This is a genomic window from Streptomyces sp. NPDC050738 (assembly GCF_040654175.1).
In the GTDB taxonomy this organism is placed as follows: domain Bacteria; phylum Actinomycetota; class Actinomycetes; order Streptomycetales; family Streptomycetaceae; genus Streptomyces.
The window spans coordinates 796,041-853,277 of the sequence record NZ_JBFAHN010000002.1; the positions used below are offsets into that span (position 1 = coordinate 796,041).

Annotated in this window: 48 protein-coding genes and 3 pseudogenes (2 of these 51 running past the window's edge); 25 read left to right on the forward strand and 26 right to left on the reverse strand. The window is 70.9% G+C overall.

Annotated features, from left to right (window positions below):
• Positions 1-396, forward strand: partial view of a GAF domain-containing protein gene (locus AB0H78_RS07750; protein WP_363233360.1) — the 3' end only. It extends 876 nt beyond the left edge of the window; 396 of the gene's 1,272 nt are visible here — the last part of the coding sequence; its start codon lies beyond the left edge, outside the window; its stop codon occupies positions 394-396.
• A gap of 30 nt (positions 397-426) precedes the next feature.
• Here the strand turns inward: AB0H78_RS07750 and AB0H78_RS07755 are convergent, their stop codons facing one another.
• The 9 genes from AB0H78_RS07755 to AB0H78_RS07795 form a co-directional block, all read right to left on the reverse strand.
• Positions 427-2,136 carry an Hsp70 family protein gene (locus tag AB0H78_RS07755; RefSeq protein WP_363233361.1) on the reverse strand — a complete coding sequence of 570 codons (1,710 nt, stop codon included), beginning with the start codon at positions 2,134-2,136 and terminating at the stop codon, positions 427-429.
• Positions 2,137-2,194: 58 nt separating this feature from the next.
• Positions 2,195-4,321 (reverse strand): Hsp70 family protein, encoded by a 2,127-nt coding sequence (locus tag AB0H78_RS07760; RefSeq protein WP_363233362.1) that lies wholly within the window; start codon positions 4,319-4,321, stop codon positions 2,195-2,197.
• Entirely contained in the window at positions 4,318-4,716 is a 399-nt protein-coding gene (grpE, locus tag AB0H78_RS07765; protein ID WP_363233363.1) for a nucleotide exchange factor GrpE, read from the reverse strand. The genes AB0H78_RS07760 and grpE overlap by 4 nt, the downstream gene beginning before the upstream one ends.
• Positions 4,717-4,748: 32 nt before the next feature.
• Entirely contained in the window at positions 4,749-5,204 is a 456-nt protein-coding gene (locus AB0H78_RS07770; RefSeq protein ID WP_363233364.1) for a hypothetical protein, read from the reverse strand.
• Entirely contained in the window at positions 5,201-10,822 is a 5,622-nt protein-coding gene (locus tag AB0H78_RS07775; protein ID WP_363233365.1) for a CHAT domain-containing protein, read from the reverse strand. Before AB0H78_RS07775 ends, AB0H78_RS07770 begins: the two co-directional genes overlap by 4 nt.
• 5 nt (positions 10,823-10,827) lie before the next feature.
• Positions 10,828-13,908: a tetratricopeptide repeat protein gene (locus tag AB0H78_RS07780; protein ID WP_363233366.1), complete on the reverse strand. Its 3,081-nt coding sequence runs from the start codon at positions 13,906-13,908 to the stop codon at positions 10,828-10,830.
• Between the two features lie 29 nt (positions 13,909-13,937).
• Positions 13,938-14,420: a hypothetical protein gene (locus AB0H78_RS07785; RefSeq protein WP_363233367.1), complete on the reverse strand. Its 483-nt coding sequence runs from the start codon at positions 14,418-14,420 to the stop codon at positions 13,938-13,940.
• 139 nt (positions 14,421-14,559) lie between these two features.
• Complete coding sequence (locus AB0H78_RS07790) at positions 14,560-15,522, reverse strand: MBL fold metallo-hydrolase (RefSeq protein ID WP_363233368.1); 963 nt, start codon at positions 15,520-15,522, stop codon at positions 14,560-14,562.
• A gap of 9 nt (positions 15,523-15,531) precedes the next feature.
• The gene (locus AB0H78_RS07795) at positions 15,532-15,888 is read right to left on the reverse strand and encodes a helix-turn-helix domain-containing protein (protein ID WP_363233444.1); all 357 of its coding nucleotides are present in this window, start codon (positions 15,886-15,888) and stop codon (positions 15,532-15,534) included.
• Between the two features lie 135 nt (positions 15,889-16,023).
• Here AB0H78_RS07795 and AB0H78_RS07800 point away from each other — a divergent pair, with 135 nt between their 5' ends.
• The 14 genes from AB0H78_RS07800 (at position 16,024) to AB0H78_RS07865 (ending at position 27,615) form a co-directional block, all read left to right on the forward strand.
• The gene (locus AB0H78_RS07800) at positions 16,024-16,932 is read left to right on the forward strand and encodes an NAD(P)-binding domain-containing protein (RefSeq protein WP_363233369.1); all 909 of its coding nucleotides are present in this window, start codon (positions 16,024-16,026) and stop codon (positions 16,930-16,932) included.
• Positions 16,933-16,944: 12 nt separating this feature from the next.
• On the forward strand, positions 16,945-17,346 hold the full coding sequence (locus AB0H78_RS07805) for a hypothetical protein (protein WP_363233370.1): 402 nt from the start codon (positions 16,945-16,947) through the stop codon (positions 17,344-17,346).
• 43 nt (positions 17,347-17,389) lie between these two features.
• A complete protein-coding gene (locus tag AB0H78_RS07810) occupies positions 17,390-17,971 on the forward strand; it encodes a GNAT family N-acetyltransferase (protein WP_363233371.1) in 582 nt (193 codons plus the stop codon).
• A 106-nt stretch (positions 17,972-18,077) separates the two neighbouring features.
• Positions 18,078-18,161: a putative leader peptide gene (locus AB0H78_RS07815; RefSeq protein WP_329128092.1), complete on the forward strand. Its 84-nt coding sequence runs from the start codon at positions 18,078-18,080 to the stop codon at positions 18,159-18,161.
• Positions 18,162-18,332: 171 nt separating this feature from the next.
• Positions 18,333-20,030, forward strand: coding sequence for a nitrite/sulfite reductase (locus tag AB0H78_RS07820; protein ID WP_363233372.1), 1,698 nt, complete (start codon positions 18,333-18,335; stop codon positions 20,028-20,030).
• Entirely contained in the window at positions 20,027-20,215 is a 189-nt protein-coding gene (locus AB0H78_RS07825; RefSeq protein WP_363233373.1) for a hypothetical protein, read from the forward strand. Before AB0H78_RS07820 ends, AB0H78_RS07825 begins: the two co-directional genes overlap by 4 nt.
• Positions 20,212-20,910, forward strand: coding sequence for a phosphoadenylyl-sulfate reductase (locus AB0H78_RS07830; RefSeq protein WP_363233374.1), 699 nt, complete (start codon positions 20,212-20,214; stop codon positions 20,908-20,910). The genes AB0H78_RS07825 and AB0H78_RS07830 overlap by 4 nt, the downstream gene beginning before the upstream one ends.
• 59 nt (positions 20,911-20,969) lie before the next feature.
• Positions 20,970-21,512: an adenylyl-sulfate kinase gene (gene cysC / locus AB0H78_RS07835; RefSeq protein WP_363233375.1), complete on the forward strand. Its 543-nt coding sequence runs from the start codon at positions 20,970-20,972 to the stop codon at positions 21,510-21,512.
• A complete protein-coding gene (gene cysD / locus AB0H78_RS07840; protein WP_363233376.1) occupies positions 21,512-22,447 on the forward strand; it encodes a sulfate adenylyltransferase subunit CysD in 936 nt (311 codons plus the stop codon). The genes cysC and cysD overlap by 1 nt, the downstream gene beginning before the upstream one ends.
• 2 nt (positions 22,448-22,449) lie before the next feature.
• Entirely contained in the window at positions 22,450-23,796 is a 1,347-nt protein-coding gene (locus AB0H78_RS07845; protein WP_363233377.1) for a GTP-binding protein, read from the forward strand.
• Between the two features lie 232 nt (positions 23,797-24,028).
• Positions 24,029-25,141, forward strand: coding sequence for an aliphatic sulfonate ABC transporter substrate-binding protein (locus AB0H78_RS07850; RefSeq protein ID WP_363233378.1), 1,113 nt, complete (start codon positions 24,029-24,031; stop codon positions 25,139-25,141).
• A gap of 46 nt (positions 25,142-25,187) precedes the next feature.
• Positions 25,188-25,976: an ABC transporter ATP-binding protein gene (locus AB0H78_RS07855; RefSeq protein ID WP_363233379.1), complete on the forward strand. Its 789-nt coding sequence runs from the start codon at positions 25,188-25,190 to the stop codon at positions 25,974-25,976.
• Positions 25,963-26,853, forward strand: a complete 891-nt coding sequence (locus tag AB0H78_RS07860; RefSeq protein WP_363233380.1) for an ABC transporter permease — start codon at positions 25,963-25,965, stop codon at positions 26,851-26,853. The genes AB0H78_RS07855 and AB0H78_RS07860 overlap by 14 nt, the downstream gene beginning before the upstream one ends.
• 9 nt (positions 26,854-26,862) lie before the next feature.
• On the forward strand, positions 26,863-27,615 hold the full coding sequence (locus AB0H78_RS07865) for a sirohydrochlorin chelatase (RefSeq protein ID WP_363233381.1): 753 nt from the start codon (positions 26,863-26,865) through the stop codon (positions 27,613-27,615).
• Position 27,616: 1 nt separating this feature from the next.
• Here the strand turns inward: AB0H78_RS07865 and AB0H78_RS07870 are convergent, their stop codons facing one another.
• From AB0H78_RS07870 to AB0H78_RS07885, 4 genes and pseudogenes are all read right to left on the reverse strand, one after another.
• Positions 27,617-30,226: a fibronectin type III domain-containing protein gene (locus AB0H78_RS07870; protein WP_363233382.1), complete on the reverse strand. Its 2,610-nt coding sequence runs from the start codon at positions 30,224-30,226 to the stop codon at positions 27,617-27,619.
• A 124-nt stretch (positions 30,227-30,350) separates the two neighbouring features.
• Entirely contained in the window at positions 30,351-30,932 is a 582-nt protein-coding gene (locus AB0H78_RS07875; RefSeq protein ID WP_363233383.1) for a TIGR03086 family metal-binding protein, read from the reverse strand.
• A 75-nt stretch (positions 30,933-31,007) separates the two neighbouring features.
• Positions 31,008-31,169: pseudogene (locus tag AB0H78_RS07880) on the reverse strand (ketopantoate reductase family protein); the annotation flags it as partial.
• A 139-nt stretch (positions 31,170-31,308) separates the two neighbouring features.
• Positions 31,309-32,343, reverse strand: a pseudogene (locus AB0H78_RS07885) (RNA-guided endonuclease TnpB family protein); the annotation flags it as partial.
• Positions 32,344-33,156: 813 nt separating this feature from the next.
• Between AB0H78_RS07885 and AB0H78_RS07890 the strand changes: the two are divergent.
• From AB0H78_RS07890 to AB0H78_RS07905, 4 genes are all read left to right on the forward strand, one after another.
• Positions 33,157-34,002 (forward strand): aldo/keto reductase, encoded by an 846-nt coding sequence (locus AB0H78_RS07890; protein WP_363233384.1) that lies wholly within the window; start codon positions 33,157-33,159, stop codon positions 34,000-34,002.
• Positions 34,003-34,027: 25 nt separating this feature from the next.
• On the forward strand, positions 34,028-34,165 hold the full coding sequence (locus tag AB0H78_RS07895) for a hypothetical protein (RefSeq protein ID WP_363233385.1): 138 nt from the start codon (positions 34,028-34,030) through the stop codon (positions 34,163-34,165).
• 278 nt (positions 34,166-34,443) lie between these two features.
• On the forward strand, positions 34,444-34,887 hold the full coding sequence (locus tag AB0H78_RS07900) for a hypothetical protein (protein ID WP_363233386.1): 444 nt from the start codon (positions 34,444-34,446) through the stop codon (positions 34,885-34,887).
• Positions 34,880-35,536: a hypothetical protein gene (locus tag AB0H78_RS07905; RefSeq protein ID WP_363233387.1), complete on the forward strand. Its 657-nt coding sequence runs from the start codon at positions 34,880-34,882 to the stop codon at positions 35,534-35,536. Before AB0H78_RS07900 ends, AB0H78_RS07905 begins: the two co-directional genes overlap by 8 nt.
• Positions 35,537-35,587: 51 nt before the next feature.
• On the opposite strand, the pseudogene AB0H78_RS07910 reads toward AB0H78_RS07905, so the two are convergent.
• Positions 35,588-35,936, reverse strand: a pseudogene (locus AB0H78_RS07910) (glycosyltransferase family 2 protein); the annotation flags it as partial.
• Positions 35,937-35,977: 41 nt separating this feature from the next.
• Here AB0H78_RS07910 and AB0H78_RS07915 point away from each other — a divergent pair.
• Positions 35,978-36,847, forward strand: coding sequence for a transglutaminase-like domain-containing protein (locus AB0H78_RS07915; protein ID WP_363233388.1), 870 nt, complete (start codon positions 35,978-35,980; stop codon positions 36,845-36,847).
• Here AB0H78_RS07915 and AB0H78_RS07920 read toward each other — a convergent pair.
• Positions 36,831-37,382, reverse strand: a complete 552-nt coding sequence (locus tag AB0H78_RS07920) for a DUF1697 domain-containing protein (RefSeq protein WP_363233389.1) — start codon at positions 37,380-37,382, stop codon at positions 36,831-36,833. The genes AB0H78_RS07915 and AB0H78_RS07920 overlap by 17 nt on opposite strands.
• 202 nt (positions 37,383-37,584) lie before the next feature.
• On the opposite strand from AB0H78_RS07920, the gene AB0H78_RS07925 reads away from it, so the two are divergent.
• Entirely contained in the window at positions 37,585-39,861 is a 2,277-nt protein-coding gene (locus AB0H78_RS07925; protein WP_363233390.1) for an MMPL family transporter, read from the forward strand.
• A 4-nt stretch (positions 39,862-39,865) separates the two neighbouring features.
• Here AB0H78_RS07925 and mgt read toward each other — a convergent pair whose 3' ends face one another.
• Genes mgt through AB0H78_RS07945 form a run of 4 tightly spaced genes read right to left on the reverse strand, consistent with a single transcriptional unit; the run spans position 39,866 to position 44,198 of the window.
• Positions 39,866-41,095 (reverse strand): macrolide-inactivating glycosyltransferase, encoded by a 1,230-nt coding sequence (gene mgt, locus AB0H78_RS07930; RefSeq protein ID WP_363233391.1) that lies wholly within the window; start codon positions 41,093-41,095, stop codon positions 39,866-39,868.
• Positions 41,096-41,140: 45 nt separating this feature from the next.
• Positions 41,141-42,451: a sugar ABC transporter substrate-binding protein gene (locus AB0H78_RS07935; RefSeq protein WP_363233392.1), complete on the reverse strand. Its 1,311-nt coding sequence runs from the start codon at positions 42,449-42,451 to the stop codon at positions 41,141-41,143.
• A complete protein-coding gene (locus tag AB0H78_RS07940) occupies positions 42,451-43,284 on the reverse strand; it encodes a carbohydrate ABC transporter permease (protein ID WP_363233445.1) in 834 nt (277 codons plus the stop codon). Before AB0H78_RS07940 ends, AB0H78_RS07935 begins: the two co-directional genes overlap by 1 nt.
• 2 nt (positions 43,285-43,286) lie before the next feature.
• Entirely contained in the window at positions 43,287-44,198 is a 912-nt protein-coding gene (locus tag AB0H78_RS07945; protein WP_363233446.1) for a sugar ABC transporter permease, read from the reverse strand.
• A 148-nt stretch (positions 44,199-44,346) separates the two neighbouring features.
• Here AB0H78_RS07945 and AB0H78_RS07950 point away from each other — a divergent pair, with 148 nt between their 5' ends.
• On the forward strand, positions 44,347-45,201 hold the full coding sequence (locus AB0H78_RS07950; protein WP_363233393.1) for an aminoglycoside phosphotransferase family protein: 855 nt from the start codon (positions 44,347-44,349) through the stop codon (positions 45,199-45,201).
• Positions 45,202-45,217: 16 nt separating this feature from the next.
• Here AB0H78_RS07950 and AB0H78_RS07955 read toward each other — a convergent pair whose 3' ends face one another.
• From AB0H78_RS07955 to AB0H78_RS07965, 3 genes are all read right to left on the reverse strand, one after another.
• Positions 45,218-45,922, reverse strand: coding sequence for a 3'-5' exonuclease (locus tag AB0H78_RS07955; protein WP_363233394.1), 705 nt, complete (start codon positions 45,920-45,922; stop codon positions 45,218-45,220).
• A gap of 88 nt (positions 45,923-46,010) precedes the next feature.
• Positions 46,011-46,667, reverse strand: coding sequence for an SAM-dependent methyltransferase (locus AB0H78_RS07960; protein ID WP_363233395.1), 657 nt, complete (start codon positions 46,665-46,667; stop codon positions 46,011-46,013).
• A gap of 43 nt (positions 46,668-46,710) precedes the next feature.
• Positions 46,711-47,949 (reverse strand): SAV2148 family HEPN domain-containing protein, encoded by a 1,239-nt coding sequence (locus AB0H78_RS07965; RefSeq protein WP_363233447.1) that lies wholly within the window; start codon positions 47,947-47,949, stop codon positions 46,711-46,713.
• A 196-nt stretch (positions 47,950-48,145) separates the two neighbouring features.
• On the opposite strand from AB0H78_RS07965, the gene glgX reads away from it, so the two are divergent.
• On the forward strand, positions 48,146-50,269 hold the full coding sequence (gene glgX, locus AB0H78_RS07970; RefSeq protein WP_363233396.1) for a glycogen debranching protein GlgX: 2,124 nt from the start codon (positions 48,146-48,148) through the stop codon (positions 50,267-50,269).
• Here the strand turns inward: glgX and AB0H78_RS07975 are convergent.
• Positions 50,223-51,446, reverse strand: a complete 1,224-nt coding sequence (locus tag AB0H78_RS07975) for an MFS transporter (protein WP_363233397.1) — start codon at positions 51,444-51,446, stop codon at positions 50,223-50,225. The genes glgX and AB0H78_RS07975 overlap by 47 nt on opposite strands.
• An 81-nt stretch (positions 51,447-51,527) precedes the next feature.
• Here AB0H78_RS07975 and treY point away from each other — a divergent pair, with 81 nt between their 5' ends.
• Positions 51,528-53,876 (forward strand): malto-oligosyltrehalose synthase, encoded by a 2,349-nt coding sequence (gene treY, locus AB0H78_RS07980; protein WP_363233398.1) that lies wholly within the window; start codon positions 51,528-51,530, stop codon positions 53,874-53,876.
• Here the strand turns inward: treY and AB0H78_RS07985 are convergent.
• Together AB0H78_RS07985 and AB0H78_RS07990 are read right to left on the reverse strand one after the other, a co-directional pair.
• On the reverse strand, positions 53,836-54,696 hold the full coding sequence (locus AB0H78_RS07985) for a cytochrome P450 (protein WP_363233399.1): 861 nt from the start codon (positions 54,694-54,696) through the stop codon (positions 53,836-53,838). The two genes, treY and AB0H78_RS07985, sit on opposite strands and share 41 nt — an antisense overlap.
• Positions 54,697-54,744: 48 nt before the next feature.
• Positions 54,745-55,659: a LysR family transcriptional regulator gene (locus AB0H78_RS07990; RefSeq protein WP_363233448.1), complete on the reverse strand. Its 915-nt coding sequence runs from the start codon at positions 55,657-55,659 to the stop codon at positions 54,745-54,747.
• A gap of 115 nt (positions 55,660-55,774) precedes the next feature.
• On the opposite strand from AB0H78_RS07990, the gene lpdA reads away from it, so the two are divergent.
• Entirely contained in the window at positions 55,775-57,208 is a 1,434-nt protein-coding gene (lpdA, locus tag AB0H78_RS07995; RefSeq protein WP_363233400.1) for a dihydrolipoyl dehydrogenase, read from the forward strand.
• Here lpdA and AB0H78_RS08000 read toward each other — a convergent pair.
• On the reverse strand, positions 57,174-57,237 hold the 3' portion of the coding sequence (locus AB0H78_RS08000) for a M14 family zinc carboxypeptidase (protein WP_363233401.1). 1,247 nt of this gene lie beyond the right edge of the window; only the last 64 of its 1,311 coding nucleotides appear in the window; the start codon falls outside the window, past its right edge; it ends in the stop codon at positions 57,174-57,176. The two genes, lpdA and AB0H78_RS08000, sit on opposite strands and share 35 nt — an antisense overlap.

The following is a 57,237-nucleotide window of genomic DNA, read 5'->3' on the forward strand; positions in this document are numbered from 1 at the left end:
GGCTGGCTGATCCGGATCGACGAGGACACGCGGGGGGTGACGGACCGGGTCGTCCTCGACCTGACGGCGCCGCGCCGCTCCACGGTGACCGTCTCGGGCGCCGCGGGCAGCTGGACCCATGAGCTCTCGCCGCGCCACGCCGAGCTGTTGTACGTACTGACCCTGCACCCGGGGGGCCGGACCGCCGCCGAACTCGCCGGTGACCTCTTCGGCGACACGACGCGCACCGTGACCGTACGGGCGGAGATGTCGCGGGTGCGCCGCCACTTCGCGGAGGTGCTCGCCCACCGCCCGTACCGCTTCGTCGAAGGTGTGGAGGTGGAGGTGGTGCTGCCCGAGCACCCGGTGGACCTGCTGCCGCACTCCACGGCTCCTGCGGTACGGGGGCGGGTCTAGGGGGGGGCGCCCCCTGGCGGCGGGGGTTCCTCACCTTCTGCGCCGTACGGGCGTGGAACCCGGCCGTCTGGTCAGCTGGTTGAGCAGTTCCTGGACCTGGGGGTGCTCGGGCTCCCACTGCAGGCACTGGCGCAGGACCGCGGCCGCCTCGGGCGCGTGGCCCTGCGCGGCGAGCTCCCTGGCGTGGGCGTAGCTGTGCCCCACCATGGTGTCGCGCAGGGCGTCGTTGCTGGGGTCGTGGGCGTGCGCGCAAAGCAGCCAGCGGCGGGCGTCCGCGAACTGCTCGGCACCGGGGGCGGCCATCGCGGCGTCGCAGTGGACCCTGATCATGGCTTCGAAGACGTCGGGTTCGTCGGGCTGCGTCTGCCAGGCCCGGTGCGCGGCCTGCACCGCCTGCTCGAACTGCTGCTTCCCCAGGAACTCCTGGGCGAGCGCGAACCAGTCGGCGGCCGTTCCGGTGGATTGCGGGGGCGCCACCACTGCGTCCGGTGCCGGTGCCGGTGCCGGTGCCGGTGCCGGTTCCGGGTCCGGCCCGGGGATCTCGGCGAGCAGGCGCTGAGCGTCGTCGATGATGCGCCGCAGCAGCAGCCTGGCCTCCTGGGGCCTGCCCTCGTCGAGGAGCCGGCGCGCCTGGCGGATGCCGGGCACGCGTACGGGCACGTCCAGCACCTGGGCGTCGGGCAGCGGGAGTTCGGCGAGGCCGGCCGTCGCCCCGGTGTCGCCCGACGACACGGTGGCCGCGGCGTCGTCCTGGTCGCCGCTGGGCCGCTGTGCGTACCGCAGCGCGCCGTGCGCGAGCAGCTCGGGGGGCGCCACGGCGAGCTCGCCGCCCAGGCGAGCCGCCGCCTCGGCGAAGCCCCCGATCCTGGTGGATCCGCCGACCAGGAGCACGGTGTCCACGTCGGACGGGGAAAGGCCCGACTGGTCGATGAGCGCGGCGGCGTGGTCCACCGCGATCCTGGCCTGTCCGAGCAGCGCCCCGGCGAGCTCGGCCGGGTCGAAGCCGATCTGGCCCGACACGCCGTCCCCGAGCCGTAGTTCGGCCCGGTCCGCGTTGCCCTCCTTGAGGCGTTCCATCGACTCGCGCAGGTGCAGCCAGTCCTCCTCGCGGAGGTCGGCGGTGTCCTCGTGCTCCCAACCGCCGTCCTGCTGGAGGGTTTTGAGTACGCCCGTCACCAGGCAGGTGTCGAAGAAGGCGCCGCCCGGTGCGATCGCCCCCTCGTAACCCAGCGCCCTGAAGTGGCCTCGTACGGCGCGGACCAGGCCCGCCTCGTACCCTCCGTACCCCATGGAGAGCACGAGAACGGTGCCGCTGCCGTTCCCCGCCGTATGCCCGATCACCGCCGCCACCGAGTCGCTGACCAGTCTGACCTGGGTCAGCCCCGCCTCCCTGGCCGCGTCGCGCAGTTCGGTGCGGGCGGCCGATCCGTACCGTGCGGGCACGGCGACGGCGGTCGGCCCCACCGTGCACGACGTCTCCTTCTCGACGGCCTCGCGCAGCGCCCGCAGCCCGGACACCACCCGCGCACGCACCTCGGCCTGCGGGGCCCGCGCGTCGCCCAGGAGGTCCTTGACGCTGGGGAATCCCACTGGGATCTGTCCGCCCCTGTTGATCTCGCAGGCCGGCCACGGCCAGAGCTCGCGCGGCAGCACGACGGCCCTGGCCTGCTCGTTCGGCGGAGCGTAGGCAGCCCGCAGGGCGGTACCGCCGAAGTCCACTCCGAGACTCACCTCAGGCACAGGGCCCCTCCCTCTCGTTCTTCGTTCTGCGCTCGTCGCTGATCGCTGATCGCTGGTCTTATTCGTCGATACGGAGCAGGCCGTCGAAGTCGACCGCGTCGTCGACCTCGGCCACATCGCGCTCGGTGAACGCCTGGGCGATCAGGGTCCGCAGCAACCGCGTCTGCTCGCCCACGAGTTCACTGTTGCCCGCCTGGTACGAGCGCCTGACGTCGGCGACCGCGTTGTTGAGCTGGCGTGCCGTCTCGGGCGGTGCGCCCGCGGTGGCCCGCTCGGCGAGCAGGAACTGCGAGGCGACCCCCGAGCCGTACAGGTCCTTGCGCAGGACGTTCGCCATCCGCTGGCACTCCGCGTCGTCGGAGAAGTGCAGGGCGCGCTCGGCCTGTTCGAGGTGGCGGCGGACGGTGAGGGTCTGCGCGGGGTCGATGAACTCGCCGTGCGTCTCCAGGAACCTGTGCGTCTCGGCGGCGGTCGCGGTGAGCTGCTGGCGCCACTCGATGGACTCCTCGGCGTACGCCTGGGCGGCCGGGGACGGGGTGCGCGGGGTGTCGGTGCGCAGCGTCATCTCCTTGACCATGTGGGTGCCGGGGACGCTGATGCGCACGGTGACGATGCGGTCGGCGTCGTAGTTGAAGGAGACGTCGACGCGGGTGTTGACGTCGATCTGCTGCGGCAACTCGTACTCGATGACGCCCTGTTCGGCGTTCTTGCTCGCCACGGTGGAGTCGCCCTCGTAGACGGGTACGCGGATGCGCCGCCCGTCCGTGGTGTTGAAGGCCCGCTTCATGGGCTCGGGCAGCGGATAGGGCGTGCCGCGCGGGATGATCTCGGCGAAGGCGTCCTGCTGGGCGCCCCTGACCGCCCCGATGCCCAGCGCCATGCCGGTCACCTCATAGATCTTCGGTGCGTCGAGGGTACGGGCGCCGGTGAGCGACTGGTGGCAGCCTTCGCAGACGTCGGCGTCCTCCTCGTTGGCGCGGGCGCAGCCCGGGCACTCCACCCCGTGCATGGTGCCCGCCAGGATGCCGGCGCCGAGCGCCACGCACTCCATGGGGTTGACGTCGCGGCGGACCTTGGCGGCGCCGAAGTAGGACTCGACGGTTTCGTACACCTTGGGCGTGAGCGTGGAGCCGCCGACGAGCAGCACGTCGGAGATGTCCTCGGGGCTGAGGTTCTGGTCGGCGAGCGCCTGCTGGACCAGGCGCATGGTGCGGTCCACCAGGGGCTGGATCATGCCCTCGTACTCGTCACGGGTGATCACCATGTCGACGTCGCCGAGGCCGCCGCCCTCGGGCATCCGGTACGCGGCGGGGATCACGATGTCCGCGTCGTCGAGCTGGCTGAGCTGGCGTTTGGCCTCCTCGGCCTTGGCGCGGGCGACGAAGAGGAACTTCTTGTCGCCGGTCGGGTCGACGCCCGAGTCGGCCTTCACCCAGTCGATGATGCGGTCGACGATGACATGGTCGAAGTCGTCGCCGCCCAGCCAGCTGTCCCCGGTGAAGGAGAGCACCTGGAAGTGGCCGCGGCCGTCCTTGTCCTTGGCCATGTGCAGGATGGAGATGTCGAAGGTGCCGCCGCCCAGGTCGTAGACGAGGACCCGGCGGCGCTCCTGGTCGTTGAGTTCGAGGCCGAAGGCGACAGCGGCCGCGGTCGGCTCGTCGATGATCTTCTTGACGGTGAGCCCGGCCTGAGTGCCCGCCTCACGCGTCGCGGCACGCTGGGCGTCGAGGAAGTAGGCGGGCACGGTGATCACCGCGTGGGTGACGTCCTCGCCGAGCGCGCGGGCGGCGTCGCGGCGCAGCTTGTCCAGGATGATGCTGGAGACCTCGGCGGGCGTGTAGTGCTTGCCGGCGATGACGACATGGGCGCGCGGGTCGTCATCGGCGCCGGGCACGATCTCGTACGTGAGACGGTCGCGGGCCTGCGCCACGGTCTCGTGCGCGTAGTCGCGGCCCATCAGCCGTTTCACGGAGACGACGGTGTCCGTGGGGTTGCGGGCGGCGAAGTTGACGGCGTTGCGGCCGACGAGGAGCTTCTGGCTGCCGTCGCGCTCGCGCATGCCGACGACCGAGGGAGTCAGGGTCTCGCTCTCCGCGTTGGCGAGGACCGAGGCGGTGCCGCGGACCTCGTTGTAGCGGGTGACGACGCTGTTGGTGGTGCCGAGGTCGATTCCGATGGCCTTCAACGTGCTTCCTCCTGGGTCGCGACGATCACGGTGGCGGGGCGCAGCACCCGGCCCCTGAACCGGTAGCCCTGCTGCAGTACTTCGACGACTTCCTCGTCCGGGCGGCCCGTTCCCGTCCGTACCTCCGTGACGAGGTGGGTGCCGGGTTCGGCGCTCTCTCCGGGTATGCCGATCAGCTCGACGCCCTGTTCCAGGACGGCCTTCTTGAGCTGCTGGTCGATGAGCCGGATGTTCTCGCCCTGGCCTTCGGCGAGCAGCCTGCCGAACGCGTCGACGACGTCGACGATCGCCTTGAGGAGCCCTTGGGTCTGCTCGTCCTGTTCGGCCAGCTGGTCCTGGAACTGCAGGGCCAGCAGGTCCTCCAGGCCACCACCGGGCGGGCGGTTCTGGTTCATCTCGATGCTCCTGGGTGGGTCGGCTGGGCGGGTCAGCGGTCGAAGCGGATGAGCTCGTGCGGGAGCTCCGGTGGCAGCGGGTCGGCGCAGGCGGGCAGGTCGGGTGGGTCCGGGACGGCCAGGGCGACTCCGTCCAACTCCTCGACCAGCCCGGACAGTTCACGCAGGGGCGGCAGCGCCAGGCACTGTGCGGCCTCCTCGGGCACACCCGGGTCCTCCAGCGCCGCCTCGGTCTCCGCGAGCTCCGCCGCGATCGAGGCCGCCGGGTCCACGTCGTACATCAGCACGTCCATCAGGAGGCGGCTGTCGGGTGTGCGCAGTTCGTGCCATGCCGTCTGCGCCTCGGGGGTCATCAGTCCCTGGAGCATCAGCTCGAAGGAGATGTCCTTCTGCAGATCGCGCTGGGTCGTCTCGGGTGTCACGCCGACCGCGGCCAGTACGTCGTAGGGGAACGGTCCGTTCCAGGCGGTCCCCGGGTCCTTGATCACAGTGCGCTCTCCCCCTCTTCCGTGCCGTACGAGGTCAGCAGTGCGTCGATGACGCCCATCAGGTCGTGTCTGACGGTCGCGTTGGTTCGGTCGATACGGGTGGCGCGCACCAGGCAGTGCAGTGCGCCCGGGAGGTCACCGGCCACCTGCCTGCTGGCCGCCTCGGCGGCCAACTCCCCCGCCCTGGAGCGTGGGTTGCCCCGCGCGCGCTCGGTCTCCTCGCGCGCCCTGGCGATCTGTTCCCCCAGCTCCCTGGGGCTGAGCCGCGACAGCAGGGGGGCCTCCAGGTCTTCGAGGATCTCGCCGAGGGTGTCCCAGTAGCGTGCGTACGTCGGTACGCGCTCGAGCCCCTCGTCGAGCAGCCCGAGCGCTTCCCTGAGCACCGAGAGCCGCTCGGCCCGGTGCTCGCGGGGAATGCGGGTGGCCCGCCCGAAGATCAGGCCCCGTACGAGATTGTTGCGGGCGCGTACGGACTCGGGGTTGAGCACCAGCGAGCGCCTCAGGTCGTCCTCGGAGCCGTGGTGGTCACGGGGCAGGCCGTAGTCCGCCCGGGTGTAGCCGCGCCAGACACCCCGGAAGGAGAGCAGGTCGGAGAGTTTGGCCTCCAGCCTGCCCCGGTCGTTGTTGCCGAGGGGCCGCAGCAGCGGAATGGCGCTTTCCACCAGGATGACGGCCTCGTCCAGGCAGTCGCCCATCCGCTCGCCGCTCTCCTCGGCCAGCACCTCGGCGCGGCCCAGGACCATGCGCAGGATCGCCTTCTTGGTGCGGGCGGCGACCGCGGCGCGGACCGAGACGCGGATGGCGGCCGCCCACTCCTCCTTGGCGCGCGGCAGACCTTGTTCGCCGTGGGCCAGCGCGGTGCGGGCGAGGACGAGGTGGGCGCGGACCGCGAGGTCGACGGTGTCCTGGACGAGGCGGGTGCGGCGTCCGGTGAGGGCCGCGTAGGCGGGGTTGTTCTTCAGGAACGCCGCGCAGCCCGGGCAGCCTTCCGCCTCAGCGGCGGATGCGGTGTGTCCGCCGGGGCACTCCGGCGGGAGGTCCCGGAGCGAGGCCCCTTCGGGCAGCAGGGTGTTCGCCTGCTCGAAGCGCTCGCGTCCGAAGGCGGTGAAGGCGGGGGCGAGTTCGGAGAAGGCGCAGCGCAGATCGCGCAGGGCCTGCTCGCCGACGCCCGTCCCCTGCTGTCCGCCCTGCTGGCCCGCGGCGTCCAAGTCGGCGACGAAGTGGGCCAGTTCACCTTCGAGGCCCATCATGCGGAGATATCCGGGCCCCGCGGCGAGCGTGTCGCCGCCGCCCGCCCCGTCGTGGAGGGGCAGCCCGCCGACCTCTCTCAGTGCGCCCGCGCTGTCGAGTTCGATCTCCAGGGTGGCGGTCAGGCCCTGGTACGCGCGCACCAGCGGGGTGCGGCCGGCCGCCGCGTGAGCGGCACAGTACGCGGCCATGCGCCCGGCGAAGTGGCGTCCGAGCTCCCAGCGGAGCGCGCCCGCGTCCTCGGGGGCCACGGCCTGGCGGTAGCAGGCGGCGCGCGCCTTGAGCCAGCGCACCCAGTACCCGTCGGCGCTGATCAGGGCGGCCGCGTAGGCGAGTGCGAACTCCCAGGAGACGGCGGCGTGTTCCCATGCCCCGCTCTCCTCCAGCTCCTGTGCCTCCCAGTAGCGGGCCACGGTCAGGGCGTGCAGGGTGTCCATGTCGTCGGGCGCGGTCCGCAGCCGCTCCTCCCACAGCCCGACGGCCTCCTCGCGGTCCCTGGCCAGGCAGACCAGGAGCGGGGCGTCGTCGGGGAGCTTGTGGCACAGGTCGTCCAGGAGCTCGGCCGGGTCGCCGGGCTGGATACGGCTCAACTCGTCGCGCAGGGCGCGTGGTTGGCGTACCCGATAGAGCAGGGCGTCCAGCTGCATGCGCTGCGCGGGGATGCGCAGCCGGTCCCAGGCCACGCGCGCCTGCCAGGACATGGCGCCCTGTTCCATGAGCGTGTACGTGGCGTCCTTGACCTTCTCGGACGGCGATCCCGGGGTGATCCCCGCGCTGCGCAGCGCCTGATAGGGGAAGGTCTCGTCGCGCAGCGTGCACCGGTCGGCCACCAGGACCTCGCCGGCCAGGCCGTCCGCCCACGGCAGTACGTCCATGAGGCGGCGCAGCCGCAGCCAGCGCGCTTCGGCGTGCTCGACGACGCCCAGTGCGGGACCGTACGCCTCGATCGCGGCGCTCCACTGGCCTGCGGCGTCCAGGGCGCGGCCGCGCGCGTAGGCCCGGCGGCCGTTGGCGTCGCGGCGGCCCGCGCAGCGGCCGTAGGCGTCGACCGCCTCCTGCCAGTCGCCCGCGGCCTCGGCGAGCCGTGCGATGGCGTAGTCGCCGAGGGCGCCGGCGTCGCGGTAAGCCCCCAACTCGCCCGCGATCAGGGCGACGCAGTGCCAGTCGCCCTCCGCGTCGGCGAGGCGGATGCGGGCGTAGGCGGCGCGCTGGGCGACGTCCTCGAACTCGGCGGGGAGCAGCCCGTAGGCCTCGTTCGCGCTGCGCCAGCCTTCGGGGTCGGAGCTGTCGGGCTCGGCGAGCCTGGCGCGTACGTAGTCGCTCCTGACCTCCACGTCCTCGTAGGCGTCGGGCAGTCCGGCGTAGGCGGCGAGCGCCTCGGTCCAGCCGCCGCGGCCCTCGTGGGCGCGGCCTCGGGCGTACTCGCGCAGGCGTGCGAGCTCCTCGTCGGTCTCCTCGGCCGCCGAGTACAGGCCCAGCGCGGCGGCCCAGTCGCCCGCCTGCTCGGCCAGCCGCCCGCCGGCCTTGCGCCGCAGCAGCCCGATCAGTCCGTCGCGGGCGTCGTCGGCCGTCCCGGCGAGATGGCTGAGAACGGCCCCCCACTCCCCCTGCCGCTCGGCGAGCCGGGCGCGGGCGAAGTGCCGCCGCGCCCCGACGTCGCCGCCCCGGTGGGTGTCGGGCAGCCGCCCGAAGCCGTCGATGACACCGTCCCAGTCGTCGGCGGTGTCGGCGGCGCGGCCGCGGGTGTAGAGGAGCCGGTCGGAGCAGTCGAAGGTATGGGTGGGCACGAGCGCGAAGTGCGAGGCGGCGTCCGCCCATTGCTCCCGGGTCTCGCAGGCGCGCCCGAGGACGTAGTGCAGTCGCGCGACGGAGTCCCGGTAGACGGGCACCCCGGACTCGCCGTCCGCACCGTCCGCACCCGCACCCTCCGCACTGGACCGCTCCTGCGCGCGCGTCCCTGGTTGCACGATGGCGCCGTAGAACTCGGCGGCCTGCTCCCACTCCTCCGCGTCCTGCGCGATGCGGCCCTTCGCGTACCGGCAGCGCGCCCTCGCGTCCGGCCACGGACCGGCGCCCTCCCCGCCGGGCAGCGCCGCGTACAGCTCCGCCGCCTCCTGCCAGGCGCCCCTCTCCTCCGCCGCTTCCGCCTGCGCGAACACCGCTGCCTGTACGTCGGCGAGCCGTGCCCCCACGTCCTCGCCCAGGGCCCGCAACTCCTCCAGCGCCCCCAGCGCCTTCAGCCATGCCTCCGCCCCGACCGCGGCCTGGGCACGCGCCGACAGCGCGCGTGCGGCGCTGTCCCTGAACTCCGGGTCCTCGCCGAAGACGTCCACCGCCGCCGCCCACCGCCCCTCGTCCTCCGCCACGCGCCCCTCGCAGTAACGGCGCCAGCGCCGGGCCTCCGCGTCGTCCGGTGCCTGTACGAACTCGCCCTGGGCCAGCGCCCATTGGCCCGTCTCCACCGCGGCCCGGCCCCGTGCACAGGCGGCGCGGGCCGCCGTGTCGAGGTGGCCCGTACAGGCGTCGTACGACTGCACCGCCTCGGCCCAGCGCCCTTCCTCCTCGGCGCTGCGGCCCGTGCAGTACGCGGCCAGAGCCGCGGCGTCGCGGTATCCGGCGGGGCGGCGGGCCAGGAGCAGGGCGTACCCGTCGGCGGCCATGGACCAGCGGCCTTCCGTGCGGGCCAGGTCGGCGGCCGCCCAGCAGCCGGCCAGGTCGACTTCCTCCGCCGCGGCGTCCCTGGACCCGGCGGCGTCGCGGAATCCGGCGGGACGCGCGGCGAGCACCTCGGTGCAGCAGCGGAGCGCCTCTTCCCAGTCGCCGGACTCCTCCGCCTGCCGCGCCTCGCCGAGGAGGCCGGCGAGCCGGACGGCCGCCGCCACTTCCGCCGACAGGCACTCGGCGAGACCGGCATGCGCCCTGCCCCTCAAGGCGGCACTCACCAGGGCCAGTTGACCGCTCGCATCCTGTTCGGTGGCGAGCGTCGCGCAGAGCGCCTCGATGTCGGGCCAGGCCAGCTCGACCGCCGCCTCGTCCCCCAGCGCGCCCCGTTCCGTGGCGAATTTCCGGAACTGGTGCTGCGTCATCCGCCGCACCCGGTCCCAGTCGCCGGCGTCCCGCAGGAATCGTGCGGCGGCCATGATGTCCTCCGGGCTCACATTGCCCGGTTTCTCCTTGTACGCGCGCAGCGCCGCCGCGCCCTCGCTCAACGGGTCGGGCCCCGACTCCGGGTCGTCCCTGATCTCGCGCGCCTTGAAGAGCCAGCCGTGCCGGTACGCCTCGTGCACGAACAGCACGGGAGTCGTCCACTCGATGGCCGTGTGCCCGGGCAGTTCGGCGATGGACCGGCGTGCGGTGCCGACGGCCTCGTCGATCGTACGGTTGGTGCACACCGCCTGCAGCAGGGCCGGGCTGAACGCGGCGGATGCCCCGTCGGAGACCGCGCCGTGCATCGCCACCACCGCGGGCATCCCGCTTCCGACGAGGGCCTGGGCGAGCCCGGAGTACGGCTCGGTCGGTGAACTACCCGCTCCTGAGCAGAGGTTGAGGACGACCAGGCGCAGATGGGGCGCCCGTACGAGCATCCCGCTGAGCAGGTGCCCGGGGATGCGGTCGGCGGTGCCGTCCTCGGACTCCAGATAGACGCAGCCCTCGCTGCGCACGGTGTCGTACGTGCCGTGCGCGATCAGCAGGAGGATCGTCGGCCGGTCGGGCTGCTCGGCGAGTGCCTCCTCCAGGCCGCGGCGCGTGGTCTTCTTCAACACATCGAGCTGGACGGCGACTTCGGGCAGCCGCTGCCCGAGCGCCTCCAGTTCGGGCCCGTACTGAACGGGGCCGAGCCCCTCGCCCGACGGCGAGGCGACGGCCGCGAGGAGCCTGATGTGCGCGGGCTCCTCCAGCGGGTCGGGCAGCCGCTGCCCGGGCTGCGGTCCGTGCAGCGTACGGGCGAGGGAGAAGAGGAAGTTGAGGCCCATGGACTGGTAGGGCAGTGCGGCGGGAGCCGTCAGCGTCTCGATGGGCAGCTGCCGCAGCTCCGGGGGCAGGTCGAAGCGCAGCCGCAGTCCGCTCGGCGGCCTTTCCTGCTGGACCTGTTCGTACGAGCCGGCGAGTGCCCCGGTGAGGGCGGGCCCGAAGAGCAGCCCGAAGACGTCGCGGCCGAGGTCGCGAAGCCGGGAGGTCACCGGCTCGTTCCCGTACGGCGCTTCGCCCATCTCCGCTGAGATCAGCTGCTCGAACCTGGCCCGGTACGCGGCCGGCTCGTCCCCGATCTCGACGATGTCGGCGGCCGAGACGGGTCCGTTGGCGAGCACCAGATAGCGGCCCGGCCCCACTCCACGGACCCGGATGCGCAGTTCCTCGTAACGCTGCATGCCCGTCACCGCCTTCCATAGGTGCTGCGGGCGCTGGCTATCGCGGCCAGAACCGCGGTCAGATCCTCGGACGCGACCCGGTTCATCGTCTCGATCTCCGGATTGCCGGGGTGCAGGCGCTGCGCGGCGGTCATGCGGTCGACGCGCTCCTGAAGGATCTTCAGCGATTCGACGATGCCGACCTCCTTGATGAGCAGGGACGCGAGCAGGTTCAGCACATGGCCGAGGTTGAGATGGGAGACGGCGGCGTGCGGATTGAGCTCGACGGATGTGCACAGATCGGCGGCCGGGGAGCGCAGCCGCTCGATCATCGTGGTGTCGGCGATCGTGTCGCGTGCTTCGTGGAGTGCGTTGACCGTCTGCACACCGCGGGCATTGAGCGCACCGGCCAACTGGCCGTTCACACGGTCGAGTTGGGTGCCGGCGGTGTTGCGCTGAGCGCATTCGAGGACCTCGACGGCCTCGTCGCGCCGCTTGGCCCGCAGCAGTGATTCGGCGCGCCCGATGGCCATGTCGGCGATCTCGGTGTGCACCTGGCTCGCACCCCCGCCCGCCCCGCTCCGTACGACGGCCTCACGCCAGCCCTCCGACACCTGCGCCAGGTCCGGTTCACCGGCGGAGAGGTCCGCGCGCGTGCGTTTGAGGAGGATCTGCGAGGCGAGTGCGTCGGCGTCCTCGACGAGCAGCCGCTCCTTCCCTTCGCGTCCCGCATAGCCGGGGTGCACGGTGTCGAAGGTGGGGCAGCCGCTGCGGCACTGGTCCGCTCCGCGGTTGCGGCCCCGGCGGGCATCGACACCCTGGCGCCGTACGTACTGCTGGGTGCGGCAGTCCACGCAGCGCAGATCGTCGAGCGTCCGCAGGGCGTCCGCGAACTGCCCCGCCTCCGCCTGGGCCTCGGCGATTCCGAGCACGGAGAAGGAGCGCCGCAGCTGCCCGGCGTCGTACGCGGCCCCGGCCTGCCTGCGCCGGCCGTGGACCGCCTCGCCCGTCTCGGCGAAGACACGGAACTCGGCCACGAGCCCGGACTCGGCGAGAAACAGCGGCCCGCAGGCCAGGGTGCGGGCCGAGGCGGCGGAGGGCGGGAGGCCGCCGGACTCCGAAAGGAGCCGGGCCGCGGTCAGTTCGCGCTCCAGCAGGACGCGGGAGGATGCGCCGCCGCCCGCTGCGGTCAGCCGCGCCTCGACGTACTCCTTGAGCTTCCCCTTCACGGTTTCGATACGGGAAGGGGGTACCGGCTCGCCGTACCGTCCACCGGCCTTGATGCGGAAGTCCTCCCAGAAGGCGGGGTTGTGCAGCAGGGCGGCCCAGGAGGCGATGCACTGCTCCCGCAGGCCGGCGCCGTCGCTGTCGCCGAGGCCGTGCAGCAGGGCGAGGGCCAGGGTGTGCAGCGTGCGGTGGTCGGTGGGGTCGCGCCGCACGGCCGCGCGCAGGGTGGTCACGGCGGTCGCGCGGCGTCCGGCCGCAATGCGCAGGACGGCGTGCGGTGCGGCGAACCGGGCGCCGGACTCCCCGAGATGACGGTCACTCAGTTCGAGCCCGGCGACGCGCGAGTCCGACCCGCCCCCTTCCTCCAGGGCGTTCTTCCGTACGAGCAGGGCGACTTCACGCCCCGCCCGCCCGGCGGTGGAGGGATCGGCGCGCTCCAGGACGCGCCGCGCGGACGTGACGTCGCCGCCCCTGGCATCGGCGGCGGCCCGCCAGAGCGGCCCCATGGCGCGCTCGCGGTCGCGGCCGCTGCGGTAGAGGGCCTCGATGAGCAGGACGTCGCGGGGATCCTCGTCCGGCAGCTCCCCGAGCAGATCGGCGGCCCGCGCCCACGCACCGTCGGCGACGCTCAGCGCGGCGAGCGCGAGGCGGGCGCGTTCACGCAGGACGCCCATCGGCCCCCGCGCGACATAGCCGAGCTCGCGCAGCGCGTCCTCCCGCCGCCCCAACTTCTCGTAGCAGAGGGCGAGTTCGAGACGGGCCCGGGTGTCGTCGGGACGCAGCTCCAGGGCCCGGGTCCAGAGCGAGGCGGCCCGCTCGCGCTCTCCCGCCCAGAACTCGACCAGCGCGATCGAGCGCACGGCCCGTACGTCATCGGGCCGACGCAGCAGCGCCTCTTCCAGGTGCCCGCGCACGGCGCGCGGCCCGCTGCGCCCGGCGTCCTTCCAGGCGGCGTAGAGCCGCAGATCGGCGAGCGAGTCGTCGAGTGCGCCGGCGGGCCAGAGGGCGGCACTGCGCCCCAACTGCTCGGCGGCAGCGGCGAAATCCTTCTTCCGTACGAGGGGCACGGCGGCGGCGTAGGTGGCCCGCGCGACAGCATCCGCACACGCGGGGTCATCGGGCCGCCGCTCCCGCAGCGCGCTCCAGGCGCGCACGCTCACGTCGTATCGCCCCAGCCGATAGGCGACGAGCCCCTGCCGGTACAGCACGCTGTCGCTCTCGACCCCCTCGACGAGGGCCTGTTCGTACAAGGGGAGCGCCGCGGCATGCCGCCCTGACCGCTCCATCGCATACGCGAGGAGGGCGAGCCCGACAGGGGTGCGCGAGGTGTCCTCGTGGGTCAGCCCGCGCAAGGACTTCTCGGCCCCGGACCAGTCGGCTCCGCGTAACTGCAGAACGGCCAGCAGCCACCGGTCGTCGGCGAGGGTCGGCCCGCCCTCGCCCATGGCCTCGAGATCGGCCCGCGCCTGCGCCTGCCGCCCCTGTACGAAGTACACCCGGGCCCGCTGCGCATGCGCGCGCGGATCCCCGGGCGCGCGCTCCAGGGCGGCGTCGAAATACCGCTCCGAGTCGGCGAGACGCTGCAGATGGGCGGCGGCGCACCCGGCCCAGTAGTAGGCCTCCGCCCCACTCGGCAGGAGTCGCTGGGCCTCCTGGAACTGCCCCAGGGCCTGATCGAAATCGGCTCCCGCAAGACACACCCGCCCGAGCCCGACCCGTGCCCCGGCGGCGACGCCGGCCGACTCGGCCTCCCCGTCGGCCACATGTTTCCCGACGCGCCCCAGCGCCTCGTCGAACTTGAGCCCCGCTCCCCGCGCGTCACCGCCCGCGAGCAGCTCCTGGGCCTCCTCCAGCACGCGCCCGGCCCGGCGCAGCGCCATCCCCCGTAACATCCCGCCACCCTTCCCCGTCAGCCCTGCGCGACCTCGTCCGGCAAAGCCTCGTCCGCCACGGACCGCCACCGGGCCTGGGCGATGTCGTAGTGCAAGGGCCCCAACCGATAGTCGCTCAGATCAAGTTGAAGAAGCTTCTCGAAGGCCTCAGGAGGCAGCCCGGCCTCCAGCACCACCTTGATCCCGCTGCCGGAGTCCTGCAGCACCATCGGACCGGGCAGCGCAGGGGCCCCGTCCGCGGACCCATCGCCCCGCACGAGCCGCCTGATCCCCCGGAGAGCGCCGCCGACGGCCACCTCGCCCAGCCCGCCGAGGAACGCCTGAAGCGGCAGCACGACGAGTGCGATCCAGGTCACGGTCGCGGGCTCGCGATGGGACAAGGGGCGCCGCACAGTGGCCGGATAACCGGCACCCTCCAACAGCTCCGACAGCAACTGCCGCTGTTCCGCGGTGACTTCGTCACGCAGAATCACCTCAGCAGTAGCCACGCGCTCAGCCATGAGGCCACCTCTCCGGACGCCGACGTCCACCTCGACCATGATTCCATCCCCGTGTGACAGAGGAGCGGGAATGGGCAGACGGGATGGATCTCTGCTCATTACTACGCACAATCTCCGCGTGCGGTTCTTGATTGCGCGGTCAGAATCGGCAGGGAGTCAGATAGTCCGGTGTCAGGATCCTGGTATGCGGAGCCGCCGCCCCGACCTGGGCCATGAAGCCGTCCCAGTCGACCGAGGGATCCCGCTGCGGACCCTTCTCCCACGGCAGCTCGAAGTTGTCCCAGTGCACCGGTACGACCGTGCCGGGAAAGCCGAGCGTCTCCAGGAGCCGGGGCACATAGCGGTGGGTGGAGGTGCTGGTCGGCACCGCGACCATGGCCACATCGGGGCGCAGGCCGGCGGCGTCGCGGGCACTGAAGTCGCTTGCGCCCATGAGGAAGGCGGCGGGCCCGCCGTCGACGCTCACCTGGAAGGCGAGCGTGTCCCCTTCGGGCAGGTCGGAGATCGTACGGGGCCGGCCTCCCTGCGGTCGGCCGCCGAGGGTGCCGGGGGCGAAGTAGCCGAAGCCCGCGTTACGGCTGTGGCGGCTGGAGACCACCTCCACCACGTATCCCCCGAAGTCGAGCACCTCGCCGCCCTTGACCACGACGATCCGGGTCGCGTCGACCCCCAGCGCCTTGAGCAGGTGGTACGTGGTCTCGGTGCCGACGATCCGCGCCTGTGTGGAGGCCGCGATGAAGGGGACGTCGTTGAGGTGGTCCCAGTGGCTGTGACTGACCAGGACCAGCTCGGGGTCACCGGCGTTCCGGGCGACGAGCCCCTCGTCGACCGTCAGCGGCGTATGCGGGTCGAATTTCCCCGGCCCCCGGAAGAGCCCTGTGTCGAAGCGGGTGATGTACGGATCGAAGAGCACGGTCCGCCCTGCGATGTCGATACGCCACCCGCTGGTCCCCAGCCACCGGAAGACCGCGTCCGAGGCGGGCACAGCCGGGTTCGCGGCAGCCGCGCCGGCCAGATCGGGCACCAGGGGCAGGGCAGCACCCGCAGCCGAACTCCTCAGCAGTAAGCGGCGGTTGAACAGTGGTGATCCGTTGTCTCCCATGCCCCACAGCTAACCAGGTACCACCACAGCCTCAGCTCCGACGACGTGGTCCTTGCCCCACGCTCCGAGCGGAGCGAGCGCCGCATTGAGGCGGATGCCCGCGTCGGTGAGCGAGTACTCGACGCGCGGCGGCACTTCGTCGTACGCCACGCGTCGCACGATGCCGTCCTCCTCCAGCTCCCGCAGGTGGGAGGCGAGGACCTTCACGGTGATGCCGGGAACCTGGCGTTGCAGCTCGCCGAACCGGATGTCCGGGTACTCGGCGAGCGCCCAGATCAGCAGCACCTTCCACTTGCCGCCGATCACTCCGAGCGCGGCGTCGACCCCACAGTGGTAGCGCCCCGGTCGCATCCGCTCGCTCGCCATCGTCTCCATGCCTTCCCCGTACGGAACATGCCGCCCGTGCAAACACCGTCCCTGCCTCGATGCTTCCCTGGCGGTAACCAGTGACTTCACAGTGCGTACTTGTGGGTCCGCACCCGCCCGACGAGGGTTCTCGGCATGACACAGAATCTCCCCAACACCGCCCCGACCAGCAACAACTCGACCCGGAAGGTCACGCTCCTCGGACTCGGCGCGATGGGCAGCGCCTTCGCCCGTGCGTGGCTCGCGGCCGGTTACGAGGTGACGGTATGGAACCGCACCCCGCCCCGTGCGACCGCGCTCGGCGAAGAGGGCGCGAAGGTCGCGGCGAGCGTCGCGGACGCCGTCGCGGCCGGCCCGCTGATCGTCACGGTCCTCCTCGACGACGCCTCGGTCACCTCCGTACTCGACGGCGTCGACCTGACGGGCAAGGACCTGGTCGACCTGACCACCGGCACCCCCGAGTCGGCGCGGGCCCGCGCACGGTGGGCGGCCGAGCGGGGCGCGCGCTTCGCGGACGGCGGGATCATGGCCGTCCCCCCGATGGTCGGAATCCCGGAGGCGGGCGGATACGTCTTCTACAGCGGATCCCAGGAACTGTTCGACGAGCACCACGCCACCCTCGCGGTCCCCCTCGGCACCCGCTTCGTCGGTACGGACGCCGGTTTCGCGAGCCTGCACGACATCGCCCTGCTGAGCGGCATGTACGGCATGTTCGCCGGCATCACCCACGCGTTCGCCCTCATCCGCGGCGAACAGGACATCAAGCCCTCCGAGTTCGCACCCCTGCTCGCCGGCTGGCTGGGCGCGATGAGCGGCATGGTCCACGACACCGCGGCCCGTCTGGAGAGCGGCGACTACGCGACCGGGGTGGCTTCGAACCTCGCGATGCAGACGGCGGGCGTCCCGACCTTCGTGGCCACAGCCGAGCAGTACGGCGTGAGCACCGAACTGCTCTCCCCGCTCTTCGCACTCATGGAGCGCCAGGTCGCGGCGGGCGGCGGCGCGATGGACACGGCGGCACTCGTAGACCCCCTGCGTACATGAGACGGTCGCCGTGTGCCGGATTCGATGAACGCCCTGCAGGCCGCCTTGCGGAAGTCCGTGTCTTCTTCATGGGCGCAACGTGCCCGCGCCGGACGTGACCTGGCCGCCTTCGCCGAGGTTCCCCTGGCCGAGGAGGCGTTGGCGCGCCTGCTTCTGGACGCCTCGGATACGGCAGTGACCCGGCAGACAGCAGAGGCTCTTGCCCGGGTGGGGACGGTGGCCGCCATAAGACTGATCGCCCTCGCGGTGGCCCAGGCCGACGACAACCAGGGCGACTGGCTGCAGACCGGGGTGCAGGACGCGGTCCTGGCGCCGGACAGCGCGCCGGATGTCGCCGCAGTCTGCGCACAGCTCGCTCAGGACCCGGACGCAAACGTCCGCCGAGGTGCCGCGCGGATCTCGTCATGGAGATGACCCGCGTTCGTCACGCCCCGCCCCGCATGATCCGATGGCTCCCATGAGCAGCGAGAACACGGTCACCGTCACCACCTGGTCCCTTGAGCAGACCTCCCCTTCGGATCTGCGGCCCGCCGCCGCCCCCGAGGGCGGTGACCTCCGGATTGTCCGGGCCGAGGTGCCTTCGCCTGAGTTCAGCCGGTTTCTGTATGCCTCCGTCGGGGGTGACATCCAGTGGATCGACCGGCTCGCGCTGACCTACTCCCAGTGGGAGGAGATCCTCGACCGGCCGGGCGTCGAGACCTGGGTCGCATACGACCGGGGCACGCCCGCCGGGTACGTCGAGCTCGATCCGCAGGACGACGGCACCGTCGAGGTCATGTACTTCGGGCTCATCCCCGCCTTCCGGGGGCGGCGCATCGGCGGGCACCTTCTCTCGTACGGGGTGCAGCGCGCCTGGGACCTCGCCGAGCGGTGGCCCGAGCGGACCCCGACCAAGCGCGTCTGGCTGCACACCTGCAGCCTCGACGGGCCGCACGCCATGGACAACTACCTCCGCCGCGGGTTCCGGCTCTTCGAGACGAAGACCGAGGAGCAGGCGGATCTGCCCACTCCTGGACCCTGGGCCGGCGCGCAGGGATGATCCGCCGCGCGTGACCAGCGCCACACCGTCTCGCCATGCGGGACAGTCTGGTCCGCATAGTGGATAGTGGTGGACTGGCGCGAGACCGCCGTGACACGCTTCCGTCATGTCTGGAACTGGAATTGCCTTGGTGAGTCGACGCCACGTCGACCTCGGCCGCGTATCCAGCGCCATCTGTCCGGCGCGCTGATCTGAACCAGCCACGCCGTCATTCGTTGTGACCCCGCCGTCCCCGTCGTAGCGGACGAGCCGAAGCACCCCTTGTCCCACCGCCACCGCGTCCTGCCGTAAACGGGCAGGTCACAGGGGTACCTTCAGCCTGACCGCCGCCCCTTGAGCCGCCACAGAAGGACGAACCACCATGGCCGCCACCCCGGAACAGCCCGCTCCAGCCACGCCCCGCCGCAAAGCGGGCCGTCACCGTGGCGAAGGCCAGTGGGCCGCCGGCCACTTCACGCCCCTCAACGGCAATGAGCAGTTCAAGAAGGACGACGACGGTCTCAATGTGCGGACACGCATTGAGACGATCTACTCCAAGCGCGGTTTCGACTCGATCGACCCCAACGACCTGCGCGGGCGCATGCGTTGGTGGGGCCTGTACACCCAGCGCAAGCCCGGGATCGACGGCGGAAAGACCGCGATCCTGGAGCCGGAGGAGCTGGACGACGAGTACTTCATGCTCCGGGTCCGGATCGACGGCGGCCGGCTGACCACCGAGCAGCTCCGTGTCATCGGTGAGATCTCGGTGGAGTTCGCGCGCGGGACCGCCGACATCACCGACCGGCAGAACGTCCAGTACCACTGGATCCGCATCGAGGACGTCCCGGAGATCTGGCGGCGCCTTGAAGCCGTCGGGCTCTCCACCACCGAGGCCTGCGGTGACACGCCCCGCACCATCCTCGGCTCGCCCGTCGCCGGTGTCGCAGCGGACGAGATCATCGACGGCACGCCCGCCGTCGACGAGATCCACCGGCGCTTCATCGGCAACCCCGACTACTCGAACCTGCCGAGGAAGTTCAAGACCGCCATCTCCGGGTCGCCGCAGCTGGACGTGGCGCACGAGATCAACGACATCGCCTTCGTCGGGGTCGACCACCCCGAGCACGGCCCCGGCTTCGACCTGTGGGTCGGCGGCGGCCTCTCCACCAACCCCAAGCTGGGCCAGCGGCTCGGCGCCTGGGTGCCGTTGGACGAGGTTCCCGATGTGTACGGCGGGGTCATCGGCATCTTCCGCGACTACGGCTACCGGCGGCTGCGCACCCGCGCCCGTCTGAAGTTCCTCCTCGCCGACTGGGGTACGGAGAAGTTCCGGCAGATCCTCGAAGACGAGTACCTGGAGCGCAAGCTCCTCGACGGGCCCGCCCCCGAGCAGCCCGCCGGCACCTGGCGCGACCACCTCGGGGTGCACCAGCAGAAGGACGGGCGTTTCTACGTCGGCTTCGCGCCCCGCGTCGGCCGCGTCGACGGACCGACCCTGGTGCGTATCGCCGAGGCCGCCGACGCACACGGCTCGGCCCGGCTGCGTACGACCACCGAGCAGAAGATGATCGTGCTGGACGTCGAGGAGGACCAGGTCCCGTCCCTCGTCGCCGCGCTCGAAGCGCTCGACCTGAAGGTCAACGCCTCTCCGTTCCGGCGCGGCACCATGGCCTGCACCGGCATCGAGTTCTGCAAGCTCGCCATCGTCGAGACGAAGGCGCGCGGCGCCTCCCTCATCGACGAACTGGAGCGCCGTATCCCGGACTTCGACGAGCCGCTCACCATCAACATCAACGGCTGCCCGAACGCCTGCGCCCGCATCCAGGTCGCCGACATCGGTCTCAAGGGCCAGCTGATGCTCGACAAGGACGGCAACCAGGTCGAGGGCTTCCAGGTGCACCTCGGCGGCGCACTCGGACTCGAGGCCGGATTCGGCCGCAAGGTCCGCGGTCTGAAGGTCACCTCCGACGACCTGCCCGACTACGTCGAGCGCGTCCTGGGCCGCTTCCAGCAGGAGCGCAAGGACGGCGAGCGCTTCGCCGCCTGGACCGCGCGCGCCTCCGAGGAGGACCTCTCATGAGCGAGCGAGCCGCCCCGTTCTACTGCCCGTACTGCGGCGACGAGGACCTGCGCCCCAACGAAACGGGGCACGGCGCCTGGGAATGCGCGGCATGCAACCGCGCATTCCAGTTGAAGTTCCTCGGGCTGCTGACCCGTGGACTCCAACAGAACAACGCCAACAGCGTTGAAGGGGACCGGATATGACGAGCACTCTGGAGACCGAAGATCCGAAGACCCTCGCCGAGCGCGCGGGCCGCGAGCTGGAGGACGCCTCTCCGCTCGAGATCCTCAAGTGGGCCGCCGACACGTTCGGCGAGCGTTTCTGCGTGACCTCCTCCATGGAGGACGCGGTCGTCGCCCACCTCGCTTCCCGCGCCATGCCCGGTGTCGACGTCGTCTTCCTCGACACCGGCTACCACTTCCCCGAGACCATCGGGACGCGTGACGCCGTGGAGGCGGTGATGGACGTCAACGTCATCACCCTCCTCCCGTGGCAGACCGTCGAGGAGCAGGACGCCGAGTACGGACCGAAGCTGCACGACCGGGACCCCGACCTCTGCTGCTCCCTGCGCAAGGTCAAGCCCCTTGAGGACGGCCTGAAGAACTACGGCGCCTGGGCGACGGGCCTGCGCCGCGACGAGTCCCCGACCCGGGCGAACACCCCGGTCGTCGGCTGGGACGAGAAGCGCCAGAAGGTCAAGGTCTCGCCGATCGCACGGTGGACGCAGGAGGACGTGGAGGCGTACGCCGCAGAGCACGGGGTCCTGATGAACCCGCTGCTGATGGACGGCTACCCGTCGATCGGCTGCGCGCCGTGCACCCGCCGCGTCGCCGAGGGCGAGGACGCCCGCGCCGGACGCTGGGCGGGGAGCAACAAGACCGAGTGCGGGCTGCACTGATGACGGGTCATCAGGATCTTCAGTCGCCCCAGGAACAACCACTAGCTCAGGAGAACCACATGACGACGGACCAGGGAGCCACCATCTGGCTCACCGGTCTGCCGAGCGCGGGCAAGACCACCATCGCCTACGAGCTGGCCGACCGGCTCCGCGGCGAGGGGCACCGGGTGGAGGTGCTCGACGGCGACGAGATCCGCGAGTTCCTCTCCAAGGGCCTCGGTTTCACCCGCGAGGACCGGCTCACCAACGTCCAGCGCATCGGCTTCGTCGCGGAGCTCCTCGCGTCGAACGGTGTGAAGGCGCTGGTCCCGGTCATCGCCCCGTACGCGGACAGCCGCGAGGCGGTGCGCAAGCGCCACCAGAGCGAGGGCACCGCGTATCTGGAGGTGCACGTCGCCACCCCGGTGGAGGTCTGCTCCGTACGCGATGTGAAGGGTCTGTACGCCAAGCAGGCGGCCGGCGAGATCAGCGGGCTCACCGGGGTCGACGACCCCTATGAGGCGCCCGAGTCGCCCGATCTGCGGATCGAGTCGCACGAGCAGACCGTGCAGGAGTCCGCGGCGGCGCTGCATGCGCTGCTCACCGAGAGGGGCCTGGCCTGATGACGACATTCGCCGCTGCCACCGAAGGCACCGAAAGTCCCTACGCGCTCAGCCACTTGGACTCCCTGGAGTCGGAGGCGGTCCATATCTTCCGTGAGGTGGCGGGGGAGTTCGAGCGGCCGGTGATCCTCTTCTCCGGCGGCAAGGACTCCATCGTCATGCTGCACCTGGCGCTGAAGGCCTTCGCCCCGGCGGCCGTGCCCTTTTCGCTGCTGCACGTGGACACCGGGCACAACTTCCAGGAGGTCCTCGACTACCGCGACCGTGCGGTGGCCGAGCACGGGCTGCGGCTGCATGTCGCCTCCGTACAGGACTACATCGACCGCGGGGTGCTGCGTGAGCGCCCGGACGGGGTCCGCAATCCGCTGCAGACCCTGCCGCTGACGGAGAAGATCCAGGCCGAGCGGTTCGACGCGGTCTTCGGCGGTGGGCGCCGCGACGAGGAGAAGGCCCGCGCCAAGGAGCGGGTGTTCTCGCTGCGCGACGAGTTCTCCGCGTGGGACCCGCGCCGCCAGCGCCCCGAGCTGTGGCAGCTCTACAACGGCCGCCACGCACCGGGCGAGCACGTGCGCGTCTTCCCGCTCTCCAACTGGACCGAGCTGGACGTCTGGCAGTACATCGAGCGCGAAGGCATCGAGCTCCCGGAGATCTACTTCGCCCATGAGCGCGAGGTGTTCAAGCGCTCCGGGATGTGGCTGACGGCAGGCGAGTGGGGCGGCCCGAAGGAGGGCGAGAGCGTCGAGACGCGGCTCGTGCGCTACCGCACCGTCGGCGACATGTCGTGCACCGGCGCCGTCGACTCCGACGCCACCACGCTCGATGCCGTGATCACCGAGATCGCCGCCTCCCGGCTCACCGAGCGGGGCGCGACCCGCGCCGACGACAAGATGTCCGAGGCCGCGATGGAAGACCGCAAGCGCGAAGGGTACTTCTAGACATGACGCTCACCACCGCCGAGCAGCTCTCGGCCACCACCCTGCTGCGCTTCGCGACCGCGGGCTCCGTCGACGACGGCAAGTCCACCCTCGTGGGCCGTCTGCTCCACGACTCCAAGTCGATCCTCACCGACCAGCTGGAGGCCGTCGAGAGCGCCTCGCGCAACCGCGGCCAGGAGACCCCCGACCTGGCGCTGCTCACCGACGGCCTGCGCGCCGAGCGCGAGCAGGGCATCACCATCGACGTGGCCTACCGCTACTTCGCCACCGCCCGCCGCCGCTTCATCCTCGCCGACACCCCCGGCCATGTGCAGTACACCCGCAACATGGTCACCGGGGCGTCGACGGCCGAGCTGGCCGTGGTCCTGGTCGACGCCCGCAACGGTGTCGTCGAGCAGACCCGCCGCCATGCCGCCGTCGCCGCGCTCCTGCGCGTCCCGCACGTGGTGCTGGCCGTGAACAAGATGGACCTCGTGGAGTACGCGGAGCCCGTGTTCGCCGAGATCGCCAAGGAGTTCACCGCGTACGCCGCATCCCTCGGCGTCCCGGAGATCACCGCGATCCCGATCTCCGCGCTCGCCGGCGACAACGTCGTGGAGCCCTCCGCGCACATGGACTGGTACGGCGGCCCCACCGTCCTGGAGCACCTGGAGACGGTCCCGGCCAGCCACGACCTCACCGCCTGCCACGCGCGCTTCCCCGTGCAGTACGTGATCCGCCCGCAGACCGCGGAGAACCCCGACTACCGGGGTTACGCGGGCCAGATCGCCGCCGGAGCCTTCCGCGTCGGCGAGCAGATCACCGTGCTGCCCTCGGGCCGCACCAGCACCATCGCCGGGATCGACGCGCTCGGCGAGAGCGTCGACATCGCCTGGGCCCCGCAGTCGGTGACGCTCCGTCTCGCCGACGACATCGACGTCTCGCGCGGCGACCTGATCGCCCCGACGAGCGACGCCCCCGCGCCCACCCAGGACGTCGAGGCGACCGTCTGCCACGTGGCCGACACACCGCTCAGCGTCGGCCAGCGGGTGCTGATCAAGCACACCACCCGCACCGTGAAGGCGATCGTCAAGGACATCCCCTCCCGGCTGACCCTGGACGACCTCTCCCAGCACCCGAACCCGGGGCAGCTGGTCGCCAACGACATCGGCCGGGTCGTCGTACGGACCGCCGAGCCGCTCGCGCTCGACGCGTACGCGGACTCGCGCCGCACCGGATCCTTCCTGCTCATCGACCCGGCGGACGGCACGACGCTCTCCGCCGGCATGGCGGGCGACGCCTTCGCCGCGCAGGCCGAGCACGTCCACGAGGCCGCCGCGCACCAGGACGACGAAGGCTGGGACTTCTGATGTCCGCCGGATACCGGGATTTCTACGCGGAGTTCGCGAAGGAGGGCGGCCGCGTGGGCAGCGGCGCCCTCGGCAGCGGGCAGGGCGGGGTGGGCCGATGTGCGTGAAGACGTACGCGCACTGCCTGCGCGCCCAGAGCCACTCCCCGCACCCGCACCGCCGAAGACCTGCCGACCGCCCGGCCGCATCCTGAAAAGTTGCCCGAGCCGGGCCAACGAGAGGAAGACCTCCCGTGCCTGCCAGCCGCATCACTCTGCGCCGTAGCCTCGCCGCTGCCGCCGCCCTCCCGATCCTCGCCGTGGCGCTCACCGCCTGCGGCTACGGATCCGACTCCAAGAAGGACGACACGAAGGCCGCGGCCAACGTGGGCGGCAAGAAGCTCTCCGCCGACACCGTGAAGATCGGCTACTTCCCGAACCTCACGCACGCCACCGCGCTGGTCGGCGTCCAGGAGGGCCTGTTCCAGAAGGAGTTGGGCGGCACCACGGTGAAGGCCTCGACCTTCAACGCCGGCCCCTCCGAGATCGAGGCGCTCAACGCCGGTTCGATCGACATCGGCTGGATCGGCCCCTCCCCCTCCATCAACGGCTACACCAAGTCCAAGGGCAAGAGCCTGCGCATCATCGGCGGCTCCGCCTCGGGCGGTGTGAAGCTGGTCGTGAACCCGAAGAAGATCAAGTCCCTGGACGACGTCAAGGGCAAGAAGATCGCCACCCCGCAGCTCGGCAACACCCAGGACGTGGCGTTCCTCAACTGGATCGCGGGCAAGGGCTGGAAGGTCGACGCCAACAGCGGCAAGGGCGACGTCTCCGTCGTCCGTACGGACAACAAGGTGACCCCCGACGCCTTCAAGTCCGGCTCCATCGACGGCGCCTGGGTGCCGGAGCCGACCGCGTCCAAGCTGGTCGCACAGGGCGGCAAGGTGCTTCTCGACGAGTCGGACCTGTGGCCCGACAAGAAGTTCGTGATCACCAACATCATCGTGTCGCAGAAGTTCCTCAAGGAGCACCCGGACGTCGTCGAGGCGGTCCTGCGCGGCTCGGTGAACACCAACGCCTGGATCAAGGCCAACCCGGACAAGGCGAAGGCCTCCGCCAACGAGGCCCTCAAGACGCTTTCCGGCAAGGCCCTGCCCGCCGAGGTCCTCGACCCGGCGTGGTCCTCCATCGCCACGACCGACGACCCGCTCGCGGCCACGCTCAACTCCGAGGCGGACCACGCGGTCAAGGCCGGACTGCTCAAGCAGCCCGATCTGGCCGGGATCTACGACCTGACGCTGCTCAACAAGGTCCTCAAGGCGGCCGGGCAGCCGGCGGTCGCCGACGCCGGTCTCGGCGTCAAGTAACCACCGCACCCCACCCCCGCTCACACGCTCCCAGGAGGTGACGACCATGGCCACAACCCTCGCCAAGGCCGACGACCGCACCGCGGTGACGCATGCGGCCCGGATCGAGCACGTCTCGAAGTCCTTCGGCGGCCCCGCCGGGCCCCAGCTCGTACTGGACGACATCACCCTCGATGTCGCACCGGGCGAGTTCGTCACCCTCCTGGGAGCCTCCGGGTGCGGCAAGTCCACCCTGCTCAACCTGGTCGCGGGGCTCGACCGGCCGTCCGCGGGGTCCATCGAGACCCCGGGCGGCCGGCCGGCCCTGATGTTCCAGGAGCACGCACTGTTCCCGTGGCTGACCGCGGGCAAGAACATCGAACTGGCGCTGCGGCTGCGCGGTGTGCCCAAGGACGAGCGGCGCACCGAGGCGGAGCGGCTGCTCGGTCTCGTACGGCTCGACGGGGCGTACGGCAAGCGGGTGCACGAGCTGTCGGGCGGTATGCGCCAGCGTGTGGCGCTCGCCCGCGCACTGGCCCAGGACAGCCAACTCCTGCTGATGGACGAGCCGTTCGCGGCGCTGGACGCCATCACCCGGGACGTGCTGCACGGCGAACTGACCCGGATCTGGAGCGAGACGAACGTCTCGGTCCTCTTCGTGACGCACAACGTGCGCGAGGCGGTACGGCTCGCCGAGCGCGTCGTGCTGCTGTCGTCGCGGCCCGGGCGCATCGCGCACGAGTGGACGGTCGACATCCCGCAGCCGCGCCGTATCGAGGACTCCGCCGTCGCGGAGCTCTCGGTCGAGATCACCGAACAACTGCGTGGGGAGATCCGCCGCCATGGCCAGCACTGAGGCAAAATCCGGCTCCAGGGCCGACGATCTGGCCGGGCTCGAAGCGGGTCTCGACGCGCTGGACGCGGTGCAGTCGCACCGGGTGCCGGTGCGCCAGGTGCTCGTACAGAAGGTGCTGCCGCCGGCGGTGGCGGTGCTTCTGGTCCTTCTCGTCTGGCAGATCCTGATCTGGGCGAAGGTCACCGACGACTACAAGCTGCCTTCGCCGTCCCAGGTCTGGGACGAGGTGTCCAATGCCTGGGCGCAGGGCACACTGCTCGACTATGTCTGGACGTCCGTCTCGCGCGGTCTGCTCGGCTTCCTGTTCGCCCTGGTCATCGGCACCCCGCTGGGCCTGCTGGTGGCGCGGGTGAAGTTCGTACGGGCGGCGATCGGCCCGGTCCTGTCGGGGCTGCAGTCGCTGCCCTCGGTGGCCTGGGTGCCGCCGGCGGTCATCTGGCTGGGTCTCAACGACTCGATGATGTACGCGGTGATCCTGCTCGGCGCCGTCCCCTCGATCGCCAACGGCCTGGTCTCGGGCATCGACCAGATCCCGCCGCTGTACCTGCGTGCGGGACAGACGCTCGGTGCGACGGGTGCGCGCGGCGCCTGGCACATCGTGCTGCCCGCCTCGCTGCCCGGCTATCTGGCGGGGCTCAAGCAGGGCTGGGCGTTCTCGTGGCGCTCGCTGATGGCCGCCGAGATCATCGCTTCGTCGCCCGATCTGGGCGTGGGGCTCGGGCAGTTGCTGGAGCAGGGCCGTGAGACGAGCAGCATGTCGATGGTCTTCCTGGCCATCTTCCTGATCCTGATCGTCGGTATCGCCATCGATCTGCTGATCTTCAGCCCGCTGGAGCGCAGGGTGCTGCGCAGCCGCGGTCTGCAGGTCAAGAGCTGAGGTTCCCTCATGTCGTCCCGGCCCGTCCTTCTCGTCGTCGCCCACGGCAGCCGCGATCCGCGGCACGCGGCGACCGTCCACGCGCTGGTGCGCCGTGTGCGGTCGCTGCGGCCCGGGCTGCGCGTGGAGACGGGGTTCCTGGACTTCAATGTGCCGTCCGTATCAGGGGTGTTGGAGTCCCTGGCGGCGGAAGGCGCACAGGATGTGGTGGCCCTGCCGCTGCTGCTGACCCGCGCCTTCCACGCCAAGTCCGACATCCCGGCGGTCCTGCACGCGGCGCCGCCGCGGCTGCGGATCCGCCAGGCGGAGGTGCTCGGCCCGTCCCCGCTGCTGAACTCGGCACTGGAGCGGCGGCTGTACGAGGCGGGGCTCACCCCCGCCGACAAACGCTCGACGGGGCTGGTTCTGGCCTCGGCGGGCTCCACGGACCCGGAGGCGATCGCAGTGATCGCTGAAATTGCGCGGGAGCTGCGGCACACCGGTTGGTGCGCCGTGCGGCCTGCGTTCGCCTCCGCTGCTCTTCCCCGTACCGAGGACGCGGTACGGGGGATGCGCGTACGGGACGGCGTCGAGAGGATCGCCGTCGCCCCGTACGTCATCGCGCCCGGCCGCCTCCCGGACCGTATCGCTACGGGAGCCCGGGAGGCGGGCGCGGACATTCTGGCCGAAGTGCTCGGCCCCGCACCGGAGTTGGCGCGGCTGCTGCTGAGCCGTTACGACGAGGCGCTCGCCCCGGCGCTGCTTTCCGCGCTCAGCGCCTGACTCACCCCGCCGGGGTCGTCCCGGAAGCGGTCGCTGCCGGTCCCACCCCTGCCGCCGTCACCGCGGCGATCTTGACGGTGTACGCGGTCCCGGGTGTCAGTCCGCCGACGACCCGGAACATCCCCTTGGCCGTGGGCTGGGTGACCAGGGCGTCGCGGCCCTGGACCTCGATGGTCCGCCCGTCGGAGACCGTGAGGCGGTAGCCGGTGATCTTTGCGTCGCCCATGGTCGCGGGCGGCGTCCAGACCACGGTGACCGCCTTGGCCGACGTCCGCAGCTTCGCCCCGGTCGGCGCGGCGGACAGGGCCGTCACCGCGCTGGGCGCGAGCGGGACCGAGGCGAGCGACGGTGCGCTGGTGCCGTGGGCGTTGGTGGCGGTGACCGTCACCGTGAAGGGGCCGCCGGTGAGCCCGTCGATCCGTACGTAGGCGAGGCGCTTGAAGTCCGCAGCGCTGATCGCCGCCGTGCCGGCCTCGGTGCCGTCCGCGCGCAGGGCGTGCGCCGTGTAGCCGGTGACGGGTGAACCGCCGTCCACATAGGTCGGGTTGAAGGTGACGAGCAGGGCGTCCGCGCCCGCCGTGCTGGTGCCGATGCGCGAGGGCGCCTCGGGAGCGGAGTCGGCGCCGGTCCGCGCGGAGAGGATTCCCCGGTAGGCGGGTTCGAGGCCTGCGTTGGCGATGATCTCGGCGGGGGCGTCGGACGGGCTGGTGATGATGTGGTTCCCGGTGGTCACCAGGCCCTTGTTGTCGCCGTCTCCGGTGCCTTCCTCCCACCAGTTGTCCTTGACGAGGGTCGGGTCGTTGTTGCCGAGCTGGTCGCGGTAGTCGGTGTGGCGGCTGGCGACGTTGGCATAGGAGGCGCCGTAGAGGACGTTGCCCTCGACGGTCTCGTAGGTGCAGCCGTTGTCGGTGTAGACGCTCTTGCCGAGGCCCCACTGGTCGTGGATGACGTTCCCTGTGACCTTCTCGCCGTCGGTCAGCGAGGTGCCGGTCAGGCCCTGGGTGTAGATGCCTCCGCCGTCGTCGAGCATCTGCATGTAGTCGAAGATGAGGTTGTCGCGAACGGCGTTGTCATGGCTGGAGTTGGGTGTCGCGGGCGAGCCGATCTTGTCCGGCCAGCCGCCCCAGCCCATGGAGATCGCACTGTAGGCGAGGTGGTCGAGCTGGTTGTGCGCGATGGTGTTGTGCTGGGTGTAGCCGTTGAGGATGCCGACCGCTCCGTGGTATTCGCGGGGCAGGTCGTAGAGGTGATTGTTCGTCACCTCCACGCCACTGGCCGGGGTTTGGCCGTCCACGCCGCCGATCTCGATGCCGTTGCCCGAGATGTCGGTGAAGACGCTGCCGCGTACCCGGGAGTCCGTGGTTCCGGTGCCGAGTTCGAGTCCGGCCGCTCCCAGGTGGGTGAACCGGCTGTCGTCGAAGGTGATGCGCTGCCCGTACGTGAAGGACACGTTGCCCGGCATCTTCGTCCAGTTGGCGAAGGGGCAGGTGCCGCCCTCGACGAATCCGCACAGGCCCTGGGTGGCCCAGCCGTTCGCACCGGTGATGGTGTATCCGGCCTGGATCTCGGAGAAGCCCTCGGGCTGCGAGGGGGTCAGCCAGGTCGCGTAGCTGAACTGCAGTCCCTGGAAGGCGACATCGTGGACGGGGGCGGCCGCGGTGCCGCGCCCGTCGATGAGCTTCTCGGCGGCCGCGGCCTCGACGTCGGCGCGGCGCAGGTCCTCGCCCTTGCGGGGCAGGTAGTAGACCCGGTGTGCCGAGCGGTCCAGGTACCACTCGCCGGGCTGGTCGAGGAGTTCGTAGGCGTTCTCGATGTAGGACGCCTTGCCGTTGTTGGTGAGCTTGCCCGGGCCGACCATGGAGACGGTCCGGCCGGGGATGTCGGGGAACTCCACGCGCTTGTTGGAGTTGTCCCAGCACGGCTGGACCATGGTGAGGGCGGTGCCCTGGGCGGAGGCGATGCGGCAGCGCGGCTCGGTCCACTGGCCGAGGCCGTTGCGCTCGATGTTCCAGAGGGATTCGCCGCTGGTGTAGACGAGTTCGGCGTCGGAGGGGTGCCGCCACTGGGCGATGGCGTCGGAGGAGGCGGTGTATCCGGTCGGGGTGACCGTCAGGTCGACGGGGACTTCGCCCCTGGCGCGCTGGGCGCGCACTCCGTCGACGTACAACTGCCGTGTGTCGGTGAGGCCTTGGGGTGCGGGCGCCGAGTAGAGCCCGGGGCGCCCGCCGACCGGGCGCCAGCCCGACACCTGTTTTCCGCCGCTGATGACGGTGGATCCGGTGCCCTGCCAGACGATCCGGTGGCCGTCGCGGCCCGAGTCCCGTGCGTCCAGGACGAGGGGCTTGGCCATGCGGTACGTACCGGATGCGAGGCGGACGGTGAGGTCGCCGTCGGAGTGCGCGGATCGGGCGCGCGCGAGGTCGCGGGCGCGTTCGAGCGTGCGGACAGGGTGGTGGGCGGTGCCCTGGCCATGGTCGTCGCCCTGGGGCGAGACATAGACGTCGGCCGTGTGCGCGGAGGCGGCTCCCGCTGCGGTCAGACCCTGCGGAACACCGAGCGTGAGTACTGCGGTGAGAGCTGCGGCGAGCGCAGCTCTGCGTGGTGCGGGCATCGTCCCTCCCGTGGGATCAAGCCTCGAAGTTACGGGAAAGGTAGGATGGTTGACGCACCACGGTCAATGATTCTGTCAGTAACTCCGCAGTAAACCCTCGAGAGCCGCCTCACTCATCGGAGCATTAGGGCTTCCACTGAGGGTCGCGACCGGAGTGGGCGAGAGCGCGCTCGAAGGCGGTCGCGTCGTCGGGGACCTGGACGGGCTCGGCGAAGCCGTCGTACTGGCGGTAGATCTCGGCGTACTCGTCGACGACGCCCAGGATCATCTCCCCCGCGGCGTCGGAGAGCCTCACCTCCTGGCCGGTGGCCCGGGCGACGTCCCAGCCGTGGACGGCCATCTCCTTGGTGACCATCGCGGCGATCGAGGCGGCCAGCATCCCGGAACCGCCGAGGTCGACGTCGCCCTCCCAGACGGCCGGGTCCGCCCAGGCGGCGACGGCGCGGTCCAGCTGGGCCGCGTACTGCTCGGCCCAGTCGGAGTCCGCGGTGAAGTCGCGGGCGGTGAGCTCTTCGGGGAGGGGCTTGCGCAGGGCGCGGTGCTCCAGGCCGTGGGAGGTGTAGAGCACCCAGTGGTTGACCAGGGTCCTGGTGTCCCAGTCGCCGCAGGGGGTGGCCGGGGACGCGAGCTGCTCGGGGGTGAGGGAGCGCGCGATGCGAGCGGCTTCGGCTGCGCATTCGATCATGTGCGGGTACGTGGTGTTCATGCAGGTCACGCTATGACCGGGGCGAGGCGGCGGTCTTGAAGAAATGCGACACCGCCCCGGGCGTTCGGCCCAGGCGTCGAGTGCGGCCAACCTGTCCTGTGTCTTCACGGCGATGAACAGCACGTCGTCCGGGACGAGTTCGAGCTCTTCGGGCCCCTTGACCACAGGCCGCGGATGGGTCCGCGCCCCCTCGCGGCCCTCGACCCGCAGGCCGTCCGCGCAGATCGCCTCGTAGTGCGCCCCGCGCGCGAAGGAGCACCACGTCGGCGCCGCTCTCCGCCAGCCAGCCGCTTACGGCCCCCGCTCCGATGATGATTTGACTTGTACTCCCTCCTGGCGGAGGGAGATTCTGGCCGTCCTGCTCGTTGCTGTGCCGCTATGCGGCACGGGTTTCGGGCGGGATTCCGTGACTTCCTGTTTCTTCACGCTGCGCCAGAACAGGTTCTGGTCTTACCGGCGCTCCGCAGGCCGATACCGCCAGTCCGGCGGCCACTTTCACGTTGATCGCGGCGTTGTGGTCGCGGTCGTGGACCGTACCGCAGGCGCTGCAGGTCCACTCCCGCACGTCCAGCGGTTTGGGGCCGTCGCGATGCCCGCAGGTCGAGCACACCTGGCTGGTGGGTTCGAACCGGCCGATCTTGACGAAGGTCCGTCCGTACCGTTCCGCTTTGTATTCGAGCATGCTCACGAACTGTGACCAGCCCGCGTCGTGCACGCTCTTGGCCAGCCTGGTGCGCGCGAGTCCGTTGACCGCCAGGTCCTCCACCGCGATCGCTTGGTTCTCGCGGATCAACGTCGTGGAGAGCTGATGGTGAAACTCTTTGCGCGCATCGGCGACGGCCGCGTGGGCGCGGGCGACCTTCACTCGGGCCTTGGCCCGGTTCTTCGACCCCTTCTGCTTGCGGGACAGCTCCCGCTGGGTCTTCTTCAGTTTCTTCTCCGCGCGGCGCAGAAACCGCGGGGAATTGATCTTCGTTCCGTCGGAGAGGACCGCGAAGTGCGTGAGTCCCAGATCGATGCCGATCGCGCTGCCGGGCTCCGGCTCGTCCCAGCGGGACCGGTCGGCGTCTTGGTCGGTGTCGATGACGAACGAGGCGAAGTACCTGCCGGCCGAGTCAAGGATCACCGTGACACTGGACGGCACCACGGGCAGGGTGCGTGACCACTTGACTTTTACATCGCCGATCTTCGGCAGGGACAGCCGCCCGCTGCCGGTGATTCTCCAGCGGGCGTTCGCGGTGAACCGGATCGACTGCCGGGTGTCCTTGCGGGACTTGAACCGCGGCGCGCCCACCCGCTTCCCCTTGCGCTCCCCTTTGAGGGAGGCGAAGAAGTTCTTGTACGCGGTCCCCACGTCCCGAAGGGACTGCTGCAGCACGACCGAGGAGACCTCACCCAGCCAGGCACGCTCCACCGGGAACATCCGTGCGACCCGCCACTATCGGTGGTATCCGCTCCACCGGAACAGTTCCGCGCCGCAACCGCATGGTCAGCTCCGCCATCGGCACTCGGATCTGACCCGGCATCGACAAAATGCCCACTCATGGAGGTGGCTCGCAACCCGGCGACTGGCTGCGAGCCACGGCTCACGCCAAAGGCGTTCCCGGTCACCGTGACCTGCCGGCCCTGGCTCGTGGTGGTGGCCGAGGTGCTCAGGCAACTGCCCGAAGCCGGGTCGGTGACGGTCGGCAGGGTGCCCGTGGTGCTCACACCGGCCTCCGTGCCGACCGGCTTCCCGTACGTTACCGTGACCTGCTGGCCGCAGCCCGCCGTGAGATACGGCTCGATGAAGCCGCCGTCGGACTTCTTGAACCGGCCCGAGGTGGCGGGCAGCGAGAAGCTCCCGATGTGGGCGACCACGGCGCCGGTCGATGTGTTGACGACGTCGCCCATCATCAGCTGGGTGTCGCCGGTGACGCTCGCGCGCTTCAGATCGAGGGTGTACATGGTGCCCTTGGTGTACGGGAAACGGACGGCGCAGCTCACGCCCGCTCCCCTCGGCGCCGGGGCTGCAGTGGCTGTCGGTGGTGGCAGCGGCATTGAAGGAGCTGAACACCGCCTGCAGGCTGGGGTTGCCGTTGGCGACGACCGGCTTGGGCTGGAAGCCGGAGTCATATCATTCCTCCTGAGGTGGCGCACAGCGAGGGGATCCCGGGCGGCATGTAAGCGGTTGCTATGCGACCGCAAGAGGGGGCGGAAAGTTTCTGTTCGTTACTGTCGTCGCATGATCCAGGAAGGCTTTCTGCTCGGCGGCGAACTGCCCGTACGGCGCCTCGGTTACGGCACGGCCCAGCTGGCCGGTCCCGGCTACTGGGGCCCGCGGGGCGAGCGCCAGGACGCGCTCGCCGTCCTGCGCCGGGCCGTCGCACGCGGTGTCACCCTCATCGACACCGCCGACAACTACGGTCCGGACGTGGCCGAGGAGCTCATCGCCGAGGCCCTCCACCCGTACCCGGACGACCTGGTGATCGCGACCAAGGGCGGAGTCGTCCGTACGGGACCCGACGCCTGGCACATCGCAGGCCGCCCCGAGCAGCTGCGCGCCATGTGCGAGGCGAGCCTGCGGCGGCTGCGCACCGACACCATCGACCTCTACCAGCTGCACCGCCTGGACCCGGACGTGCCTCTGGCCGACCAACTGGGCACGCTGGACGCGCTCCGCGAGGAGGGCAAGATCCGGCACATCGGCCTGGACACCCTCACCGCCGACCGGCTGGAGGAAGCGCTCTCCCTGACCGCGATCGCCTCGGTGCAGAACCGCTTCAACCTCGTCGACCGCGAGTCGGCGGACGTCCTGAAGGTGTGCGAGACGCACGGTCTCGCCTTCCTGCCCTGGTTCCCGCTGGCCAACGGCGCACTGACCGGCGACGCCTCGTCGACGCTCACCGCCCTCGCCGAACGCCATGGCGCGAGCCGGGGACAGCTCGCCCTGGCCTGGCTGCTGCACCACTCCCCCGTCACACTGCCGACCCCCGGCACGGCTTCGCTCGCGCACCTGGACGAGAACCTGGACGCGGCCGCCCTGCGCCTGTCCGACGACGAGGTGAAAGAGCTTGATTCACCGTTTTAACTTGCCTGCCCGCACTGTGTAGTTGATGTGTGCGGCAGGAGACCGCCGATGGCTGCGGCAGACGATGACGGAGAGCCAGGCCCAGCGGCGGCACTTCGGTGAACTCAGCCTCTACATACGAGACTTGGAGCACGGCCTGCCCGCCGACGCGTCCAGCGGCTGACCACCGGGAACACCACCCTCACGCAGCAACTCCGCACGCTCACCGCCGACCACCACACGCAGGCGAACAGGCCGGCCGCCGCACGGGACAACAGTCGCCCCTTGGACTGGAAGGTCACCGAACTTCAGGCGCTCCTACTTGAACAGGAGTCTCCGGCATCCGTCCGCCCTCTTCGGGCACTCCAGAAACTCCCACCCAGTACGACAAATAGCTAGATCGAGGGAAAGGTGATTCCAGCCACTTACCCTCCTCTTTCTGAACATGTCACATTCCATGACATGAAGAAGATCACCGCAGTCATGGCACCTGTCGCGGCGGCAACCATGCTCCTCCTCGGCTTCGCCGCCCCGGCCGAGGCAGGTCCGTACTGGAACAAGAGCGTCAAGTGCAACGCAACCGATCCGGACGGCCGACACGTACCCACCCGCGTAGGCAACGGCGAACTGGGCTGGAACCACTTCTCCGGCAAGCACAACATCAAGAAGTGCGCCATCGCCAACATCCCGATCCAAGGGAACGTAGACAGCGTGCACGGCGCCAACATCCAGTACTGGGGATGGGCCTCGAACCGCGCATACGGGCGCGTGAAACTCATCGTCAAGGTGCGGTACGCGCGCAAGACGGACGACGGCAGGTACGACGCGGGGCGCGGCAATGTGGTCGGAGTGATCACCGCGTACTGCAATGGCATGCAGAAGTGTCCAAACTGGGTGAATGAATAACTTCGTGAGCGAGGACGACCGAGAGATTGAAGAGCTTCAGGTGGAAGTAGCCGGCCTCCTGCTGAACTTCGTCTACGCGCCGCTGCTGGAGGACCAGCACGTACGCGGGGTTCTGCCCGCACCGTCAAATTCACCGGCGGTGCGGGCCGTCCTCGGGGACGGGGGAGAGTGCGCACCGGCGCAGCTGACTGCGTACGAGATCCCGCTCCGCGATGGTGAGGAACTGCGTACCGCGCACGACGTCGTCGCCTTGCTCCGCGCGGTGCACACCGGCACACACATCTACCCTGGAAACCGGGTCACTTCCACCATGGGGATGGACCTTTATCTGGTCCATCCGGAGCAGGTGAAGGAGGCCCCGTTCACCACGGATGACTGGTCCGCCACTCTGCTGCGGTGCCTTGCCCGTCCGTCAGCGGAGTCGGCCGACTCCCATCTGCGCGGGTTCCTCTTCCGCGAGGACGGCCTGCTTCGCCTGTACATGGACAGCGACGAGATCCCCGGCGTGGTCGCCGCGGACGTGCGGCCGGGCGGTGCTCTGACCGCCCTACTGGCAGCGCTGCCTTCGTTGCTCGGCGAGGAGTGGCGCACTTCCGAGGCCGCGGATGACCCGCACTGCCGCTATCTCGTGGACCTCACCGACTGGTAGGCGACGTTCGCCCGCAGCCCGGCCACGGACCGGGTACGTGCCATGGTGTTAGTAGACCGCATGCCGTGCCGGGGACGTCTCCGGGTGTTGCAGGACGAGCTCCGGTTCGTACAGGATCTTCCAGCCCTCGTCGAGCGCACGCCGGCCCAGGTCGGACTCTTCATGCCCGGAGAAGAACTCCCTCCCCGGCCCCAAGGCCGGTCTGCCTGAGCATCGGCATGGAGAAAGCGTGACCGCCGCCGAGGTACGCAGTCACCAGGCCGCGACGCATCGGATCGTCGGCGCGTAGTCGCGGCGCCCAGCGTCGCTCGGCGTGTCCGTGTTCGTCGGTGACCCGGAAACCGACGATGCCGAGCCGCGGGTCCGATGCGAACAGCTCCTGGCCCCTGCGAAGCACGTCGAGTTGACCCTGCCCCTGGGGCAGAGGCCACCCTCGGTCCCATGACCATCACCACGAACGACCTGGACTTCCACCGCGCCCAGAGCGTGTTCAGCGACCCGGGGACAGAGCTCCCCACGGGAACCCCGCGCGAACTGGCCCTGCTCGTACGGAACATCCTCATCCACCGCGAGGAGGGCGCCCTCTTCGGCTACACCCTCCCCGAGGAGCGGCGCAACGAGGCCGAGACCCGCTACGCCGCCGACATCCTCGCCGTCGTCCGCTCCCGCAACCCCGGACCGCTCACCGCACACCGCGCCCCGGACGAGCGGTTCGCGGGCACCTGCCGGGACTTCGCCCTGCTGCTCTGCAGCCTGCTGCGGGCCTCGGGGACCCCGGCCCGGATCCGCTGCGGCTTCGCGGCCTACTTCACGCCGGGCTTCCACGACGACCACTGGGTGACGGAGTACTGGGACAGCGGGCACGGCTGGCGGCTGGCGGACCCGCAGCTGCCGGGGGTGTACGCCACGGACTTCGACCCGCTGGACGTACCGCGCGAGCAGTTCCTCGTGGCGGGCGAGGCCTGGCAGCGCATCCGGCGCGGGGAGGCGGACCCCGAGACCTTCGGGGTGGGGGTGATCGGCCTTTCGGGCGCCTGGTTCGTACGGAGCAATGTCGTACGGGATCTGGCGGCGCTCTGCCGGGTCGAGGTGCTGCCCTGGGACGGCTGGGGGCTGACGGACCAGCCCGAACTGGTGCTGTCCGACGAACAATTGGCGCTCCTGGACACCGTCGCGGAGGCCGGGGCCGCAGGCGGCCCGCTCGCCCGCCTCCTGGACCTCCACGAGGGGCACGACGCGCTGCGCACCCCGGACGAGATCACCTCGCACACCACTTACGGCGGCGTCCGCAAGGTCACGCTCCGCCGGTGAGCTGCACCAGCTTGAGGACGGTGTTCCAGTTGCGCGAGGTGCCCGTGATGCCCTTGTTGACCGAAGGCTTGTTGAGGGCCTCGGCGAGCTTGGAACGCCCCAGCCCGTCGGGCGCGTAGAGGTAGAGCGCCCGGTCGCCCAGCCTGAACTCCTCGGGGAGGAAGGCCTGCTGGTCGATCGCGGCGAACCGGTCCTCGGTGACCGGCTCCGAGAAATAGGTGACGTGGAGCTGCTTGGCTTCGAGGTCCGCGGCGGGGAAGGGGCACGCCCCGGCGATCGCCCCCAGGTAGGAGCCGTCGCGCACCAGGCAGGAGACGGTGAAGCCGAAGTGGGCCTCGATGGCCTGCTCCAGGCCTGCCGCCAGCGCGTCCTGGTCGTCGCTGTCACTGGTGAAGACGGCGTTTCCGCTGTTCAGGTAGGTCTGGACACCACCGTGACCGAGCCCGGAGAGCAGCTTCTTGAGCTCCGCCATCGGGACCTTCTTCTTGCCGCCCACATTGATGCCGCGCAGCAGCGCCGCGTACGTCGTCGTCATGCGCTCGAAGATAGACGGGTCCCGGGCGCTTTACGTGTAAGGGGCCCGAGTCAGCCCTGGTAGGGATGCACCCCCACCCGAAGGAGGAGAAGCCGGGCCCGGAGATCACCAGGGAGCACGACGAGACGTTCTTATCGTGCCCATACCTTCGGAGTGTGAGGCGGTGCAGTGCCGTCACCACCGACAAGGGGGCAGGCCCGTCATGGGAGTTGGGGATACGAAGGTGCGCGGCGTCGCCGCCCGGGCCGGAGGGTGGAGTGCCCGGCACCGTTGGGCCGCGGTGGGCATCTGGGTGCTCTTCGTGGTGCTGGCGATGGGGATCGGCACGGCGGTGGGCCGCGCGGATGTGAACCAGAACGAAGGCCTGCCGGGCGAGACCAGCCACGCCGCGCGCATCATCGATGACGCCGGTCTCAAGGAGCCGGCCGGCGAGACCGTCCTGGTCCAGGCGAAGGGGACGGCCGCAAAGGCCACCGACGCCGAGTTCCGGCGGACCGTGGACTCGGTGATGAAAGCGGTCACGGACACCGGCGCGGTGGACTCGGTGAAGTCCCCGTACGACACCAAGTCCATCTCCAAGGACGGGCGTTCGGCGCTGATCCAGTTCCACGTCAAGGGCGACGCCGACACCGCGGCCGACCGGATCGAACCGGTCCTGGACGCGGTCAAGAAGGTCCAGGGCGAGCACCAGCAGCTGCGGATCGAGGAGATCGGCAGCGCGAGCATGAACAAGACCTTCAGCGACGCGTTCGGCAACGACTTCCAGAAGGCCGAACTCTCCGCCGTACCGGTCGCGTTCGGCATCCTGCTGATCGCCTTCGGTGCGCTGGTCGCGGCGCTGCTCCCGGTGGCCCTGGCGGTCTCGGCGATCATCGCGACGATGGGCCTGATGGCCGTCGTCAGCCATGCGATGCCGATGAGCGACACCGCCAACTCGGTGATGCTGCTCGTGGGTCTTGCCGTCGGCGTCGACTACTGCCTGTTCTATCTGCGCCGCGAGCGCGAGGAGCGGGCGGCCGGGCGTGACGCGCACACCGCGATGCAGATCGCGGCGGCGACCTCCGGGCGGGCGATCATCGTCTCCGGCGTGACGGTCTGTGTCGCGATGGCGGGGATGCTCTTCACCGGTCTCGCCGAGTTCAAGGCGATGGGGCTGGCCTCGCTGATGGTCGTCGCGGTGGCCATGGTCGGCTCGGTGACCGTACTGCCCGCGCTGCTCTCGCTGCTCGGCGAGCGGGTCGAGAAGGGGCGCATCCCCTTCCTGAACCGTATGAAGCGCGGCAAGACCAACGGCAACGGCGAGAGCCGGATCTGGCGTGCGGTGCTCGGCGCCGTACTGCGCAGGCCGAAGGTCGCCCTGGTGATCGCGGCGGGCGCGCTGGCGGCGATCGCACTGCCCGCGGTGGGCATGCACACCCAGAACCTCACGCTGGACCAGGAGTTCGGCAACAAGCTCCCGATCGTCCGTACCTACGAGGCCGTCAACGAGGCCTTCCCCGGCGGCGCCGACCCGGCCAACGTGGTCATCAGCGCCAAGGACATCAACGCCCCCGAGGTGCGGCAGGCGATTGCCGACTTCCGTGAGCAGGCGGTCAGTTCGGGTGCCTCGCAGGGCCCGGTGGATCTGACCGTGCACAAGCAGGAGAACGTGGCGACGCTCGACGTGCCGCTGATCGGCGGGTCCGATCAGAAGAAGGCGGAGAAGAGCCTGGCGCTGCTGCGCGACCATGTCCGTCCCGACACGCTGGGCAAGGTCTCTGGGGTCAGTGCCCCCATCACCGGCAGTGTCGCGGGGTCCAAGGACTTCAACGACCAGATCGTCGGCTCGGTGGTGCCGGTCTTCGCCTTCGTGGTCGTCTTCGCCTTCCTGCTGATGCTGCTCTGCTTCCGCTCGCTGACGATCGCGATCACCTCGATCATCCTCAACCTGCTGTCGGTGGGCGCCGCCTACGGCATCCTGACCGCCATCTTCCAGCACGGCTGGGGTGCTTCCCTGGTCGGAGCGGAGGGGGTCGGCGCGATCATCTCCTGGCTGCCGCTGTTCCTCTTCGTGATCCTCTTCGGGCTCTCGATGGACTACCACGTGTTCGTGGTCTCCCGTATCCGCGAGGCGCGGGTGCAGGGGCGCACCACCAGGGACGCGATCCAGCACGGGGTCGTCACGACGGCCGGTGTGGTGACGAGCGCGGCGGTCATCATGGTCGCGGTCTTCGCGATCTTCGGCACGCTGTCGATGCAGTCGATGAAGCAGATGGGGGTGGGGCTGGCGGCCGCCGTCCTGATCGACGCGACGATCATCCGGGGTGTGCTTCTCCCGGCCGTCATGGCGCTGCTCGACGACCGCAACTGGTACTTCCCGAAGTGGCTGCGGTGGCTGCCGGACCTCACGCACGACGAGGCGGCATCGATCGGGGCCCCGGTCGCCGCCGTCCCCGTACAGCGGGACGACGACGAGCCGGGCCGGAGGGTGAAGGTCTGATCGATCAGCTGTGAGATGCGGGCAGTTCGGCCTCGATGAGGTCGGCTGCCCGCTTCGTGCCGCCCTCGCCCGCCATCCCGGCGCTGATCTCCGCGAGGCGGCGCGCGACCTCCGGGTCACCGGCCACGGCCAGGACCGCCTCGCGCAGCGCCTCGGCCGTGGCGTCCTCCGTCGCCAGTTGGCGGGCGACGCCGAGGCCTTCCAGTACGGCCGCGTTGCCGAACTGGTCGACGGCCTGCGGGACGGCGACCATCGGGGTCGCGGTGGCCAGCCCCTCGCTGCTGCCGCCGGCACCGGCGTGGGTGATGAAGGCGTCGGCCTGCCGGAGGATGGCGAGCTGCGGGACCCAGGAGCGGACCTCGAAGTTGGCTGGGATCGTGCCGAGTTCGGACTCCTGGACGTGCGCGCCGATCTGCAGCACCACATGCCAGCCGGGCAGGTCGCCGAAGGCTTCGATGCACGCGCGATAGAAGCCGGGCTGCTTGGTGAAGGTGGAGCCGAGCGAGACGAGCAGCACCTTGTCGGCTTCGGCCGGACGCTGCCAGTCGCCCTGTGCGGCGCTGTCGGCCCGGCAGGCGCCGACGAAGCTGTAGACCTCCTCGTCGACACGGTCGGCGTTCGGCTGGAGCGCCTTGGGGATGAGGACGACGGAGCGCCGGGGCCTGCCGACGAAGGGGTCGGGGTGCTCGTCGATGCCGTTGGACTCCAGCCAGGCCTGGAAGCGGGCGTAGTAGGCGCGGCCCCGCTCGGTGGCCATCAGACCTTCGACCATGGGCTCGGAGACCTCCTTCTCGTACCCCTCCCAGGCGACCAGGTTCGGGGAGAGCGAGACGTCGGGGACGCCCCAGCGGCGCGAGAGCACGATCGCCGGGTAGGAGCTGATGTCGTGGATGACGAGATCGGGTACGCCGATGCCGTCGTCCCCCTCGCCCTTGCCTTCGTACGCCTCGACGAGTTGCGGCAGCACCTGCATCGCGTCGCCGAGGAACGTCTCGAAGTAGTCGATCACCTCGGTGCCCCAGGCGTCGGGGTCGTCGTCGGTGGGGAGCGTGGAGTGGTAGACGACCGGTTCGGCGCCGGTCTCGGCGATCTTGTCGGCGAAGGCCGCGGGGATCGCGTAGGTGACGCGGTGCCCCCGGGCGACGAGCTCCCGGATCACTTCGATGCTCGGGTTGACGTGCCCGGAGGCGGCGATGGAGAACATGGCGATGTGGGCACGGCGCGGTGAGGTCATGCGCCGACCATAGGCGAGACGAGACGTCTCGTCCAGTCCATTGCGTCAGCGCTGATAGCGGGCCAGCACCCGGTTCCCGTCCTCCACCAGACGTTTCTCCAGCTCAGCGGTGTCGATCGCGCCGCTGTAGTACTCCTGAAAAGCGGGGGTCGCGATCTTGTCCTTCCACTCGGGATAGCCGCGCACCGACTGCGCGGGGGCCGGGCTCAGCTGCCCGGCGAGCGCGGTCCCCGTCGCCCAGCCGTCCTTCGCCGCGTGCAGCGCGGGGTCCTTGAGCGCCTCGGTGCCGGTCGGCAGCATCCAGTCGCCCTTGGCCAGGCGCACCATGTTCTGCGGCTGGAGCATGAAGTCGATGAACTCCATCGCCTCCTTCTTGTGCGCGCTGTCCTCGGAGACCGAGAGCGTCTGCGGGCTGACCCCCTGCGCCAGGCCCTCGCTGCCGGCCGGTGCGGGCAGCACGGTCCACTCGAAGCCCTTGGGCGCCTGCTGGACGATCTGCTGCCGGTAGGAGAAGCCGAGCGGGACCATCGCGTACTTCCCGCCGAAGAAGCCGGGGAGTGTGTCGGAGCCGCCGCTTCCCAGGGTCGTGGTGGGTGAGCTGTGGTCGGTGTTGATCTGGGCCTGGATCGTGCCGGGGACCACCTGGTCGCCGTCGGTGAACCTGATCGTCACCTTGCCGTCCCCGCCCCGGTGGAAGAGCTGCCCGCCGGCGGACAGACCGAGGTTCAGGGTCACGGAGACGGGCTCCTTCAGCGGCCAGGCGACCCCGAACTTCCCGTCCCCGCTGAGCTGCTCGGTGACCGTACGGAACTCCTCCCAGCTCCACGGCTTCCCGGGGGTCGGGATGCGCACGCCCGAGTCCCTGAGCCATTTCGCGTTGGCGATGATGACGCGCGGCTCCTGCAGGAAGGGGACGCCGTACACCCCCTTGCCGAAGGTCGTCGTCTCCCAACTGCGGGCCGGGATGTCCGACTTGAGCCGGGCGGGCAGCAGCGGGCCCAGATCGGCGAGATAGCCGCCGTACGCGAAGTCCGCGAGGTCGTCGGAGGCGTCGTGGATGATGTCGGGGGCCTCGCCGCCCTCGAAGGAGGTCAGCAGCTGGTCGTGGACGCTGTCCCAGGAGCCCTGGATGTAGCGGACCTGGACGTCGGGGTGGGCGGCGTTCCACTCCTTGACGAGCTGCTTGTTGGCGGCGACGGACTCCTCTTGCCAGGCCAGCGACTGGAACTGGAGGGTGATCCTCCCTCCGGAGCCGCCGCTGTCGTCCGAGCAGCCCGCGGCCGCGGGCACCAGGGCGAACAGCGCACCGGCGAGGGCCTGGCGCCGGGTGATTTGGGGTGACAGGCGTGACTCCATCAGCTCTTCACCGCCCCGGCCAGCATTCCGCCGGTGATCCGCTTCTGGATGATGGCGAAGATGACGAGCGAGGGGAGGGTCGCCAGGAACGCGGCCGCGGCGAGCGGCCCGAGGTCGGCGACGCCCTCCGCGCCGAGGAAGTGTGTGAGGACGACCGGCAAGGTCTGCTTCTCCGGGGTCTTGAGCAGGACGAGCGCGAAGAAGAACTCGTTCCATGCGGTGATGAAGGCGAAGAGCGCGGTGGCGACGAGCCCCGGCGCGAGGAGCGGCGCGGTGACCGAGACGAGCGTGCGGAATTTGCTCGCCCCGTCGACGGCGGCGGCCTCCTCCAGCTCGGGCGGCACGGCGCGGACGTATCCGACGAGCATCCAGAGCGCGAAGGGCAGCGACCACACGACGTACACCATGATCAGCCCGGGCAGGGAGTTGATGAGGTGGAGGTTCTTCAGGATCAGGAACAGCGGGATGATGATCAGGACGAACGGAAACGCCTGGCTCACCACGACCCAGCCGGTGGCGGCGGTCGAGAGCTTGCTGCGGTGGCGGGCCATGACGTACGCCATCGGGGTCGCGATGACGACCGCGATCAGGGCCGCCGAGACCGCGGCGATCAGGGAGTTGAGCGCGGCGTGCAGCAGCGGCTGCTGGTCGAAGGCGTCGCGGAAGTTCTGGAGGGTCGGGTCCTTGGGGATCCAGGTGGGGTGCAGCGTGGCGAGCTCGCGCGGCGGCTTGAAGGCCGTGGAGATCAGCCAGGCGAAGGGGAACGCGATGAAGACGAGATAGCAGAGCAGCGCCACGTACTGTCCGGCGCGGGCGGGCTTGCTGGTGCGCAGGCTCACTTGTCCTCGCCTCCCCTGAGACGGCCGACGAGGAACACGGCGAGGAACACGGAGATCACGGCGACCATCACGCAGCCCATGGCGGCGGCGTATCCGAACTGGCCGTAGCGGAAGGCCTCTTCGTAGGCGAAGAGCATCGGGAGGCGGGTGCGGCCGCCGGGGCCTCCGTTGGTGAGGACGTACACCAGGGCGAAGGAGTTGAAGTTCCAGATGAAGTTGAGCGCGGTGATGGAGAGCGCGATGGGTTTGAGCGCGGGCCAGGTGACGGTACGGAACCGCCGCCAGGCGCCGGCCCCGTCGATCGCCGCTGCCTCATGGAGCTCGTCCGGGGTGTTCTGCAGTCCGGCCAGGAGGGCCACGGTGGTCTGCGGCATCCCGGCCCAGACGCCGACGAGGATCACGGCGGGCAGGGCGGTGGCCAGGCCCGAGAGCCAGTCACGTCCGTCGCCGAGGCCCAGATCGCGGATGGTCTCGTTCAGGATCCCCGCGTCGGGGTTGTAGACGAGCCGCCACATGATGCCGACGACGACCTCGGGCATGGCCCACGGAATGATCGCGAGCGCCCGCGCCAGCCACCGGAAACGCAGATTCTGATTCAGCAGCAGGGCAAGGCCCAGCGCCAGGACGAACTGCGGGACGGTCACCCCGACCGCCCACAGCAGGCCGATCCTGAAGGAGTCCCAGAAGAGGCTGTCGTGCAGCAGGTCCTGGAAGTTGAGCAGCCCGACCCACCGGGTGGACTGGGTGCGCCCCGACTGGGAGTCGGTGAACGCGAGGGCGATCCCGTACAGCAGGGGGCCGACGCTCAGCACCAGGATGGGAATGAGCGCGGGCAGCACCAGGAACCAGGCCCCGCGATCGGGCTGTCTCCCTGGGCGCGTACCGGACCGCGCCGTTGCGGTCGCCAATGTCACCTTTTCGTCTCCTTCGGGCGGCTCGTCAGCATCTGGCCGCCCCGGCGGCCCCCGTCATCGTGCTGACGGTCCGTCGGTTCGTCAAGGCAACCTGCACAGATGCGAAACTTGGGCCGCCGACACGATCAACAGGAGACAGCAGATGGACGAGTCAAGGGCACGGGACGTACTGGCGCAGGCGGGCCTGGAGCGGGACGCGGAGCTGCTGGCCCTCGGCGAGAACGCGGTCTTCGCGATCGGCGACCTGGTGGTCAAGGTGGGCCGCGACGCGGAGCTGCTGCCCCGGGCGGAACGCGAACTGGCCATCGCTGCCTGGCTGGCCGAGGCGGGCGTGCCCGCGGTCCGCGCGGCCGAGCCGAAGCCCCTCCTCGCCGGCGGCCACCCCGTCACCGTCTGGCACCGCCTCCCCGAAGCGGACCGCCCGGCCGGCCCCGCGGATCTTGCCGCCCTGTTGCGGCTGATCCACGCGCTGCCCGCCCCCGCCTCCTTCGCTCTTCCCCGCCGCGAACTGCTCGGCGGTGTGGAGCGCTGGCTGCGTCTGGCGGGCGACGCGGTCGATCCGGCGGACGCGGCGTATCTGCGCGCGCGCAGGGACGGTTTCACCGAGGCCGCGGCGGCTCTCGTACCCCACCTCCCGCAGGGCCCGATCCACGGCGACGCACTCCCCCGCAACGTCCACATCGCCCCGTCAGGACCGGTCCTGGTCGACCTGGAGACCTTCTCCTCGGACTTCCGCGAGCACGACCTGGTGGTGATGGCGCTCTCCCGCGACCGCTACGGCCTTGCGCCCGAGTCCTACGCCGCCTTCACCGAGGCCTACGGCTGGGACGTGACCGAATGGGACGGCTGCGCGGTCCTGCGCGGCGCCCGCGAGACGGCGAGCTGTGCCTGGGTCGCGCAGCACGCCCCGACCAACCCCAAGGCGCTCGCGGAGTTCCGCCGCAGGGTCGCCTCCCTCCGGGACAACGCCCCGGAGGTCCGCTGGCACCCGTTCTGAGCCGGAGGGAGAACCCCTAGCGGGGGACCGAACTCGCCTCGCGCAGCGGCCAGTGGGCCGGGATCACCGCGTCCGCGTTCCCCTTGCGCCGTAGGAACGCCTGGAAGTCGGTGGCCCAGTCCGCATACCACCCCACCTGCTGCCGGTGGAGCTCCGCGAGGTCCGTCTCGCCCACCTGGCGGTGGCGCTCCGCTATGGCGACGGCCACCCGCACCGCGGCCAGCGCATCGGCCCCCGCCTCGTGCGCCCCGTCCAGTACGACGCCGTATTCGGCGCAGCTCGCCTCCAGGGTCCGCTTGCCCCTGCGGTACTTGTCGACGGCCCGGTCGATCGTGAGCGGGTCGAGCACGGGCTGCGCACCGGTGAGCGGCGCGAGGCCGTGCCGTCGCAGTTCGGCGTCGAGCAGCGTCAGGTCGAATGCGGCGTTGTACGCGACGACGGGTACGCCCTGCGCCCAGTACTCCCCCAGCACCCCGGCGATCTCCGCGGCGACCTCGCGGACCGGACGCCCCTCGGCGACGGCCCGCTCGGTGGTGACCCCGTGGATCTCCGCGGCCTCCTCGGGAATGGGCACACCCGGGTCGGCGAGCCACTCCAGGCGCCGGACCAGCTTGCCGTCCGCCACCTCGACCACCGCGGCCGTCACGATCCGCGACTCACTCGGCTCGGTCCCGGTCGTCTCCAGATCAAACCCGACCAGCGTCTTACGGTGCCAGCTCATCGCGGCCCTCCTTCATGGTGCGTCCCCAGTTGACAACCACCTTCGCACGCACCACTGACAACGCCCTCACGCGGGGGATCCGACAAGATCACGGACCGGCCGTCCCCGCCCGCAGGACGTCGTACCCGACGAACGTGAACATGCGCGAGCCCGGATCGAGCGGCAGTGGCGTACCCGTGAAGCGGTGCACGCCGACCCCGAAGCCCGCGTCGGCGTCCGAGATCCACTCGCGCGCGAAGCCGCGGGACTCCAGCCGCTCGCAGACCAGCGGGAACTGGTCGGGGGTGTCGCGGCCCCGCGTCCAGACGAGCGTGGCCCCCTGCGCGCAGAACTGGGCCGCGTGGTCGACGGTGCGCTCGATGTCCGCGACGGAGATGTTGCCGAAGACCCCGCAGACGAGCACCAGATCGGCGGGGACCATGCCCGCGTACCGGTCCGTCAACGAGGCGTCCCCTGCGACGACTTCGACCCCGTGGAGGCCCGCGGCCCTGGCGGCCTCCGCGGCCGCGGCCACGTTCTGCGGGTCGAGCTCGACCAGGCGTGCGGTGACGTCCTCGCGTCGCGGATGGACCGCAAGCACGGGAAGCAGGTCGCGCCCCTGGCCCGCACAGAGACTGATCGCACGCAGCGGGCCCGCAGGGGCGGCGTCCAGCGCCAGCCGGATCCGGTGGCGTACCGCCTCCAATCTGCGGTGGAGACGGGAGTCGGGTCGGTCGTAGTCGTCGTGCCAGCGCTGCCAGTCCATGCGCCCGGACCCTATGCGCGCCGGCGGAACCCGGGCGACCGGTTTACGAAACAGGCCGCGAGTCCGTCCAGACCGACTCGAACTCCTCGCGGTACGTGGTAAAGAGCCCCTGCTCGGACTCGGTGTCGGCCCCCGCCTTCACCACACCCCTGCCACCGCCCCGCAGCACCAGGACCGGCGCCTCCATGCCACGCGTCCTGCGCAGATACGTCTGGACCACCGCGAGCCCGTCCGAGCCGTCCCCGTCGACCAGATACGCGGTGAAGCGCGGGGTCTCGTCGAAGACGTGGATCTGGAAGGCGCCGGGGTCGCGGAGGCGGGAGCGCACCCGTCGCATGTGGAGGATGTTCATCTCCACGGAGCGGCTCAGTTCGCCCTTCTTCAGGCCCAGTTCACGCTCTCGGCGCTTGACCGCGCTGCTCGCCGGGTTGAGGAAGAGCAGCCGCACCCGGCAGCCGGACTCCGCGAGGCGGACGAGGCGTCTGCCGGAGAAGTTCTGCACCAGCAGGTTCAGCCCTATGCCGATCGCGTCCACCCTGCGGGCCCCGCCGAAGAGGTCCTCGGCGGGCAGCTGCCGCTGGAGGCGCACCCGGTCGGGGTGGACCCCGATGACGTCGGCGTACCGGTCGCCGACCAGGTCCTCGACCGCGTCGATCGGCAGCCGGTCCACGGAGGGCGCACCCGAGCCCGAGCCGAGTATGTCGAGCAGCCGGGAGGAGGCGCGCTCCGCCTGCGCCAGGACCGCTTCGGACAGCGCGCGGTTGCGGGAGACGACGTTACGGGTGACCTCGAGCTCGTCCAGGGCCAGTTCGACGTCGCGCCGGTCGTCGAAGTACGGCTCGAAGCACGGCCAGTGCGCCACCATCAGTTCGCGCAGCTGGGGCAGGGTGAGGAAGGAGAGGACGTTGTCGTCGGCGGGGTCGAGCAGATAGCCCTTGCGGCGGGAGACCTCGCGGACCGCGACGGCGCGCTGGACCCACTCCTGTCCCGCGGGCCCGGCGGCCGCGATCACCCAGTCGTCGCCGTGCACGGGTTCGTAGATGGGACGGAGCACGGCGGCCACGACGGAGCGCAGCCGCTGTTCCACCAGATTCAGCCAGATGTAGGCGCGCCCGGCCCGTTGAGCGCGCGTACGCACCTCGCTCCAGGCGTCCGCGCTCCAGTCCAGCTCCACCCCGATCTCCATCGGCCGCGCGAGGGAGACCGCTCCGGGCGGACCGTCCGCCGAGCCCCCCTCGTGACCTGGGTCACCTGGGGGTAGCTCAAGCCCACCCGAGCCCACCCGCATACCGCCTCTCACTCCCCCTGCAACGATCAAGGAAGGGTACTCCGCGACCGGGACGCGGTGCAGCCGGATGCACAGGGTCCTTTCTCAACTTCCGTACAACGCACGCGGGTTCCCAGCACAAGATCGCCCGGAGTGAGCTGATTCATAGCAGTTGCGTTTCAGATGGCCGATTGTGGAAGAGTCTTGTGTCATGCAGGTCTGGCCGGGACAGACGTATCCGCTCGGGGCCACGTACGACGGCGCCGGGACCAACTTCGCGGTCTATTCGGAGGCCGCCGACCGGGTCGAGTTGTGCTTGCTGCACGACGACGGCTCAGAGACGGCGGTCGAGCTGCGCGAGACCGACGCCTTCGTACGCCATGCCTATCTGCCCGGGATCATGCCCGGGCAGCGGTACGGCTTCCGGGTGCACGGACCGTACGACCCTGACCAGGGGCAGCGGTGCAACTCCGCGAAACTGCTCCTGGACCCGTACGCCAAGGCCGTCAGCGGTGAGATCGAGTGGGGCGAAGCGGTGTACAGCTACCACTTCGGCAAACCGGACTCGCGCAACGACCTGGACTCCGCGCCGCACACGATGGCCTCGGTGGTGGTGAACCCCTACTTCGACTGGGGCGACGACCGCCCGCCGCGCACCCCGTACCACGAGACCGTCTTCTACGAGGCGCACGTCAAGGGCCTCACCATGCTCCACCCCGGTCTCCCCGAGGAGATGCGCGGGACGTACGCGGCGCTCGCCCACCCAGCGATCATCGAGCACCTCACCGAGCTCGGGGTCACCGCCATCGAGCTGATGCCGGTGCACCAGTTCGTCAACGACCACCGGCTGGCCGATGCCGGGCTCTCCAACTACTGGGGCTACAACACCATCGGCTTCTTCGCCCCGCACAACACCTATGCCTCCTGGGGCGACCGGGGCGAGCAGGTCCTGGAGTTCAAGCAGGCGGTGAAGGCCCTGCACGAGGCCGGCATCGAGGTCATCCTCGACGTCGTCTACAACCACACGGCCGAGGGCAATCACCTGGGCCCCACCCTCTCCTTCCGCGGCCTGGACAACGCCCAGTACTACCGCCTGATGGAGGACGACCCGCGCCACTACATGGATACGACGGGCACCGGCAACTCCCTGCTGATGCGCTCCCCGCACGTACTCCAGATGATCATGGATTCGCTGCGCTACTGGGTCACCGAGATGCATGTCGACGGCTTCCGCTTCGACCTCGCGGCGACCCTGGCCCGCCAGTTCCACGAGGTGGACCGGCTCTCGTCCTTCTTCGACCTGGTGCAGCAGGACCCGGTGGTCAGCCAGGTCAAGCTGATCGCCGAGCCGTGGGACGTCGGCGAGGGCGGCTATCAGGTGGGGAACTTCCCGCCGCTGTGGACGGAGTGGAACGGCAAGTACCGCGACACCGTAAGGGACATGTGGCGCGGCGAGCCGCAGACCCTCGCCGAGTTCGCGGGCCGCCTCACGGGCTCATCCGACCTCTACCAGGACGACGGGCGCCGGCCGCTCGCCTCGATCAACTTCTTCACCTGCCACGACGGCTTCACGCTGCACGACCTGGTCGCGTACAACCACAAGCGCAACGACGCGAACGGCGAGAACAACCAGGACGGCGAGAGCCACAACCGCTCCTGGAACTGCGGCGCGGAAGGGGAGACCACCGATCCGGCCGTCCTGGAGCTGCGCGCCCGGCAGATGCGGAACTTCATGGCGACGCTGATGCTGTCGCAGGGCGTCCCGATGCTCTCGCACGGGGACGAGTTCGCCCGCACCCAGCGCGGCAACAACAACGGCTACTGCCAGGACAGCGACCTGTCCTGGGTCAACTGGCCGGACAACAAAGGCGCTTCGGACACCACCCTGCTCGATTTCACCCGCGCGATGGTCGCCCTGCGCCGCGACCATCCCGTCTTCCGCCGCCGCCGTTTCTTCCACGGCCGCCCCGTGGAGGGCACGCACGACGACCTCTCGGACATCGCCTGGTTCACGCCCGAGGGCGAGGAGATGGCCCACCGCGACTGGCAGTCCTCCAGCGCCAAGGCCCTGACCGTCTTCCTCAACGGCAATGCGATCTCCGAGCCGGGCACACGCGGCGAGCGGATCACCGACGACTCCTTCCTGCTGATGTTCAACGCGAGCGCGGAGGACATCGGCTTCGCCGTCCCCGCCGACCACGGCAGACAGTGGCAGGTCGTCGTCGACACCGCCCGTCAGGACGGAGTGCCACCGGGGACGGGCCCCAAGGTGGTGGCGGGCGAACGGCTCACGCTGATCGGACGGAGTCTGACGGTGCTGCAACGGCCCGCGTAGGAAGGCCGGTTCGCATACGGGCAAGGAGGCTGCACAGGACCGCCGCCACGACCGCCACCGCGAACCCGGCCGTCGGACCGTGGTCCTGGGACAGCCTTCCCGCGAGGGCGAGTGCCAGGGCCTGGCCCGCGACGATGCAGCTGGCCAGGACCGCCATGGACTCGGCGAGCCGGGCGGGCTCCACCAGCCGCTCGGTCATCCCGAACAGGGTGATCATGTGCGGCGCGTAGGCGACGCCGAGGAGGGTGACGACCGCGTACAGCGCGAGGAGCGAGTCGACGAAGAGCAGCGGGACCGAGAGCGCGACCAGGGCGAGCGTGGCGGCGCGCCACCGTGCGGGGAGGGTGATGCGCTGCGGGACCGCGGCCATCGACAGGCCGGCGACCGCGCTCATCACGCCCATGGCGGCGTAGACCAGGCCTGCCTGTTCGGGCCGGCCGAGGCGCTCGGTGAGGGCGGTGATGCCGGCCTGGGACGCGCCGAACATGGCGCCCTGGAGGCCCATGGTGAGGCGCAGGACGTGCACGGGTGCGGGCTGCCGTGACCGCCGTACCGCCACCGCATCGCCCTTACGTCTGGGGGGCGCGACCCGCGCCGCGGTCGGATGCAGGGCGAAGGCCGAGCCGCAGACGGCGAGCAGCGCGGACGCGCCGAGCAGTGCCACCGCGGGGTGGGCGAACGCCGCCGCGAGGCCGACCAGTGCCGGACCGAGCACGAACGACACCTCGTCCAGGGTCCCTTCGAAGGAGAGCACGGCCCCCACCGTGCGCTCGTCGGCGCCCGCTCCGCGTGCCAGCGCGACGGTCCGCGTCCTGGCCAGCGGCCCGATCTGAGGCACGGTGGCGCCCGCGAGCACGGCGAGCAGCGCGAGAGCCGGGGTGGGGAGGTGGGCGAGTGCCGCCAGGACGAGGGCGGTGACGGCCACGGCGTTGGCGAGCGCCGCCGCCAGGACCACGCCCCGCTGGCCCCGCCGGTCGGTGGCGCGCCCCAGCAGCGGGCCACCCACCATCTGGCCCGCTGCCAGCGCACCGCCCACCAGTCCGGCCGTCGCGAGACTCCCGCTCGTCTCGGCGACCAGGAGCAGGCTGCCGAGCTGGCACATCGCGGTCGGCAGCCTGCCGAGGAAGGAGACGACGGGCAGGACGGGGCCCGTGAGGGCCAGGACACTGCGGTACATCGGGCGAAAGTAACCCGCCCCGCGAAGAAGTACGCATGGTCAAAAAGCACAGAAGGCGGTGAACCGGGTACGTACGAAGCCATGACGCCCACCGCCACCTACCGGCTCCAGCTGCAGCCGGAGTTCCCCTTCCCGGCCGCCGAGAAGGCCGTGCCGTACCTGGCCGCACTCGGTGTCTCCCACCTCCATCTCTCGCCGGTCCTGGAGTCCGTCCCCGGCTCCACGCACGGCTACGACGTCGTCGACCCCACCCGCGTACGCGAGGAGCTGGGCGGCGAGGACGGCCTGCGCGCACTCGCCCGCACCGCCCGCGCGCACGGCCTGCGCCTGGTCCTGGACATCGTCCCGAACCACATGGCCGCGTCCCCCCGCTTCAACAGGCCCCTGTGGGAGGTCCTGCGCGAGGGCCCGTCCTCCCCCTTCGCCCGCTGGTTCGACATCGACTGGGACGGCGGCGACGGGCGGATACTGCTGCCGGTGCTCGGCCACCGACTGGGCGTCGAATGGGAGCAGTTGCGCGTCGAGAAAGACCAACTCCACTACTACGACCACACGTTCCCGTTGCGCGAGGGCACCCAGGGGCTGCCGATGCCCGAGCTGCTCGACGCCCAGTTCTACCGCCTGGCCTGGTGGCGGCTGGCCCGGACCGACCTCAACTACCGGCGTTTCTTCACCATTTCGGATCTCATCGGCATACGGGTGGAGGACCCCGAGGTCTTCCACGCCACCCACGCCAAGATCCTCGAGCTGTTACGGGACGGGGTCGCCGACGGCCTGCGCATCGACCACCCCGACGGCCTCGCGGACCCGGGAACGTATCTGCGCCGCCTCAGCGAGGCCACCGGCAGCCGCTGGACCGTCGTGGAGAAGATCCTCACGGGCGACGAGCCGCTCGCCGCGGACTGGGCGGTCGCGGGGACGACCGGCTACGACGCGCTGCACCGGATCGACGGAGTGTTCACCGACCCGCAGGGCGCCGATGAACTGTCCGTCGCCTACCGGGATTTCACCGGCCTCTCGGGCGACCGGGGCGGCTACTGGGAGGCCACGGTGCGCAGGGCCGCGTACAAGGTGCTCACCCATGAGCTGGCCGCGGAGACCGAGTTCCTGGTCCGTACGGCGGCACGCATCTGCGCTGCCGACCCCGCACTGCGCGACCACGCCCCGCGGGCGCTGCGCATCGCTCTGCGCGAGCTGCTGGTACGGGTCCCGGTCTACCGCCCGTACGTCACCCCGGGCGGCCACCCCGACCGGACGAGCCCCGCGCTCCCCCCGGAGGCGCTCCACAAGGCCGCGGCGTCCTACGCGGTGCCCGAGGAGGCCGAGGCCCTGTCCGTGGTGCGCGACCTGGCGCTCGGCACGCTCGGCGAGGGCCCCGACCACACCGCGTTCTGTGCGCGCTTCGCCCAGACCGCCTCCGCGCTGCGCGCCAAGTCCGTCGAGGACACCGCCTTCTACCGCTACGCACCGCTCCTGTCGGCCGCCGAGGTGGGCGGCGATCCCGGGGTCCCCGCTGTCTCCCCCGAGGCGTTCCACACCTTCTGCGCGCGCATCGCACGCGACTGGCCCGGCACCGGGACCGTACTGACGACGCACGACACCAAACGCAGTGCGGATGTACGGGCGAGAATCGCGGTCCTCACCCAATGTCCGTCTCAGTGGGGCGAGTTGCTCCAGCGGCTGAGCGCGGTCCGGGCACCCGATCCGCAGGTGGCGTGGACGGCCTGGCAGACCGCGTTCGGCTTCGGCCTGCCCGACCGGGGGCGGCTGGGGCCCGCGCTGCTCAAATCCGTACGCGAGGCCGGACTGCACACCAGCTGGACCGAGCAGGACCCGGTGTACGAGGAGGCGGTGGAGGCCTTCGTGGCGGCGGGACCGTGCGGGCCGCAGCACACCGTGCTGGCGGAGTTCTCGCGCCGGCTGGACCCGCATGCACGGGCCAACGCGCTCGGCGCGGCCCTGGTGCAGCTCACGATGCCGGGGGTGCCCGACCTCTACCAGGGCTCCGAGGGCACCTACATCGCGCTGGTCGACCCGGACAACCGCGCCCCCTTCCACCCCACCGACCCCTCGGACGAGAAGGTGGCGCTGACGACGGCCGCCCTGCAGCTGCGCCGCCGGCTCCCTGACGCTTTCGGGGAGTCGGGCACCTACGTCCCGCTCGCGGCGAACGGCCCCGCAGCCGCGCACTGCCTCGCCTTCTGCCGCTCCGGCGAAGCGGTCACCGTGGTCACCCGGCTGTCCCTCCGGCTGGCGGAGGCGGGCGGCTGGCGGGACACGGAGCTGCCGCTTCCCGAGGGGGCGTGGACCGAACTGCTGTCCCCGGGGAGGGAGTTCACCGGTCGCGTCCTGCTGGGCGAGCTGTTCGCCGATCGCCCGGTGGCGCTGCTCACCCGGGTTGTACGAGCAGACTCCGAGGGGAGCGGGTGAGCAGCCCGGTCTCGGCCGGGCGGAAGCCGTCGGCATAGCGCAGCCCCGGCATGGCGTCGAGGAGGGCCCGTACGCCGTACTGCGCCAGGAGTGCGGCGGGGCAGCCGGCGGCGGGCTGCCCGGTGTCGGACCGGTGGAGGTCGAAGCGGTCGGGGTTCGCGAACCGGTCCGGGTCCCGCCCGGCCGCCCCGACGAGGCAGGCGACGGTGGCCCCGGCGGGGACGGTCCCGCCGGCCAGCGGCACGTCCTGCACCGCCGTGCGCAGCAGGACATGGACGGGCGGGTTGCGGCGCAGCGTCTCCGCCCAGGCGCGGGGGATCAGCCCGGGTGCGGCGCGCAGGGAGGCCAGCTGGGCGGGGTGGTCGAGGAGATTGCCGAGCAGGGAGGCCAGCGCCCGCTCCGTCGTCGCGACCCGCAGCCGGGCGTACGCCCCGTACGGCAGCCGCGAGGCGGTGGCGAGCACCCCGGCGGGCAGCCAGCGGCAGAACTCGGCCACCAGATCGGCCTGCCCGCGCCCCGCCAGCCTTCGGGCCAGCACATAGGCGGTCCGCTCGGCGATCTCCCGCTGCCCGCCCGGCGACGAGGCGCCGGCGCACCGCAGGTCGCCGGGCTCGCAGCAGCGGGTGGAGCGGGGGCGCACGAGCCTCGGGTCGGTGAGCGCGGCGGCCACGTCCGCGTACCGGCTCACCACCCAGGCCCCGAGACGCAGGTCGTGGACGAGCGGATAGCGCTCGCGCAGGACGCGATAGGCGGGGTACGGGTCCCGGTCGAGACCGCCGTCGAAGAGCCCCGGCGGGCCTGTGGTCCGGTCCGTGACCATGCTGGTCCCTCCCGGGCCCGGGGCGCCGGACGACGGCGCACTCACCCTCTAGGCGACCACCGGTCGCGCCCGCACGCAGTCGTCGTGCGTCCGTACGGGTGACGGCTGGGAGTCGCGCAGCATCTCCGCGAAGGCCGCGGCCGCGCCCGTCAGCTCCACCCGGGAGAAGACGGCGAGCGCCCGCCGCCAGCCGGGATCCAGGGGCAGCGCCACGCAGTCCTCGCCGATCGCGCCCCGTACGACGTGCAGCGGCGCGCAGACGATGCCGACTCCGGCGGCGGCCATGCGGACCGCCGTCGAGGTGTGCTCGGTGCGGACCGCCGTACGCGGCTGGAAGCCGGCCTTGGCGCAGGCCCGGTCCAGGAGGGGCTGCCCGTGGACGAGCGGCTCCATCGCACACCGGACCCAGGTGTGGTCGGAGAGCTCCTCGAGACGGACCGACGTGCGGCCCGCGAGGCGGTCGTCGAAGGGGACCACGATCACGATCTCCTCGTCGCCGACCGGGACGAGCGGACCCTCCCAGTGGGCGGGGGCCGGGCCGAGCGCGAGATCGGCCGTGCCGCGCTCGATCTGCTCCTCCAGGGCCTCGGTCGTGCCGTACTCGTGCAGGACGAGACCGACGCCCGGGTGCTCGCGCCGCCAGCGGGCGAAGAACTCGGGGAGGACACCGACGGCGAGCGCGTGGACCGTGGCGATGTGCAGCTCGCCGCCCTCGGCCCCGGCGGCCGCGCGGGCCGCGCGCCGGGCCTGGGCGGCGCTGCGGACGGCGCGCTCGGCGTGCGGGAGGTAGGCACGGCCCATCGCGGTGAGCCGCACTCCGCGCGGCAGCCGCTCCAGGAGCTCACCGCCCACCGAGCGCTCGAGTGCCTTGATCTGGTGGGAGAGCGCGGGCTGGGTGACGTGCAGGGCCTCGGCGGCGCGGGTGAAGGACGATTCCTCCACGACCGCGACAAAATATTCCATCTGCCGCAGACTGCTCATGCTCCGGCTCCCCCGACTCCCCGATAAACACTGTGCATCGCACCCACAGAAACATTGCCTTGGACGCATGGCAAGCACCGGGCGGAGGGTGGGAGCCATGACAACGAGCGCAGCAGCAGGCACGGCAACTCCCCAGGACACGGACGTGATCGTCATCGGTGGCGGCACCGGCGGCTACTCCACCGCACTGCGCGCCGCCGCTCTCGGACTGCGGGTCGTGCTCGCCGAGCGCGACAAGGTGGGCGGCACCTGCCTGCACCGCGGCTGCATCCCGAGCAAGGCGATGCTGCACGCCGCCGAACTCGTCGACGGCATCGCGGAGGCACGCGAGCGCTGGGGTGTGAAGGCGACACTCGACTCGGTGGACTGGCCCGCACTGGTCGCCACCCGCGACGACATCGTCGCGCGCAACCACAAGGGAGTGGAGAGCCACCTCCACCACGCGGGGGTCCAAGTGGTCAGGGGCAGCGCCCGGTTGACGGACACCCGTACCGTACGCATCGAGGGTGCGGGCTCCTTCACCGCCCGCCGCGGCATCGTCCTGGCCACCGGATCCCGCCCTCGTACGCTGCCGGGCCTCGACCCCGACGGCCGCCGCGTCGTCACCAGCGACGACGCCCTCTTCGCGCCCGGGGTGCCCGACTCGGTCCTGGTCCTGGGCGGTGGTGCGATCGGCGTCGAGTACGCCTCCTTCCACCGGTCGATGGGCGCCGAGGTCACCCTGGTCGAGGCCGCTGACCGGCTCGTACCGCTCGAAGACACCGATGTCTCCCGCCACTTGACCCGCGGGCTGAAGAAGCGCGGCATCGACGTGCAGACCGGCGCCCGGCTGGAATCCGCGGAGCTGCTCCCCGACGGGATCCGTGCCACGGTGCGCACTTCACGCGGCGAGGTGCGCACCATCGAGGCCGACCGCCTCCTGGTCGCCGTGGGCCGCACCCCCGTCACCGACGGGCTCGACCTGGCCGCGGCCGGGCTCGCCACCGACGAGCGCGGCTTCGTCGCGCCCGCCGACTGGTCGCGGCTCGAGACCTCCGTGCCCGGCATCCACGTGGTCGGCGACCTGCTGCCGCCGCCCTCGCTGGGCCTGGCCCACGCCTCGTTCGCCGAGGGCCTGTTGGTCGCCGAGACCCTGGCCCAAGTGGCGTCGCCGCCGGTCGACTACGCGGCCGTTCCCCGGGTCACCTACTCGTCGCCGCAGACCGCGTCGGTCGGCCTGACCGAGGCCGAGGCCCGCGCCAGGGACCATGACGTGGTGGTCGACTCGATGCCGCTGACCGCCGTCGCCAAGGGCATGGTGCACGGCCAGGGCGGTGTGGTGAAGGTCGTCGCGGAGCGCGGCGGGCGGGTGCTCGGGGTGCATCTCGTCGGCCCGAACGTCTCGGAGATGATCGCCGAGAGCCAGCTGATCGTCGGCTGGGACGCCGAACCCGCCGATGTGGCCCGCCACATCCACGCCCACCCGACGCTCTCCGAGGCGGTCGGCGAGACCTTCCTCAGCCTGGCGGGCAGGGGGCTGCACCAGCGGTGAAGGGCCGCAGCGGCGCCAGCGCCTCGAAG

Coding starts and splice junctions, on each gene's coding strand:
- grpE (WP_363233363.1), bottom strand. CDS start 4,716: ATGAACCAGAACCGCCCGCCCGGTGGTGGCCTGGAGGACCTGCTGGCC.
- AB0H78_RS07775 (WP_363233365.1), bottom strand. CDS start 10,822: ATGCAGCGTTACGAGGAACTGCGCATCCGGGTCCGTGGAGTGGGGCCG.
- AB0H78_RS07780 (WP_363233366.1), bottom strand. CDS start 13,908: ATGGCGCTGCGCCGGGCCGGGCGCGTGCTGGAGGAGGCCCAGGAGCTG.
- AB0H78_RS07785 (WP_363233367.1), bottom strand. CDS start 14,420: ATGGCTGAGCGCGTGGCTACTGCTGAGGTGATTCTGCGTGACGAAGTC.
- AB0H78_RS07790 (WP_363233368.1), bottom strand. CDS start 15,522: ATGGGAGACAACGGATCACCACTGTTCAACCGCCGCTTACTGCTGAGG.
- AB0H78_RS07795 (WP_363233444.1), bottom strand. CDS start 15,888: ATGGCGAGCGAGCGGATGCGACCGGGGCGCTACCACTGTGGGGTCGAC.
- AB0H78_RS07800 (WP_363233369.1), top strand. CDS start 16,024: ATGACACAGAATCTCCCCAACACCGCCCCGACCAGCAACAACTCGACC.
- AB0H78_RS07810 (WP_363233371.1), top strand. CDS start 17,390: ATGAGCAGCGAGAACACGGTCACCGTCACCACCTGGTCCCTTGAGCAG.
- AB0H78_RS07815 (WP_329128092.1), top strand. CDS start 18,078: ATGTCTGGAACTGGAATTGCCTTGGTGAGTCGACGCCACGTCGACCTC.
- AB0H78_RS07820 (WP_363233372.1), top strand. CDS start 18,333: ATGGCCGCCACCCCGGAACAGCCCGCTCCAGCCACGCCCCGCCGCAAA.
- AB0H78_RS07825 (WP_363233373.1), top strand. CDS start 20,027: ATGAGCGAGCGAGCCGCCCCGTTCTACTGCCCGTACTGCGGCGACGAG.
- AB0H78_RS07830 (WP_363233374.1), top strand. CDS start 20,212: ATGACGAGCACTCTGGAGACCGAAGATCCGAAGACCCTCGCCGAGCGC.
- cysC (WP_363233375.1), top strand. CDS start 20,970: ATGACGACGGACCAGGGAGCCACCATCTGGCTCACCGGTCTGCCGAGC.
- cysD (WP_363233376.1), top strand. CDS start 21,512: ATGACGACATTCGCCGCTGCCACCGAAGGCACCGAAAGTCCCTACGCG.
- AB0H78_RS07845 (WP_363233377.1), top strand. CDS start 22,450: ATGACGCTCACCACCGCCGAGCAGCTCTCGGCCACCACCCTGCTGCGC.
- AB0H78_RS07855 (WP_363233379.1), top strand. CDS start 25,188: ATGGCCACAACCCTCGCCAAGGCCGACGACCGCACCGCGGTGACGCAT.
- AB0H78_RS07860 (WP_363233380.1), top strand. CDS start 25,963: ATGGCCAGCACTGAGGCAAAATCCGGCTCCAGGGCCGACGATCTGGCC.
- AB0H78_RS07865 (WP_363233381.1), top strand. CDS start 26,863: ATGTCGTCCCGGCCCGTCCTTCTCGTCGTCGCCCACGGCAGCCGCGAT.
- AB0H78_RS07870 (WP_363233382.1), bottom strand. CDS start 30,226: ATGCCCGCACCACGCAGAGCTGCGCTCGCCGCAGCTCTCACCGCAGTA.
- AB0H78_RS07875 (WP_363233383.1), bottom strand. CDS start 30,932: ATGAACACCACGTACCCGCACATGATCGAATGCGCAGCCGAAGCCGCT.
- AB0H78_RS07890 (WP_363233384.1), top strand. CDS start 33,157: ATGATCCAGGAAGGCTTTCTGCTCGGCGGCGAACTGCCCGTACGGCGC.
- AB0H78_RS07895 (WP_363233385.1), top strand. CDS start 34,028: ATGTGTGCGGCAGGAGACCGCCGATGGCTGCGGCAGACGATGACGGAG.
- AB0H78_RS07900 (WP_363233386.1), top strand. CDS start 34,444: ATGAAGAAGATCACCGCAGTCATGGCACCTGTCGCGGCGGCAACCATG.
- AB0H78_RS07905 (WP_363233387.1), top strand. CDS start 34,880: ATGAATAACTTCGTGAGCGAGGACGACCGAGAGATTGAAGAGCTTCAG.
- AB0H78_RS07915 (WP_363233388.1), top strand. CDS start 35,978: ATGACCATCACCACGAACGACCTGGACTTCCACCGCGCCCAGAGCGTG.
- AB0H78_RS07920 (WP_363233389.1), bottom strand. CDS start 37,382: ATGACGACGACGTACGCGGCGCTGCTGCGCGGCATCAATGTGGGCGGC.
- AB0H78_RS07925 (WP_363233390.1), top strand. CDS start 37,585: ATGGGAGTTGGGGATACGAAGGTGCGCGGCGTCGCCGCCCGGGCCGGA.
- mgt (WP_363233391.1), bottom strand. CDS start 41,095: ATGACCTCACCGCGCCGTGCCCACATCGCCATGTTCTCCATCGCCGCC.
- AB0H78_RS07935 (WP_363233392.1), bottom strand. CDS start 42,451: ATGGAGTCACGCCTGTCACCCCAAATCACCCGGCGCCAGGCCCTCGCC.
- AB0H78_RS07950 (WP_363233393.1), top strand. CDS start 44,347: ATGGACGAGTCAAGGGCACGGGACGTACTGGCGCAGGCGGGCCTGGAG.
- AB0H78_RS07955 (WP_363233394.1), bottom strand. CDS start 45,922: ATGAGCTGGCACCGTAAGACGCTGGTCGGGTTTGATCTGGAGACGACC.
- AB0H78_RS07960 (WP_363233395.1), bottom strand. CDS start 46,667: ATGGACTGGCAGCGCTGGCACGACGACTACGACCGACCCGACTCCCGT.
- glgX (WP_363233396.1), top strand. CDS start 48,146: ATGCAGGTCTGGCCGGGACAGACGTATCCGCTCGGGGCCACGTACGAC.
- AB0H78_RS07975 (WP_363233397.1), bottom strand. CDS start 51,446: ATGTACCGCAGTGTCCTGGCCCTCACGGGCCCCGTCCTGCCCGTCGTC.
- treY (WP_363233398.1), top strand. CDS start 51,528: ATGACGCCCACCGCCACCTACCGGCTCCAGCTGCAGCCGGAGTTCCCC.
- AB0H78_RS07985 (WP_363233399.1), bottom strand. CDS start 54,696: ATGGTCACGGACCGGACCACAGGCCCGCCGGGGCTCTTCGACGGCGGT.
- AB0H78_RS07990 (WP_363233448.1), bottom strand. CDS start 55,659: ATGGAATATTTTGTCGCGGTCGTGGAGGAATCGTCCTTCACCCGCGCC.
- lpdA (WP_363233400.1), top strand. CDS start 55,775: ATGACAACGAGCGCAGCAGCAGGCACGGCAACTCCCCAGGACACGGAC.